This window comes from Nocardioides sp. LHD-245, from assembly GCF_030929495.1.
Lineage (GTDB): Bacteria > Actinomycetota > Actinomycetes > Propionibacteriales > Nocardioidaceae > Nocardioides.
Genome location: NZ_JAVFWN010000007.1, coordinates 229,207 through 285,642, shown reverse-complemented (window position 1 = coordinate 285,642; position 56,436 = coordinate 229,207). Strand labels below are relative to the sequence as shown.

General features: G+C 73.1%; 48 protein-coding genes (2 of these 48 cut by a window edge). 20 read left to right on the top strand and 28 right to left on the bottom strand.

What is annotated here, in order from left to right; all coding sequences use genetic code 11:
• On the bottom strand, positions 1-448 hold the 5' portion of the coding sequence (locus RB608_RS13480) for a DUF2231 domain-containing protein (protein ID WP_308088472.1). 2 nt of this gene lie to the left of the window's left edge; the window shows 448 of its 450 coding nt (coding positions 1-448); its start codon is at positions 446-448; its stop codon straddles the left edge of the window (only 1 of its three bases is visible, at position 1).
• Positions 449-527: 79 nt separating this feature from the next.
• On the opposite strand from RB608_RS13480, the gene RB608_RS13475 reads away from it, so the two are divergent.
• Both RB608_RS13475 and RB608_RS13470 read left to right on the top strand, forming a co-directional pair.
• Positions 528-1,418, top strand: coding sequence for an inositol monophosphatase family protein (locus RB608_RS13475; RefSeq protein ID WP_308088471.1), 891 nt, complete (start codon positions 528-530; stop codon positions 1,416-1,418).
• Between the two features lie 77 nt (positions 1,419-1,495).
• Positions 1,496-1,927, top strand: coding sequence for a CBS domain-containing protein (locus tag RB608_RS13470; RefSeq protein WP_308088470.1), 432 nt, complete (start codon positions 1,496-1,498; stop codon positions 1,925-1,927).
• A gap of 105 nt (positions 1,928-2,032) precedes the next feature.
• On the opposite strand, the gene RB608_RS13465 is transcribed toward RB608_RS13470, so the two are convergent.
• The 7 genes from RB608_RS13465 to RB608_RS13435 all read right to left on the bottom strand — a co-directional run bounded on the left by RB608_RS13465 (position 2,033) and on the right by RB608_RS13435 (position 16,479).
• Entirely contained in the window at positions 2,033-4,486 is a 2,454-nt protein-coding gene (locus RB608_RS13465) for a transglutaminase-like domain-containing protein (RefSeq protein WP_308088469.1), read from the bottom strand.
• Positions 4,487-4,556: 70 nt separating this feature from the next.
• Complete coding sequence (locus tag RB608_RS13460) at positions 4,557-5,843, bottom strand: DUF58 domain-containing protein (RefSeq protein ID WP_308088467.1); 1,287 nt, start codon at positions 5,841-5,843, stop codon at positions 4,557-4,559.
• A gap of 4 nt (positions 5,844-5,847) precedes the next feature.
• On the bottom strand, positions 5,848-6,819 hold the full coding sequence (locus RB608_RS13455; RefSeq protein ID WP_308088466.1) for a MoxR family ATPase: 972 nt from the start codon (positions 6,817-6,819) through the stop codon (positions 5,848-5,850).
• A gap of 55 nt (positions 6,820-6,874) precedes the next feature.
• A complete protein-coding gene (locus RB608_RS13450) occupies positions 6,875-13,015 on the bottom strand; it encodes an Ig-like domain-containing protein (RefSeq protein WP_308088465.1) in 6,141 nt (2,046 codons plus the stop codon).
• Positions 13,012-14,532: a serine/threonine-protein kinase gene (locus RB608_RS13445; protein ID WP_308088464.1), complete on the bottom strand. Its 1,521-nt coding sequence runs from the start codon at positions 14,530-14,532 to the stop codon at positions 13,012-13,014. The genes RB608_RS13450 and RB608_RS13445 overlap by 4 nt, the downstream gene beginning before the upstream one ends.
• A gap of 1 nt (position 14,533) precedes the next feature.
• Complete coding sequence (locus tag RB608_RS13440) at positions 14,534-15,661, bottom strand: FHA domain-containing protein (RefSeq protein WP_308088463.1); 1,128 nt, start codon at positions 15,659-15,661, stop codon at positions 14,534-14,536.
• The gene (locus RB608_RS13435) at positions 15,658-16,479 is read right to left on the bottom strand and encodes a protein phosphatase 2C domain-containing protein (protein WP_308088462.1); all 822 of its coding nucleotides are present in this window, start codon (positions 16,477-16,479) and stop codon (positions 15,658-15,660) included. The genes RB608_RS13440 and RB608_RS13435 overlap by 4 nt, the downstream gene beginning before the upstream one ends.
• A gap of 143 nt (positions 16,480-16,622) precedes the next feature.
• Between RB608_RS13435 and RB608_RS13430 the strand changes: the two genes are divergently transcribed.
• Positions 16,623-16,994, top strand: a complete 372-nt coding sequence (locus RB608_RS13430; RefSeq protein WP_308088461.1) for an FKBP-type peptidyl-prolyl cis-trans isomerase — start codon at positions 16,623-16,625, stop codon at positions 16,992-16,994.
• A gap of 256 nt (positions 16,995-17,250) precedes the next feature.
• Here RB608_RS13430 and RB608_RS13425 read toward each other — a convergent pair whose 3' ends face one another.
• From RB608_RS13425 to RB608_RS13415, 3 genes are all read right to left on the bottom strand, one after another.
• Positions 17,251-17,484, bottom strand: a complete 234-nt coding sequence (locus RB608_RS13425; RefSeq protein WP_282404673.1) for an RNA-binding S4 domain-containing protein — start codon at positions 17,482-17,484, stop codon at positions 17,251-17,253.
• 87 nt (positions 17,485-17,571) lie between these two features.
• The gene (locus tag RB608_RS13420) at positions 17,572-18,831 is read right to left on the bottom strand and encodes a DUF445 domain-containing protein (protein WP_308088460.1); all 1,260 of its coding nucleotides are present in this window, start codon (positions 18,829-18,831) and stop codon (positions 17,572-17,574) included.
• Between the two features lie 269 nt (positions 18,832-19,100).
• Positions 19,101-20,546 carry an MFS transporter gene (locus RB608_RS13415; protein WP_308088459.1) on the bottom strand — a complete coding sequence of 482 codons (1,446 nt, stop codon included), beginning with the start codon at positions 20,544-20,546 and terminating at the stop codon, positions 19,101-19,103.
• 77 nt (positions 20,547-20,623) lie between these two features.
• Between RB608_RS13415 and RB608_RS13410 the strand changes: the two genes are divergently transcribed.
• Entirely contained in the window at positions 20,624-21,217 is a 594-nt protein-coding gene (locus RB608_RS13410; RefSeq protein ID WP_308088458.1) for a TetR family transcriptional regulator, read from the top strand.
• The gene (locus RB608_RS13405) at positions 21,217-21,894 is read left to right on the top strand and encodes a Pr6Pr family membrane protein (protein ID WP_308088457.1); all 678 of its coding nucleotides are present in this window, start codon (positions 21,217-21,219) and stop codon (positions 21,892-21,894) included. The genes RB608_RS13410 and RB608_RS13405 overlap by 1 nt, the downstream gene beginning before the upstream one ends.
• A 99-nt stretch (positions 21,895-21,993) precedes the next feature.
• Here the strand turns inward: RB608_RS13405 and sigJ are convergent, their stop codons facing one another.
• From sigJ to RB608_RS13385, 4 genes are all read right to left on the bottom strand, one after another.
• On the bottom strand, positions 21,994-22,893 hold the full coding sequence (sigJ, locus tag RB608_RS13400) for an RNA polymerase sigma factor SigJ (RefSeq protein WP_308088456.1): 900 nt from the start codon (positions 22,891-22,893) through the stop codon (positions 21,994-21,996).
• On the bottom strand, positions 22,886-23,626 hold the full coding sequence (locus RB608_RS13395) for an NAD(P)H-binding protein (RefSeq protein WP_308088455.1): 741 nt from the start codon (positions 23,624-23,626) through the stop codon (positions 22,886-22,888). The genes sigJ and RB608_RS13395 overlap by 8 nt, the downstream gene beginning before the upstream one ends.
• Positions 23,627-23,661: 35 nt before the next feature.
• Positions 23,662-25,812: a DEAD/DEAH box helicase gene (locus tag RB608_RS13390; protein WP_308088454.1), complete on the bottom strand. Its 2,151-nt coding sequence runs from the start codon at positions 25,810-25,812 to the stop codon at positions 23,662-23,664.
• A gap of 219 nt (positions 25,813-26,031) precedes the next feature.
• Entirely contained in the window at positions 26,032-27,189 is a 1,158-nt protein-coding gene (locus RB608_RS13385; protein WP_308088453.1) for an acyl-CoA dehydrogenase family protein, read from the bottom strand.
• Positions 27,190-27,296: 107 nt separating this feature from the next.
• Between RB608_RS13385 and RB608_RS13380 the strand changes: the two genes are divergently transcribed.
• From RB608_RS13380 to RB608_RS13360, 5 genes are all read left to right on the top strand, one after another.
• Positions 27,297-27,995, top strand: a complete 699-nt coding sequence (locus RB608_RS13380) for a helix-turn-helix domain-containing protein (protein WP_308088452.1) — start codon at positions 27,297-27,299, stop codon at positions 27,993-27,995.
• Between the two features lie 22 nt (positions 27,996-28,017).
• Positions 28,018-28,872 (top strand): SDR family oxidoreductase, encoded by an 855-nt coding sequence (locus tag RB608_RS13375; RefSeq protein ID WP_308088451.1) that lies wholly within the window; start codon positions 28,018-28,020, stop codon positions 28,870-28,872.
• Between the two features lie 138 nt (positions 28,873-29,010).
• Positions 29,011-29,556 (top strand): PadR family transcriptional regulator, encoded by a 546-nt coding sequence (locus tag RB608_RS13370; RefSeq protein ID WP_308088450.1) that lies wholly within the window; start codon positions 29,011-29,013, stop codon positions 29,554-29,556.
• On the top strand, positions 29,553-31,556 hold the full coding sequence (locus RB608_RS13365; RefSeq protein ID WP_308088449.1) for an NADPH-dependent 2,4-dienoyl-CoA reductase: 2,004 nt from the start codon (positions 29,553-29,555) through the stop codon (positions 31,554-31,556). The genes RB608_RS13370 and RB608_RS13365 overlap by 4 nt, the downstream gene beginning before the upstream one ends.
• Positions 31,553-31,990, top strand: coding sequence for a nuclear transport factor 2 family protein (locus RB608_RS13360; protein ID WP_308088448.1), 438 nt, complete (start codon positions 31,553-31,555; stop codon positions 31,988-31,990). The genes RB608_RS13365 and RB608_RS13360 overlap by 4 nt, the downstream gene beginning before the upstream one ends.
• 20 nt (positions 31,991-32,010) lie before the next feature.
• On the opposite strand, the gene RB608_RS13355 is transcribed toward RB608_RS13360, so the two are convergent.
• Complete coding sequence (locus RB608_RS13355) at positions 32,011-32,490, bottom strand: SRPBCC family protein (RefSeq protein WP_308088447.1); 480 nt, start codon at positions 32,488-32,490, stop codon at positions 32,011-32,013.
• Between the two features lie 143 nt (positions 32,491-32,633).
• Here RB608_RS13355 and RB608_RS13350 point away from each other — a divergent pair, with 143 nt between their 5' ends.
• From RB608_RS13350 to RB608_RS13325, 6 genes are read left to right on the top strand one after another with little or no spacing between them, the layout of a single operon-like run.
• Positions 32,634-33,446 (top strand): ATP-binding cassette domain-containing protein, encoded by an 813-nt coding sequence (locus RB608_RS13350; RefSeq protein WP_308088446.1) that lies wholly within the window; start codon positions 32,634-32,636, stop codon positions 33,444-33,446.
• Positions 33,447-33,456: 10 nt separating this feature from the next.
• Positions 33,457-34,110, top strand: a complete 654-nt coding sequence (locus RB608_RS13345) for an ABC transporter permease subunit (RefSeq protein ID WP_308088444.1) — start codon at positions 33,457-33,459, stop codon at positions 34,108-34,110.
• Positions 34,107-34,775 (top strand): ABC transporter permease subunit, encoded by a 669-nt coding sequence (locus tag RB608_RS13340; RefSeq protein ID WP_308088443.1) that lies wholly within the window; start codon positions 34,107-34,109, stop codon positions 34,773-34,775. The genes RB608_RS13345 and RB608_RS13340 overlap by 4 nt, the downstream gene beginning before the upstream one ends.
• Positions 34,772-35,713 (top strand): ABC transporter substrate-binding protein, encoded by a 942-nt coding sequence (locus RB608_RS13335; RefSeq protein WP_308088442.1) that lies wholly within the window; start codon positions 34,772-34,774, stop codon positions 35,711-35,713. Before RB608_RS13340 ends, RB608_RS13335 begins: the two co-directional genes overlap by 4 nt.
• A gap of 54 nt (positions 35,714-35,767) precedes the next feature.
• Positions 35,768-36,148 carry a DUF1304 domain-containing protein gene (locus RB608_RS13330; RefSeq protein WP_308088441.1) on the top strand — a complete coding sequence of 127 codons (381 nt, stop codon included), beginning with the start codon at positions 35,768-35,770 and terminating at the stop codon, positions 36,146-36,148.
• A gap of 39 nt (positions 36,149-36,187) precedes the next feature.
• Positions 36,188-36,811 carry an NAD(P)H-dependent oxidoreductase gene (locus tag RB608_RS13325; protein ID WP_308088440.1) on the top strand — a complete coding sequence of 208 codons (624 nt, stop codon included), beginning with the start codon at positions 36,188-36,190 and terminating at the stop codon, positions 36,809-36,811.
• Positions 36,812-36,832: 21 nt separating this feature from the next.
• Here RB608_RS13325 and RB608_RS13320 read toward each other — a convergent pair whose 3' ends face one another.
• Both RB608_RS13320 and RB608_RS13315 read right to left on the bottom strand, forming a co-directional pair.
• Complete coding sequence (locus tag RB608_RS13320; protein WP_308088439.1) at positions 36,833-37,978, bottom strand: hypothetical protein; 1,146 nt, start codon at positions 37,976-37,978, stop codon at positions 36,833-36,835.
• Positions 37,975-38,373 carry a homing endonuclease associated repeat-containing protein gene (locus RB608_RS13315; RefSeq protein ID WP_308088437.1) on the bottom strand — a complete coding sequence of 133 codons (399 nt, stop codon included), beginning with the start codon at positions 38,371-38,373 and terminating at the stop codon, positions 37,975-37,977. Before RB608_RS13315 ends, RB608_RS13320 begins: the two co-directional genes overlap by 4 nt.
• A 227-nt stretch (positions 38,374-38,600) precedes the next feature.
• Here RB608_RS13315 and RB608_RS13310 point away from each other — a divergent pair, with 227 nt between their 5' ends.
• The 4 genes from RB608_RS13310 (at position 38,601) to RB608_RS13295 (ending at position 44,809) form a co-directional block, all read left to right on the top strand.
• Positions 38,601-40,424: a DUF3556 domain-containing protein gene (locus RB608_RS13310; protein WP_308088435.1), complete on the top strand. Its 1,824-nt coding sequence runs from the start codon at positions 38,601-38,603 to the stop codon at positions 40,422-40,424.
• On the top strand, positions 40,421-41,908 hold the full coding sequence (locus tag RB608_RS13305) for an AMP-binding protein (protein ID WP_308088434.1): 1,488 nt from the start codon (positions 40,421-40,423) through the stop codon (positions 41,906-41,908). The genes RB608_RS13310 and RB608_RS13305 overlap by 4 nt, the downstream gene beginning before the upstream one ends.
• Before the next feature lie 99 nt (positions 41,909-42,007).
• Complete coding sequence (locus RB608_RS13300) at positions 42,008-43,288, top strand: helix-turn-helix domain-containing protein (RefSeq protein WP_308088433.1); 1,281 nt, start codon at positions 42,008-42,010, stop codon at positions 43,286-43,288.
• A gap of 102 nt (positions 43,289-43,390) precedes the next feature.
• The gene (locus RB608_RS13295; protein ID WP_308088432.1) at positions 43,391-44,809 is read left to right on the top strand and encodes an NAD(P)/FAD-dependent oxidoreductase; all 1,419 of its coding nucleotides are present in this window, start codon (positions 43,391-43,393) and stop codon (positions 44,807-44,809) included.
• Positions 44,810-44,816: 7 nt separating this feature from the next.
• Here RB608_RS13295 and RB608_RS13290 read toward each other — a convergent pair whose 3' ends face one another.
• The 10 genes in view from RB608_RS13290 to RB608_RS13245 are tightly spaced (at most 22 nt apart) and all read right to left on the bottom strand, a layout consistent with a single transcriptional unit that may run on beyond the window.
• Positions 44,817-45,038 (bottom strand): hypothetical protein, encoded by a 222-nt coding sequence (locus RB608_RS13290; protein ID WP_308088431.1) that lies wholly within the window; start codon positions 45,036-45,038, stop codon positions 44,817-44,819.
• Positions 45,035-46,078 (bottom strand): peptidyl-prolyl cis-trans isomerase, encoded by a 1,044-nt coding sequence (locus tag RB608_RS13285; protein ID WP_308088430.1) that lies wholly within the window; start codon positions 46,076-46,078, stop codon positions 45,035-45,037. Before RB608_RS13285 ends, RB608_RS13290 begins: the two co-directional genes overlap by 4 nt.
• Positions 46,079-46,100: 22 nt before the next feature.
• Positions 46,101-48,413, bottom strand: a complete 2,313-nt coding sequence (locus RB608_RS13280) for an RND transporter (protein WP_308088429.1) — start codon at positions 48,411-48,413, stop codon at positions 46,101-46,103.
• Entirely contained in the window at positions 48,410-49,699 is a 1,290-nt protein-coding gene (locus RB608_RS13275; protein WP_308088428.1) for an MlaD family protein, read from the bottom strand. Before RB608_RS13275 ends, RB608_RS13280 begins: the two co-directional genes overlap by 4 nt.
• Positions 49,696-50,916, bottom strand: coding sequence for an MlaD family protein (locus tag RB608_RS13270; protein WP_308088427.1), 1,221 nt, complete (start codon positions 50,914-50,916; stop codon positions 49,696-49,698). The genes RB608_RS13275 and RB608_RS13270 overlap by 4 nt, the downstream gene beginning before the upstream one ends.
• Positions 50,913-52,220, bottom strand: a complete 1,308-nt coding sequence (locus RB608_RS13265; protein ID WP_308088426.1) for an MlaD family protein — start codon at positions 52,218-52,220, stop codon at positions 50,913-50,915. The genes RB608_RS13270 and RB608_RS13265 overlap by 4 nt, the downstream gene beginning before the upstream one ends.
• Positions 52,221-52,225: 5 nt before the next feature.
• The gene (locus RB608_RS13260) at positions 52,226-53,461 is read right to left on the bottom strand and encodes an MlaD family protein (RefSeq protein ID WP_308088425.1); all 1,236 of its coding nucleotides are present in this window, start codon (positions 53,459-53,461) and stop codon (positions 52,226-52,228) included.
• On the bottom strand, positions 53,458-54,894 hold the full coding sequence (locus RB608_RS13255; protein WP_308088424.1) for an MlaD family protein: 1,437 nt from the start codon (positions 54,892-54,894) through the stop codon (positions 53,458-53,460). Before RB608_RS13255 ends, RB608_RS13260 begins: the two co-directional genes overlap by 4 nt.
• Entirely contained in the window at positions 54,891-56,120 is a 1,230-nt protein-coding gene (locus RB608_RS13250; RefSeq protein WP_308088423.1) for an MlaD family protein, read from the bottom strand. The genes RB608_RS13255 and RB608_RS13250 overlap by 4 nt, the downstream gene beginning before the upstream one ends.
• Positions 56,120-56,436, bottom strand: partial view of an ABC transporter ATP-binding protein gene (locus tag RB608_RS13245; protein ID WP_308088422.1) — the 3' portion only. Its footprint extends 493 nt past the window's final position; 317 of the gene's 810 nt are visible here — the last part of the coding sequence; its start codon lies beyond the right edge, outside the window — the gene reads right to left on this strand; the stop codon is at positions 56,120-56,122. The genes RB608_RS13250 and RB608_RS13245 overlap by 1 nt, the downstream gene beginning before the upstream one ends.

Genomic DNA, 56,436 nt, shown 5'->3' with positions numbered 1-56,436 from the left:
AGCCGTCGACGCGCCAGGTCGCCTGCGCGCCGGCGTCGCCGGTGAGGAAGGCCAGGACGAGCGTGGCTACGCCACCGACGACCGTGAGCCCGGTGAGCCCGGCCCGGACCGCCCCGGAGCGGGTGTGGAACCACGCCGCGGCGAACGCGAGGACGGCGAACACGCTGGCACCGATCCGGAGCCGCTCGGCCCAGGTCTCGTGGTCCTCGAGTCGCTCCGCGAAGGTCCCCGTGGCCGTGGCGAACCGCTCCTCCCGCAGGTCCTCCCCGGACAGGAAGGCCACCCAGACAGCGACGACCGACACCGCGGCCAGCGCCACGAGCGGCCAGCGCAGCCGGTCACGCCACGCGGGCACGCCGTAGGCCACGGCGACCAGGCCGGCCAACGGGGTGAAGACCACAGCCGCGTGGACGACGAGCGGGTGCAGCGGGACGCCGTTGATCTCCATGGTTGAATCCTGCACGACCACGGGTGATCCGAGCCAGACCCACGCCGGTGGCCCGGCCCGAGACGGCTAGGGTGCCCCTGTGGCTGCCCCCGACTACACCGACGACCTGCGTCTGGCGCACCTGCTCGCCGACGACGCGGACTCGCTCACCCAGGCCCGCTTCCGCGCGCTCGACCTGCACGTCATGAGCAAGCCGGACCTGACCCCGGTGACCGACGCCGACCAGGCGGTCGAGGAGTCGATCCGCCGTACCCTCTCCAAGGCACGCAGCCGCGACGCCGTCACCGGCGAGGAGCAGGGCACCTCCGGGCACTCCCAGCGCCGCTGGATCATCGACCCGATCGACGGCACCAAGAACTATGTGCGCGGCGTGCCCGTGTGGGCCACCCTCATCTCCCTCGCCGTCGACGACGAGGTGGTGCTCGGCGTCGTGTCAGCCCCGGCGCTGCAGCGTCGCTGGTGGGCGTCGGCGGGCCAGGGCGCCTGGACCGGCAAGTCGCTGATGAAGGCGACCGAGTGTCGTGTGTCCGACGTACGCCGGCTGGAGGACGCCTCCTTCTCGTACTCCTCGATCAGCGGCTGGGAGGACCGCGGCCTCGGTGAGGACCTGCTCGCGCTGATGCGCCGCGTGTGGCGGACCCGTGCGTACGGCGACTTCTGGTCCTACATGCTCCTCGCCGAGGGTGCCGTCGACCTGGCCGCCGAGCCCGACCTCGAGGTCTACGACATGGCCGCCCTCGACATCATCGTGCGCGAGGCGGGCGGCCGGTTCACCTCGCTGGAGGGCCGCGAGGGACCCTGGGGCGGCAACGCCGTCGCCAGCAACGGCCACCTCCACGAGGCCGCGCTGTCCTACCTCGGCAGCGTCGCGGACAGCGGCGACGACCCCGACTGGCCGCGGACCGGGCCCGGCAGCGTGTCCGACCTGCGCTCGCACCGTCACCGGCCGGCCGACGAGAGCGACAGCTAGGTCGCGGCTCGGTCCGCGGGTCCGATCCGTGGCCAAGGGCCCTGACACCGGCGGCGCAGTTGAGTAGCCTGCGTCACATGCGCATCGCTGACGTGCTCGGTTCGAAGTCGCTCCACGACGTGATCACCATCGCCCCCGAGGCGGGAGTGCGCGAGTTGCTCGCCACCCTCTCGGAGCACAACATCGGTGCCGTGGTGGTGACCACGGACGGCACCTCGTTGAGCGGCATCGTGTCGGAGCGCGACGTCGTCCGGCATCTCCACAGCGACGGCACCGTGATCAACAATGTCGTCTCGGCGATCATGACCACCGAGGTGAGCACCTGCTCCCCCGACGACGACCTCGACGACGTCCTCCAGGTGATGACCGAGCGCCGGTTCCGGCACATCCCCGCCGTCGAGGACGACCGTGTGGTCGGGATCGTCAGTATCGGTGACCTGGTCAAGCACAAGATCGACCAGCTGCAGTTCGAGCGCGACCAGCTCGACAACTACGTGCATCAGTCCTGATCCCGCGACCCGGCGCAGACTGAACCTGGTAACGCACCGACCCGTCGCAGATTGAAGTTCAATCTGCGACGGGTCAGCGTGATCTGACGTTCAATCTGCGACGGGTCAGCGCCGCCGGAAGACCAGGACGCGGCGCAGGAGTCCGCGGGCCCCCACCACGGGTCGCAGGCCGAGCAGCCACCGGCCCGCGGCGCGGGCCCGCCGCCCGACGCCCGAGCGGACCCGGCCCAGGCCGGCCCGCCAGGGCACCGAGGCCAACGAGAAGCGCGCCAGCAGCCGGCGCCACCAGGGGGTCGCCTTGCGCATCCGGCGCAAGGCGGTGTCGACGTCCGCCCAGTAGGCGCGGGCCTCCTCGGCGCTGGGCTCCCCCTCACCGTAGACGTGGCGGTCGGCGGTGTGCGCCAGGGTGACGACGCCGACGGCGTCGTACCGCTCGGTGGCGGCGTAGGCGCTCTCCCGGCGGGTGGCGCCGGGCGTGGGGCGGACACCGAGGTCCCGCATCCGGTCGGCGAGCTCGCGCCAGGCCCCGGTCAGGCGCGTGGCGGGGTCACCGGCCTTGCGGCGGCGGCGCCGGCGCAGGAACTTGTAGAGGAGCACGCCCCACAGCGGCGAGAGGAGCAGCGCGACCTTCGCCACGTCGAGGACGATGCCGAGGATGGTGCCCAGGACGGCGAGGACGTCGAGCTCCTTGCGATGACCGTCGCCCTGCTGGAGGTTGTCGCTCGCCTCCTTGGGCTCACCCGGCACCCGCGGCGGCTGCAGCACCTGGGGCTGCGGATCCTCGTTCGGGTCGTCGTTGGGACGACGGAGCTTCTTGTCCTCCGGCGGGGTCGGGTCGAGCGGGACCCAGCCGGCGCCCTCGAGCTTCACCTCGGTCCAGGCGGTGATGTTCTCGCCCCGGACCTCCCCTCCCCCGGGCGGCACCTTGAAGCCCATCACCACCCGGATCGGGAGGCCCATCCGCTGACCGATCAGCGCCATCGCGGCGGCGTACTGCTCGGCGTTGCCGACGGGCGTGGCCGTCTTGGCGAGCACGGCCAGCCGGCTCGCGCCGTGACCCGCGGGTACGTCGTCGTCGATGCCGTCGGAGTAGAAGCCGTGCTCGCGGAAGGAGTCGCGCAGGAACTGGGCCAGCTCCCCGCCCGTCCCGCCGCTGAAGCCGTCCTCCGTCTGCCACCGCTGGACCCGGTCGACCAGCTCCTCGGGCACGATCGCGGGCGAGGGCAGCGAGACCGACCCGTCGGCGTCGAGGACGGAGGTCTCCTCGTCGGCGGGGCTCGGCGGCGCGGTCGCCTCGACCTCGAAGGTGGTGCCCCGCTCGACACCGCCGATCTGCGCGACGGTGCCGGTCTGGCGGTTGATGACGAGCTCCCCCGCGGCGTCCCCGTCGGGGCGGCCGTCCCGGATCGGCGTCAGCGACAGCGTCTCGCCGACGCTGGGGACCCAGACTCCGGTGTAGTCGTTGATGGTGATCCGGCCGTGGGCCGTCGCCTTGGCGTTCGCGTCCGGGTCGTTGCGCAACCGCCGGAAGGTGCCCGAGTCATGCGCCGAGCCCGGGCCGCCGGAGACGTTCCACACGATGCCGTCGTAGGTGTCCATGACCGCCAGCCGGACCAGCGATCCGCTCTCGAGCCCGTCGACCGTGAACAGGGAGGTGGCGGTCCGCAGCGGCTCCTTCTTGTACGCGCGGAACTTCGCCAAGGGGCTCGGGTAGTCGTGGGGGTCGAACGGCGGGTCCACGTGGTCGCGCAGCACCACGCGGGTCGCGTCGGGGTCGGCGGTCGCACCCAGGCCGGCCGCCGCGCCGCCGGCGACCCCGACCACGACCAGCGTCGCGAGCACTCGGCGCCCCCAGCGCTGCCGCACGTGACGCAGCGAGCGCCAGCGCAGCCAGACGACACCGACGACCGCGACGACCAGGCCGCGGGTCAGCGCGGCCGGCGCGCTGATGTCACCGAAGGCGGACGCCAGGACGAGCGTCAGCCCGAGGACCAGTCCGGCCAGGCCGGGCCACCGCGAGCGCCAGAGGAGAACGGCCGCGACCAGCCCGCCGACCAGGCCGGTCGCGAACGGGACGATCAGCACGATGCCGTTCTCGCCGAGCGGCACCGGCAGGGTCAGCGCCTCCCGCCACGTGTGCACCAGACCGGCCACGAGGTCGCGCAGGGAGTCGGCGGTGGGCAGCAGGCCGCCCCGGGCCCGGTCGGGGACGACGACCGCCGATCCCGCCCCGAGGTACGCCGCCGCCGCGACCAGGACCGTCAGCCACGGTCCCCAACGCCACCGGGCACCGAGGAAGGCCACCGTCACGCCGAGGGCCAGTCCGACCGCGACGGCGAGCAGCCAGCGGCCCCCCGTGTAGGCCGCGCCGAGCGGCCAGGCACAGAGGATCCCGAGGCCCACCACGAGCACCGCGTCGACGACGACCAGCCACCACGGGGGCAGCGCGCCGCGACCGCGGCGCCGGTCGGGGACGATGAGCACCGGCCCGCTCCGGCTGGCGGACCGGACCGGGGGCGCGACCGGGCCGGTCCCGGGCGGCGGCGCGGGGCGGCTCATGTCGGGGCCCCCGCGCAGTTGTCGGCCGGAGGAGCGAGGCGGGGGAAGCGAAGAACTCCGTGGGGTGACCTCATGCGGACACCCGTCGTACGGCGACGCCGAGCTCCTCGAGCCGCCCGACCGTCGCGACGCCGAGGTCGCCGAGCCAGCGCACCGACGGCTCGTGGCCGACCAGGCAGCGCACCGCGATCACCCGGGTGTCGACGGGCAGGTACTGCCGGGCGCGCCGCAGGTCGGTGATCGTCACGCCGGAGCCGATGCACAGCACCATGACACTCGCGGCGAGCTCGTCGGCTCTGAAGTGGCGGGTGACGTCGACCAGCCGGCGGGCCTTCCAGTCGTAGGTGAGGCCGGAGAGGCCGTCGAGGAACCGCTGCGCGCTGGCCGCGGGGAGCGACGCGTGCGACGCCACCGCGCTGAGCTGCTGGCCGTCCGCGAGCGCCTGGGTGCCGAGCGAGCCGGCGACCGAGATGGCCAGCTCGAACTCGTCGTCGCTGGAGTAGTCCTCCAGCCGGGAGCTCACCATCGTGAGCAGGTGGGAGCGCCGGGTCTCCTCGAACTGGCGGACCATGAGGGTGCCGGTCTTGGCGCTCGACTTCCAGTGGATGTGGCGCCGGTCGTCGCCGGCGACGTACCCGCGCAGCGCATGGAAGGAGACGTCGTTGTCGGAGACCTTCGGCACGGTGCGGCCCTCGAGGTCGCGGATCAGGCCGGCGGCCGAGCCATCGACGCGCAGCGTCTTGGGATGCACGTACAGCGTGTCCATCTCGCTGAGGTGACGCTCGCGGCGCAGCAGGCCCAGCGGATCGGCCCGCACCGCCGTGACCGGCCCGACGTCGAGGACCGCTCGGTGCGCGGTGGGTACGGCGAACAGCTCCTCGTGCTCGGCACCCGGCGCGAGACCGGGGAGCTCGAAAGCGGCGCGCCCCGCGCCGACCGGGAACTCGACGACCAGCGACCGCGAGCGCCGGGCGCTCGGGTTGGCGACGGTGAGATAGCCGTTGGCCCGCTCGCCCACGATCACCCGATCCCGGGCGAGGTCCAGACGCGCCAGCAGCGGGAGCCGGCCGACCACGAAGACGATCGCGATGAGCAGCACCAGGGCCAGGAAGATCCCGCCGACGAGCAGTTCGCGCCAGCGCAGCAGGGGACCCGCCACCAGCAGCGCCAGCGCCATCACCGCCACCACCCAGCCGGCCGGGGTGACCGTCCCCGTGACCGGTCCCACCGCGTGCCGGAACCGCCGGGTCCGGTCGGCGATGTCGTCGCGCAGCCGACCGCCCAGCGCCTGCCGGCGGCGGGAGAGGTCGGTGAGCGTGCGGCGCGCGCCGGACGCCCAGGAGCGGGGGCCCTTCATCGGTTCATCGGCCGGCGGGCTCCAGGGGGACCGAGACACGCTCGAGGACCCGGCGGACGACCTCCTCGGTGGTCGTCCCACGGAAGTCCTCCTCGGGGTCGAGGACCATCCGGTGCGCGAGGACGGAGACCGCCAGCGTCTTGACGTCGTCGGGGACGACATAGCTGCGGCCGTAGGACAGAGCCCAGGCCCGGGCGGCGCGGACCAGCGCGAGGCCGGCGCGAACGCTGGTGCCGAGGACGACCTCGGACGCCTCACGGGTGCCCTCGGTGATGCTCGAGACGTACTCGTAGATGCCTGCCTCGACATGGACCTGCTGGGCCAGCCGGATCAGGTGGAGCACGTTCTCGCCGCTGATGATCGGGCGCAGCACGGTGGCGGCCTTGCCCTTGGGTGCGTTGGCGAGGATCTGGACGGTGTTCTCGTGGTCGGGATAGCCGAGCGAGGTCTTCACCAGGAACCGGTCCAGCTGGGCCTCGGGCAGCCGGTACGTCCCGGCCTGCTCGATCGGGTTCTGGGTCGCGATCACCATGAACGGCTGGTCGACCTGGTGGGTCACGCCGTCGACGGTGACCTGGCTCTCCTCCATCACCTCGAGCAGCGCGGACTGCGTCTTCGGCGAGGCCCGGTTGATCTCGTCGGCGAGGACGACGTTGGAGAAGATCGGCCCCTGGTGGAACTCGAACTGCTGACTGCGCTGGTCGAAGATGGTCACGCCCGTCACATCGCTCGGAAGCAGGTCCGGGGTGAACTGGATCCGGTGGTGATCGCCCTGGATGGTCTGGGCGATGGCCCGGGCCAGCGAGGTCTTGCCCGTGCCGGGGTAGTCCTCGAGGAGCAGGTGGCCCTCGGCCAGCAGCGTGACGAACGCGAGCCGGACGACCTCGGTCTTGCCGACGATGGCCTGCTCGACGTTGGCGACCAGCTGGGCGAAGGTCTGCGAGAACCACTCGGTCTCTTCGGTGGTGAGCGACATGGTGTCCTTTGCGGTTCGTGGTGGTACGTGTCGTTCGGGTGCTGCTGGGTGTGGGTCAGCGCGCGGGTGTGTTGCGACTGATGCCGCCCGCGGTCACGGTCGCGTAGCCGCGGCCGGTGACCCGGCAGTTGGTCTTGCCGCCGGCGATGTAGTTGAACGACCCCGGCTGGGTGGTGACGAAGGTCGGGCAGTTGTCGGCGTTGACGACGCTCAGCCCGTTGAGGTCGACCCGGACCGGATGACCGCTGTCCACGAACCCGGCTCCGGTCACCCGCACCACGCACGACGCGTCGGCCTCGTCGCTCGAGCAGTTCAGGGTGATGCCCAGCTCGCGCTCCCTGGAGATCCCCGTGAAGGTCTTGACGTCGCTGTAGCGGCGCCCGTCGTCGGGGGCGTCGGAGACGGTCCGGGCCTTGATGGTGAGCGAGGTGTCTCCCTGCTCGACCCGCTGCTGGAACCGGGACCTGTCCTCCCAGTTCGTCCCGTCGACGCTGTACTGCACGCCGGTGACGTTCCTGCCGTTGGCCGTGCCCTGCTCGATGTCCAAGATGACGTAGTAGTACTCGCTGCTGCGCAGCGTGTCGACCTCGGGGATGCCCGGCTTGCCCCAGGTGTCGACGCCGGAGACCGAGCTGGACTGGCCGGGGACCGCGTCGTTGCCGTTGTACGTGACCGCCCAGACCTTGACCTCGTGGCTGCCGTTGGTGGGGAAGACGAAGTTCGCGCCACCGCCGGGGGCCGCGTTCACCGTGGTGGACAGCCCGTCGTTGGACTGGACGACGTAGTGTCGGATGCCGAGTCCGCCGTCGTCGGCCGGCGGCTCCCAGGCGATGCTGGCCGTCTTGTCGGCCGTCGAGTCGCCGACCTCGCGCAGGTTGCGCACCGGGCCGGCCTTGGTCCACGGCCGGCCCGAGACGCTCGGGCTGCGGTCGCTCGTGCCGGCGTCGTTGGTGGCCGCCACCGTGAAGGTGAACGTCTCCCCCTTCCGGATGCCGTCGGCGGGGTCGAACGTCTTGGACGACGTCGAGGCGTCCACGACGTACTGCGGCCGAGCACAGCCGTTGCACGTGATCGTGTAGCTGCTGACGGCATTGCCGTTGCTCTGCGAATCCGACCACTTCGACCAGTCGATCCGCACCCACGGCTGCTGGTTGTAGGGGCTGTCCTCGCTCGCGGTCAGCTGGGGCGCGACGCCCGAGCGCATCGGGATGCCGAACGGGGCGACCGCCTTGGAGGCGCCGGAGTACTGCCGGCGCGGCTCGACGTCGTTGACCGCGCGGATCTCGAAGGCGTACGGCGTGCCGTTGGTCAGGCCGGGGATGACCATCGAGGTCGCATTGCCCGGTGCCTGCAGGGTCCGGCTGCTGCCGGCCTCCTTGATCTCGTAGGCCGTGATCGCCGAGCCCTCGTTGGCCGGTGGCGTCCACCGCAGGGTGAGCTGGCGGTCCATCCGGTTGCCGGTCGGCTTGGACTCGTTGACGATGACGGGCGGCGTCATCAGGTCGGGCGCCTTGTTGGGGACGATCTCCTCCGACGGCGGACTCTCCTCGCCCCAGCCCTCGCTGTTGTGGGCCACCACGGTGAAGGTGTACGACTCCCCCGGAGTGAGGTTGACGAGGCGGCACGTGGTCGGGATGCAGGTCTGCCGGAAGCCCTGGGAGCCACGCACCTCGTACTCGTCGATGGCGGCGCCGTTGGCCTCGGGCTCACGCCAGGTGAGCACCGCGGAGGACGCCTCGACCGAGGAGAGGGTCGGCCGCTGCGGCGTACCGGGCACGTCGAGCACCTCGACGGTGATCCGGGCGGTGATCTCGCGGGCCCGGTCGCCGGAGGCGTCGGCGACGGTCACCTTGATCGTGGACGTCCCGGTGGCGGTCGGAGTGAACGTGACGACGGAGCCGTCGGTCTCGAGGCCGGACAGCCCGTTGCCCTCGAGGCGAGCGTTGCTGGCCTTGATCGGCTCGCCGGGATAGGGGTTGACGGCGTAGTCGGACAGGTCGACGGCCATCGACTTGCCCTTCGTCGCGGGGACGGTGATGGGCGGCACCTGCAGCAGCGGGCGGTCGCTGTCGACGACGTGGACGGCGACCGTCGCCTCGTCCTGCCCGCCGTGGCCGTCGTCGGCGACGACCTGCACCTGCAGCGCGTCGCCGTCCTTGGGGCCGCCCCCGGCCTCGATCGACAGGATGCTGCTCTCGGAGCCGATCTGCGCGTCGAGGCCCGGACCGGCGGACTTCACGGTCCATCGCATGGTGGCCAGGTCGTCGGGATTGGCGTCGCGGGTGAGGCCCGCGAGATCGACCTCCGCGGGGTCGCCGTCGACCGTGACGTCGACCGCGGCGTCGCGCATCACCGGGGCCACGTTGCCCGAGGGCTTCACGTCGATCGGGATCGTCAGCAGGGACGTCAGCGCGGCGTCCTCGGCGGCTGTCCGGCCGTCGCTGACCTTGACGGTCACCGAAGCCGGGCCGACGTGGTCGCGGGCCGGCAGGAACTCCAGCGAGGTGGGCTCGCCCTCGACGGGCTCCACGCCGCCGTTGACGGCGCTGGCCAGGGAGTCGGGGGCGATCTGCGGCTCCCGACCGGCGCGGGTGACGACGAGGTCCTTGAGGTCGAAGACCACGGGCTCCCCCGCGACCGCCCGCACGGGGATCCGGTCCTTGTCGGTCGTCAGCTGGGGCGGCACGTTGTCGGTGCCGGTGACGTAGATGACGCCGAAGGTGCCCGTGGACTCGTCGTCGGCGTCGTCGAGGCTGTAGAGCACGACCTGGTCCTCGGCCTTGAGCCGGACCCGGACGGCGGCCTCGCCGACGACCTCGCACTTGCCCCGGCTGCCGGCGTCACAGGCGGTGACGCGCAGGTCGGCCTTCGCACCGTCGAAGTCGAGGTCGTTGTCGAGCACCGGGATCTCGACCTGGGCGCCGGGCTCCTTGCCGATGATGTCGCCCAGGTCGGCCACGTCGTCGCGGGCGATGGGCGCGTAGAAGGGCGCGTCCTTGCTCGCCAGCACCTTGAGCACCGCGTTGTCCCGGGCCCCGGCGGCGTCCTCGATCGTGTAGCCGATGTTGGTCGCCTGGGAACCGGTGTCCGGGGCGCTGCCGACGTCGAGCTCGATGAAGCCGTTCTCGTGCTCGGCGGCCGTGGTGCTGTTGAGCTCGGCGATGCGCAGCGGGTCGTCGTCGGGATCGACGTCGTTGGTGAGGACGTTGTAGGAGATCGTGCGGTCGGGCTGGACGAGGACGCTGTCGTCGAGCGCGACCGGAGGCTGGTTCTCCGTCTCCTCCGGTACGACGCCGACGCGCACCTCGGCCACGCCCGTGGCGCCGTACTTGTCCTGCACCAGGATCTGGAAGAAGTCGGTGCCGGTCTTGCCCTCGAACGCCTCGTAGCGGATCCAGTCGACTCCGGTGTCGAGGACCCGGCCCAGCGACGGTGCGGTGAGGATGCTGCGGAAGGTCACCGAGTCGCCGTCGGCGTCGGCACCGACGAGGTCGACGGAGATCACCTTGGGGCGCCCGGCGATCACGCGGTCGATGATCGGCTGCGGCAGCGGCGGGTGGTTGTTCTTCGCCGAGTCGGCCACGACGTAGACGCTGACCTCCGCGGTGGCCTTGAGCCCGTCGGCGTCGCGCACGCCGTAGAAGGCCGAGTAGGTGCCCGGCTCGTCGGGCGCCCGCAGCCGCAGGGTGTCGCCGGCCACCCAGATGTCGAGGTTCTGCGGGTCCAGGTCGGACTGGAACAGCCGCGGCTTGCCGCCGTCGGGATCGGAGTCGTTGTCCAGCACGGGGATCGTGGTGACCGAGCCCGCCCGGACGGTGACCTGGTCCTTGTTGGCGACCGGGTGGCGGTTCTCCTGGGTGGAGCGACGCTGCGAGACGACGAGCTGGCCGATGGCCGAGCTGCGGCCGTCGGACACGACATAGTCGACCGTCGCCTGCTGGCCCACGATGTCGGTCGCGGAGCTGATGACGGCGAGCCGCTTGTCGACCACCGACACCTTGACTCCGGGGATCGAGGGGCGCCCGATCCGCTTGACGACCAGGACGTCGCCGTCGGGGTCGAGGTCGTTGAGCAGCAGGTCGACCTGGGCCGTGCCGCCGGGGGTGATCACGGCCTTGTCGCGCACCGCGACGGGGGGCCGGTTGTCCTTGGGGGGCGACTCGATGTCGAGCCGGATGAAGGACGACTCGGTGGCGGAGGAGTTGTAGGCGGTGTACTCCAGGTAGTAGCTCTTCGCCCTCGACGAGAAGAACGTGAAGGTGCCGGACTCCAGGTCCTTGGAGACCTTCGTGCCCTCGTCGTCGCCGACGACCCTCACGCCCTTGAGCGTGAGGTCGGTGCCCTCCGGGTTGCGGTCGTTGGTCAGGGGCTGGACCACGACCTGGGTCCCCGCGACGCCCGAGGCCAGGTCCGGCACCAGCTCGGGCGGCGCGGCGTCGTCCAGGATGTCGACCGACAGCTTGCCGACGAAGCTGTCGACGCCGTCGTCGATGGTGTACTCGATCTCGCTCACCGGTGACCCGGTGCCGTCGTCGGTGAAGGTGATCGTGCCGTCCGGCCGGTACTCGACCTCGCCTCCGGGTGCGGTCGCCTCGGTCAGGGTGAGGTCGTCGCCGTCCATGTCGTAGAAGTCGGCGAGCAGGTAGTAGCTGGACGAGGCGCCCTTCGCGACCCGCAACCGGGGATCGCGGTCGTCCATCCGTCGGGGTCGCTCGTTGGTGCCGTCGGTGCGGATCTGCAGCCGCACCTCGGCCCGGACCTCCTCGTTCACGCGGCCGTCGGTGACGTAGTAGTAGAACGTCGACAGGCCGGTGGCGTCGGCGGGGACCGCGACCTGGAGCTGGGTGCCGCCGCCGACGATCCGGACCTCGAGCTCCGGCCCGCTGACGTGCTGGGTCTTCGAGATGCTGATGATGTCGCCGTCGGGGTCGTGGTCGTTGAGAGCGACGACGGGCAGCACGGTCGAGCGGCCGGGGCGGGCCCCGAGGTCGTCGTCCTGTGGCTCGGGAGCGCGGTTCTCCTGGTCGGGGACCTCTTCGGTCGTCTCCTTGAGCTTCGACTTGTTCTGGTTCTGCGGGTCGACCGCGGGCCAGTTGTCGATCTTCGCCTTGCCGGGGTCCTGGACCAGCCAGCTGTCGCCGGTGCGGGTGTCGTTGAGGACCACGACGTCGCGGTTGACCCGGAACCGCAGGTCGGCCCCCTCCTCCATGCCCGGGATCGGGGAGGCGTCGTCGTCGGCGGTGCCCGGGCAGTCGCGGAGGTAGTTGTGGGGCGAGGTGGCATCGGACCAGGCGGCGTACACGCAGCCGGTGCCGGACATCTGCACGGGCGCGGCCGGCGTGCCGGAGACCTCACCACGGCCGGCATCCTTCAGTCCGCCGCCGTCGACCGGGGTCACCTGCAGGCCCTCGACGGTCGCGACGTAGACATCCTCGCTCTCGCCGGACGGCTGCTGGAGCTCGACCCGGGAGGGGTCCGCGGTCTCGACGACCACCGGGTCCGCGCCGGGACGGCTCAGCTCGAGGCTGTTGCGGTTGTAGAGCACCGGGGTGTCACCGACGACGGTCATCGCCACCATCGCGGGGTCGGTGCCGACCTTCTCGCCGAGCTGGATCTCGTCACCGGCCACGGCGTCGCCGGCCTCGTCGAGGGTGTACGGCGTGACCTTGCCGTCGCGCCCCAGCACGTAGGCCCGGCCGTCGGCCCCGACCGCCGGGCGCAGGGCGCCCTTCAGGTCCGGCGGCGTGGTCTTCGCCGAGAATCCGCGGAAGCGCTCGGCCGAGCGGACCCAGGCCTTGCCGGTGACGGGGTCGACGACGGCGAAGGTGGAGCCCCCGTTCGCGACCACGGCACCGGTCGGCAGGCCGGTCGGCTCGAGCGCGGCGGCACGGGGGATGTCGACCTGCTTGACGGCGCGGTCCGAGGAGGCGTCGTCGACGTACAGGCTCGTCGCCCGCTGGAAGATGTCGAACTCGACGCTCCCGGACTCGACGCCGAGGTCGAGCTCCTTGATCTGCGGGTTGAGCCGGGCGACCAGGCCGAGGTCGCGGTTGGTGACCCACACCCCGCCGTCGTTGAGCTCGACCTCGGTGAACGGCTTGCCGTCGTGCTGGTAGGCCAGCACGACGAGGGTGCCGAGCCCCAGGGCCAGTGCCGTCGCTGACGCCGTCTTGCGCCACCTGCGCAACGCGCTCATTGCCCCACCGCGCAGACCTGGTCGGAGGGCGCCGACGGTGGGCTCCCCTCCCGGGACAGGACCAGCTGGATGCACGCCGTCGCGCCCTGCTTGACCTTCAGGGTCGTGCTGGTGGCCTCGGTGTACTCGGGCTCGATCTGCTCGACCCCGTCGCCGGTCAGCAGGACCTTGAACTCGTCGCCGTCGCGCGGGTCCTGCTGGGTCCAGGTGAAGGTCACCCGGGTGCCCTTGACGGACTTCGTGACCACCGGCGCCGGCGGTACGTCGATCAGCTCGACCGGGTCCGGGGGTCCCTCGCCGCGCAGCGGGCCGTCGCTCGGGTCGTCGTCGCCGGCGGCGCCGGCCATCAGCGCGTAGCCCACCGCCCCCACCAGGGCGGCGACGACCACGCCGACACCGATCCGGGCGGGCAGACCGAGTCGGCGCTCGTCGGAGCGCTGCGGGGCGGGACGTCGTGGTCCGTGGCGGCGCGACGAGCTGCCACCGGTCGTGCCGCGACCACCGGTGCTCGCCGGTGCGCCGGGACCGTGGCCGGACGGGTGCTCGCCCTGGTCCGGCCGGATCTGACCGGGCCGCTCCTGGACCGCCGCCGGGATGATGACCGAGACCGGGCGGACCAGGGTGCGCGCGTCGTTGGGGTGCTCGTCGCCCAGGGCCGACGGCGAGGCGTCCATGACCTCGAGCCGGGTCGGGGACTGGCGTAGCTCGATCTGGACGTCCTGGAGCTGGCGGCCGAGAACCATCGCGGACACCGGACGCTTCTCGATCTCGACCGACATCGAGCGGCGCAGCACGTCGATCAGCGAGGCCGGGACGTCCGGGCGGCGCAGCGGGGTCAGCTGGCCGCGCTCGATCCGGGTCATCAGGCTCGCGTTGTCGTTGGCCGCGTCGCGCCGCTCGAAGGGCGGGTGGCCGATCAGCAACGAGTAGAGGGTCGCCGCGAGCGAGTAGACGTCGCTGCGTACGTCGTGGCTGTCGGCGCTCAGCGACTCCGGCGGTGACCACGGGATCGACAGGCCCTGCGCACCCGCGCCGGTCTGACCCACGACCGAGGCGATGCCGAAGTCGGTGAGGAGCGGGACCCCGAAGGTGCTGGTGAGGATGTTGTGCGGCTTGATGTCGCGGTGCAGGATCCCGGCGCGGTGGGCGGTCTCGACGGCACTGGCGATCTTGACGCCGATGTCGAGGACCTCGCCGACCGACAGCGGCTGGGAGCGGTAGCGCTGGGCGACGTGCGGCGGCGGGCAGTACTCCATGACCAGGAAGGCCCGGCCGTCGGAGCTCACGCCCGCCTGGTAGATCGGCACGATCGAGGGATGGCTGGACAGCTGTGCCATCACGTTGGCCTCGGCGCGGAACAGCTCGATCGAGGCCGCGTCGCTGCCGCTGCGCAGCACCTTGATCGCGACCTGCCGGGTCGGCAGCTCCTGCTGGTAGCGGAAGACGTCGGCGAAGCCGCCCTCGCCGACGAGGTCGACGAAGGCGAAGCCCGGGATCTGCGGGGCGTGCAGAGTCATCTCAGGAGTCCTCCGGCGCGGGGACGACGGTGGCCGTCAGGCCCTTGGAGAGCGTGAGGACGTCACCGACGGCGACCTCGGTGGCCACCCCACGGTCCAGCGGCACGGGCACCCGGCCCTGGCGGGCCAGCAGCGTGCCGTTGGTGGACCGGTCGGTGACGATGATCCGGGTGCCCTCGGCGGCGACCTCGAGATGGGTGCTGGAGACATAGGGGTCGTCGAGGGTGACCAGCGCCGGGAGGTTCTGGCTGCCGCCGACCTGCTGGATGCGCGGGCTGCGGCCGATGAGCACCCGGCGTCGTACGGGAACGGTGCGGCCGGTCGAGAGCGCCAGCGCGATCACCGGTCGATCGGGCAGGGCGGGCGGCGGGACGGCCGGCGGGACGGCCGAGGCCGCGCGCAGCGCCTGCAGCTGCGCGGGTGTGATCGTGCGGCCGTCGTGCTCGGCGGACTCGGCGGCCGGAGCGGCGGGCGCGGGCCAGTCCGGCGGCGGCAGGGAGGGCGGGGGCACGGTCGGTGGGGGCGACGACGGCAGCGGCGCGGCCGGCGGGGTGGCCCGGCTGCCGCGGACCACGGTGTACTCGGGCGCGGGAGGCGCGGCCGGCGGCATCTGGGACGGCATCTGGGACGGGGGCGGCGGTGCCGGGGGCGGTGCCTGGGGCGGTGCCTGCGGCTGCGGAGCCGGGGTGCTGGTCGGCCGCACCACCGGACGCCAGGTGACCCCGGCGCTGCGGACCACGCCGCCGGTGAGCGGCAGGCTCGGCCCGGTGGCCGGTGGGCCGAGGGGGACGACGTCCACCACCGCGCCGAGGGTCAGGGTCGCGGAGGCCTCGGTCCACATCGTGGCGTCGCGGCCGTCGACCGAGAACCCGTCGACCCGGACGGCGAGCCCGCCTCGGATGAGGATCCGGGCATCGGCACCGTCGATCCGGACGGCGGCGAACTCCGGCAGCGCCCGCAGGTCACCGCGGGAGAGCACCTCGACGATCGTCGGGGCCTCGAGGTCGCGGTCGAGCAGCTGGGTGACCTCGGCGAGCCGATCGGCCGTGGTGACGACCACGCCCTCCTCGGTGACGAGGGTCGCGAGGTCGCCCGGACGATAGGTCGAGACCGGCGCGGCGGGGATCATCCGACGCCTCGCGGGCAGGGCTCGGTGTCCTCCGACGCGGGCGCGACGGCGCCCTCGGCCACGACGTCGACCAGCACCACCGTCACGTTGTCGTGGCCACCCGCGGACACGGCCGCGTCGACGAGGGTGTGGACGGTCAGATCGGGCGACATGCCCTCGGACAGGATGTGCAGGATCGCGGTGTCGGAGAGCTCCGAGGTGAGGCCGTCGGAGCACAGCAGCAGCCGTGATCCCGGCTCGGCGGGGACCAGCGCGAAGTCGGCCTCCGACCGGGTGAGCGCACCGATCGCACGGGTCACGACGTGACGCTCGGGGTGGCCGAGCGCCTCGTCGCGCGTCAGGCGGCCGGCGTCGATCAGCTCCTGCACCACCGAGTGGTCGGTGGAGATCTGCTCGAGGACGCCGTCGGCGTGCGTGTAGGCCCGCGAGTCGCCGATATTGGCGAGCAGCCAGTAGCCCCGGCCGTCCTCGAGGACGTAGGCCGCCGTCACCAGCGTCGAGCCGGGCGCGGAGCTGAACTCGGCGGCCAGGGAGGCGACCCGGTGCTGCGCCGTCTCGATCGCGGCCTCGACGTCGGCGGGCTGGACCTCGTGGAGCGAGGCCAGAGACTCGAAGGACTCGACGACCAGCCGGCTCGCGACATCGCCGCGGGCGTACCCGCCCATGCCGTCGGCGACGAGGAAGACCGGGGGCGCCACGAGCGAGGAGTCCTCGTTGACGCTGCGCACCCGCCCCGGATGGGTGCCCGCGGCGTGGACCAGGCGTGTCGCTCGACCCGGCGACGGCCAGGACTCGGCACCCGTCACGCTGACTCGCACCGCCCGACCCCCGAGACCGTCCCATGCCCCAACCACCCACCGGCTGGGACGCTGGAGGGCAGCCTAACCCGCGCCCGGGTGTCATAACCCTATCGAGGGGACACTCGGAACGGGCCCCGAACGCCTCCCATTAGGCTGGCGCGATGAGCGAGAAGCCCGAGATCGACTTCGTCGACCCCACCCCGCCCACCGACCTCGTCATCACCGACCTCACGGTCGGGGACGGCGCCGAGGCCACCTCCGGCAGCACGGTCTCGGTCCACTACGTCGGCGTGGCACTGTCCACCGGCGAGGAGTTCGACGCGTCCTACAACCGTGGCACGCCGCTGCAGTTCCGCCTCGGCGTCGGCCAGGTCATCCAGGGCTGGGACACCGGCGTGCAGGGCATGAAGGTCGGCGGCCGCCGTCAGCTCGTCATCCCGCCGCACCTCGGGTACGGCGACCGCGGCGCCGGCGGCGTCATCAAGCCGGGTGAGTCCCTGATCTTCGTGGTCGACCTGCTCGAGGTCCGCTGAGCCCCTCCGGCCAGCCCCGGCCCCAGCCCCGGCCACAGCGGTCTTGCCGCCAGGCGAACTGAGATCCTGCCGGCCCCGGCCACCGCAGAGCAGTGTCGGCCCGGAGCCGAAGGGAGCGAGGAACGAGCGACCGGAGGCGGAGGGAGACGCTGCTCTGCGTGCCGGCGGCTTGCCGCCACGCGAAGGCAGGGCCCACGACGCTCGACCGCGCGTGCGGCAGCGCGGCGCGACGAAGGAGCGACACGCTCGCACCAGTTCACCAGGGCAGGTTGTCCGGGACGTCCTCGTCGGACACCCGGGCGGCCTGCCCCTGCAGCTCCACGACGTCGCCGAGGACGAGTTGGCGGCCACGGCGGGTCTCCACCTCACCGTTGACCCGGACCAGGCCGTCGGCGATCACCGGCTTCGCCTCGGCCCCGGACTCCACCAGGTTGGCGAGCTTGAGGAACTGGCCGAGCCGGATCGACTCGTCACGGATCGGGACGTCCATCGGCTCGGGCACGGGGCCAGCCTAGGATCGACCCGTCGCGTTTGAACGCGCCGGGTCGGCATTCCCACGACGTTCGGACGCGCCGGGTCAGTGGAGGGCGACCGACACCGTGTGGATCAGGACGCCGACCAGGCCGCCGACGATGGTGCCGTTGATCCGGATGAACTGCAGGTCCCGACCGACGTGGAGCTCGATGCGGCGGGCGGCCTCCTTGCCGTCCCACCGCTCGATGGTGTGGGTGATCACGGCGGTCAGCTCGGCGCCGTAGCGGTCGACGGCGAACACCGCCGCGTCGGCGGCGAGCCCGTCGAGGCGGGCGCGGAGGGCGGCGTCGGAGCGGAGCCGGGCGGAGGCGCCCTCGATCTCGACCAGCAGCCGGCGGCGTACGGCGCCCTGCGGGTCGCCGAGCGAGGACAGCAGTGCCTTGCGCAGCGCCTGCCACAGGGAGATCGCGCTGGCGATCACCGCGGGATGGTCGAGCACGCGGTCCTTGAGGCGCTCGGCGCGCTCCTGGGTGGCCGGGTTGGCCAGCAGGTCGTCGGCTAGCTGGCCGAGCATCGAGTCGACCGCACGGCGGGCCCGGTGCTCGGGGTTGTCGCGGATCTCGGCCATCCAGCGGACCATCTCGAGGTGCAGCCGGTTGATCACGTAGGTGTTGACCGAGTCCGGCGCCCACCAGGGCGCCCGCTCCCCCAGCACGTCGTGGACGGTGTCGGGGTTGGCCAGGAGCCAGCCGTGCAGCTCCTCGAGCATGAGGTCGACCAGCCCGTGGTGGAGGTCGTCGCGGATCGCCTCGGCGAGCAGCCCGCCCAGCAGGGGCGCGATCGGCTCCTCCCGGAAGCGGGGCACCAGCGCCTCGGTCACCAGTGCCTCGATGTGGTCGTCGCGGACCTTGCCCAGCGCGAGCGCGGCGATCTCGGAGCCCTCGGTGACCACCCGCTCGGCGTTCGCGGGAACGGCGAGCCAGTCCGCCACCCGCTGGGAGATCTGCACGCCCAGCACCCGCTCGCGGATGATGTCCTCCTGGAGGAAGTTCTCCCCCACGAACTCCTCGAGCCCCTTGCCGAGATCGTCCTTGCGCTTCGGGATCAGGGCGGTGTGCGGGATGGGCAGCCCGAGGGGGTGCTTGAACAGCGCGGTCACCGCGAACCAGTCCGCGATCGCGCCGACCATCGAGGCCTCCGCGCCGGCGTTGACGAACCCCCAGGCACCGTCCCTGCCGAGCGTGGCCACGTAGACGGCGGCGGCGAGCAGGAGCAGGGACACCGCGACGGTGCGCATGCGCCGCAGCGCGCCGCGGCGGGCGGCGTCGGCCGACGGGTCGGAGGGGATCAGCGGGCCGGACACGCGCCCATCCTCGCCTACCACCCGGTCTCCCTCCCCGGACGCCGCGCCCGCACGCGCCGTCGACCACCCGGCAACACCCTCCCGGCCACCCGGCGGCGGCACGCACGCGGCCCCGGAGCGAGGCTCCGGGGCCGCCACGAGGCTGGGCGGAACCCCCCAGTCACCGCAGTGCCTCGTTCGCCCCCATCAACGACCGGGCCCGGGAGAGGTTCCGGATGTACCCGTGATGTGTTGTCGCGGCTACCCGGTCCCGGTGGGAGAGGCGACGGTCAGCGGACCGCGGCGTCCCCCGAGCGCGGCACCAGCGCGGCGAGCAGCACGCCCAGGAAGGCGGCTGCCGCACCCACGCCGAAGCACACCGCGAAGGCGTTCTCGGTCGGCAGGGCGTAGCCGCCGACGTCCACGGTCGAGGCGGTCAGGATGGCCGCCATCACCGCGGCGGAGGCACTGGTCCCGACCGAGCGCATCAGCCCGTTGACGCCGACGGCCGAGCCGGCCTCGGCGAGCGGCACCGACTGCAGGATCAGGGTCGGCATGGCGGCGTACCCGATGCCGACGCCGGCGGAGGTGATGCAGCTGGCGACCATCAGCTGCCAGGGCGCGTCGGTGAGGAAGAGTGCGAAGAGGTAGCCGAGACCGAGCACGGTGCCGCCGACCATCAGCGTCACCCGCGCGCCGACCACCCGGATCAGCCGCCCCGAGACCGGCGAGAACACCATCATCACCAGGCCGCCGGGGGCCATCCACAGTCCGGTCTCGAGCAGGGTCTGCCCGAGGCCGTAGCCGCTCGCCGCGGGCGACTGCAGCAGCCGGGGTACGACGATCGCCTGGGCCATCATGCCGAAGCCGATCGCGATGGCCGCGACGTTCGTGAGCAGCACCGGGCGGCGGGCCGAGACGCGCAGGTCGCACAGCGGGTCGGTGACGCGCAGCTCGTAGCTGCCCCAGGCGAGCAGGACCAGCAGGCCGGCGACGAGCAGCCCGAGCGTGCGGCCGTGACCCCATCCCCAGTCGTTGCCCTTGGAGACCGCGACCAGGACGGCCACCAGCCCGAGGGCCAGGCCCGCGGCCCCGACGGCGTCGAAGCGTCCGGGCGTGGCGTCCCGCACGTGCGGCACCAGCGCGACGACCGCCAGGGCGACGACGGCGGCGAGGCCGGTGGACACCCAGAACAGTGCGTGCCAACTGAAGTCCTCGACGATCCAGGCCGACAACGGCAGGCCGATCGCGCCGCCGACACCGAGGGTCGCGCTCATGGCTGCCATGGCGGTCGGCGTCACCCGGGGCGGGGTGACCTCGCGCAGCAGGGCGATGCCGACCGGGATGAAGCCCATCGCGAAGCCCTGGAGCAGCCGCCCGGCCAGCATCGGCACGAGCGTGCTGCTGAGCGCGCAGACGAGCGAGCCGAGCACGAGCAGCAGTGCGCTGAGCACGAGGATCCGCTGCTTGCCGTAGAGGTCGCCGAGCCGCCCGGAGATCGGCATCGCGACTGCGCCGGCGACCAGGGTCGCGGTCACCACCCAGGACGCGTTGGCCTCGGAGGTGTCGAGCAGCCGGCCGAGCTCGCCCTGGATCGGGATGACCATGGTCTGGGTGAGGGAGGCGACGAGACCGCCGAGGCACAGCACCGCCACGGTGAGGAGGGGTGAGCCCGGCGTACCCGTGCCCGGCGTTGCGGGGGCGCCGGTCGCCGGCGCGGAGGAGGACGCAGTCACGAGCGCTGAGTCAACGGCGTTGACCGTACTTGTGTCAACACCGTTGACGGATCTCGGCGATGCCCTACGGTTGCCGTGTGACGCACCCCTCCCCCGACCCGAGCCGGCTGCGGCCGGCGGGCCTGGCCACCCGGACCGCGATCGAGGACGCCGCGCGCACCCTCTTCGCCGAGCGGGGCTTCGACGGCGCGTCGGTGCGCGGGATCGCCGGGGAGGCAGGGGTGGACCCGGCGCTGGTGATCCGCCACTTCGGGTCCAAGGAGGCCCTCTTCCTGCGCACCGTCGACACCTCGCTGGGCATCGGCTCGGTCCTCGACGGACCGCTCGAGGACGTCGGGCGCCGCCTGGTGGCCTACTTCCTCGACCCCGCCCGCCCGGTGATCCGCCAGCGGTACGTCGCACTGGCTCAGGCCGCGCACCACGACCAGGTCCGCGAGGAGATGAACCGGCACACCGCCGAGACCTACGTCGCCCCGCTGGCCCCGCGCCTGGCCGGCGCGGACGCCGAGCTGCGCGTGGCGCTCGCGGTCGCCCAGCTCGCCGGCCTGCTCGACCTGCTCTTCCTGCAGCGCGACCCCATCCTCACCGCGGCCGACCCCGCGGCCGTCATCGCCACCTACGGCGACGCGATCCAACGCCTGCTCACCCCACCCGGCCCCGAGGACGCCTGATGCGCGGCGCCCGCGGCTGGCACATCCTGACCGCGGCGATCACCGTCGCCGCCCTCCTCCTCCAGCTCGTCCTGGTGCTCCAGGGCGGCCGGGTCCTCGACGAGGCCGAGCCGCCCGGCCTGGGCCTGCGGCTGGCCCGGTTCGTCGCCTACTTCACGATCCAGAGCAACCTCCTGGTCGCCGTCGCGACCACGATGCTGGCCCGCGACCCGTTCCGGGACGGCCCGGCGTTCCGGGCCCTGCGCCTGGCCGCGACGGTCGGCATCACCGTGACCGGGCTGGTCCACTTCTTCCTGCTCCGCCCGCTGCTCGACCTGCACGGCGCCGACTGGCTCGCCGACAAGATGCTCCACATGGTGGTGCCGCTGGTCGCCGTCGTCGGCTGGTTCGCTCTCGGCCCCCGCCCGCGAATCGACGGCCGCGCGATCGCCGTCGCCCTCGGCTGGCCGATCGCCTGGCTCGCCGCGACCCTCGGCGTGGCCACGGCGACGCGATGGGTGCCCTACCCGTTCCTCGACTTCCGCGAGGAGGGCTGGGGCTCGGTGGTCGTGGTGTGCGTCGGCATCACCGCGCTGTTCGCCGCGCTCATCGCCGGCTTCCGGTACGCCGACCGCCGCCTCGCGCCCTCCGGCGCTGGGGCGGCCGCGGGTCGGCTCCGGGGCCGGGCGGAGCAGTAACACGCCGTCCACCGCGCTACCCGCCACTTCTCCGCAGCACCGCCCCGCTGAGGGCCGTTCTCGCGCTGACAACCGCCGACCAGTCGGGTGGACAGCGTGTTACTGCCCAGCGGTGCGCACGGCCGCCGCCAGCTTCGCCGGCGCCCGCAGGATGTCGACGCGGGTGGCCCGGTCGCCGGCGACGGTCAGCACGATCAGCGAGGTCAGCACGCCGTCCTCGCGCAGCCCGATCGCGGGCGCCCCGTTGACGCCGAGCAACTCGATCTCGACGTCGCCGACGTACTTGGCGACGAGCCCGGCGAGGAAACGCGCCGACCGCTCGGCGCCGTGCACCGGACGGCGGGCGGCGCTGACGGCGCCGCCGCCGTCGCTGGTGACGACGACGTCGGGGTCGAGGGTCGCGACGAGGGCGTCGAGGTCGCCGCCGGCCGCGGCGGCGAGGAAGCGCCCCAGGACGGCCTCGTGCTCGCTCCGGTCGACCTCGAAGCGGGTCGGCTGGGCGGCGAGATGGGCCCGGGCGCGCGAGGCGAGCCGACGGACGGCGACCGGGGTGCGGCCTACGACGGCGGCCACCTCCGGGAAGCCCATGCCGAAGACGTCGTGCAGCACCCAGGCGGTCCGCTCCGCCGGGGACAGCGACTCGAGAACGACGGCCAGCGCGTAGCTGACGGTCTCGTCGAGGGTGACCCGGTCAGCCGGATCGGGGGCCGGGTCGACGGGGTCGACGTAGGGCTCCGGCAGCCACGGACCGACGTACTCCTCGCGGCGCACCCGCGCCGAGCGCAGCACGTCGGTAGCCGCGCGGGCGACCGCGACGGTCAGCCAGCCGGTGAGGTCGCGGACCGGTTCGCGGGCGTCGGCCGCGACGAGCCGCGACCAGCAGTCGGCGACGACGTCCTCGGCATCGGCGCGGCTGCCGAGGATGGCGTAGGCGACCCGCACCATCCGGGGCCGGAGCGCGTCGTACTCCTCGGCGAGGCCCTCACGCACGTCAGGCACGGGCGAGCCACGCGTCGAAGGTCTCCCGGCCGAGCGTGGCGCCGGCGCCCGGCAGCAGACCGCCGGCCTTCGTCTGGCGCCCGGCACGTCCCACCATCGGCACGGGTACGACGAGCCGACGCGACCCGCGCGCCCTGAGCACCCGGCGCACCATCGCGTCCATCGCCTCGGGCCGCGGTCCGGCGAGGTCGGGCAGCAGACCGGCGGGCCGGTCGACCGCGGCGGCGACCAGCTCGACGGCGACCTCACGGGCGGCGATCGGCTGGGTGCGCATCCGCAGTCCCAGCGCGAGGGGGCGCGGGCTGCGGTCGATGACCTGCCCGGCGAACTCGTGGAACTGGGTCGCGCGCAGCACGGTCCAGGGCAGCGGTCCGGCCGCGACCAGCTCCTCCTGACGGCGCTTGCCGAGGTAGTAGGGCAGGTCGACGCGGTCGCAGCCGACGATCGAGAGCGCGACGTGGTGGCGCACCCCGGCGGCCGCGCCGGCGGTCAGCAGGTGCCCGGTCGCCGCCTCGAAGAAGGCGATCGACCGCTTCGCGCCCATCGTCTCGACGTTGCTCACGTCGATCACGGCGTCGACACCGTCGAGCGCGGCGGCCAGCCCGTCGCCCGTCACCAGGTCGACCCCGACCGAGCGGGCGATGACCACCGGCGTCCCGCCCGCTCGGCGTACCTCGTCGACGACCATCCGGCCGACCAGTCCCGTGCCGCCTGCCACTGCGATCTTGTTCATGACAGGAGGACGAGACAGGTCGCCGGAGTGTGACATCAGTCCCCGCGGGCCTCCAGCGCGGCGGTGAGCAGTGCGACCAGGGCCTCGGTCTGCAGGTCGACGGCACCGCCCTCGACCTCCTCGCCGGCGCCGTCGAGGGCGCGGGCGGCGAGCCCGGCCTTCTTGTCGATCAGCTCGGCGATCCGGGTGTCGAGGGTCTGCGTGGCGATGACCCGCCAGGCGGTGACCGGCTCGGCCTGGCCGATCCGGTGCACCCGGTCGATGGCCTGGGTCTGCTCGGCGTCGGTCCAGGAGAGCTCGGCCAGCACCAGGTTGGACGCGACCTGCAGGTTGAGGCCGACGCCGGCCGCGGTGAGCGAGCAGACCGCGACCTGGACGTCCGGGTCGTTGACGAAGGCGTCGATCTCCTTCTGCCGGGTCGTCGAGCTCTGGTCGCCGCGGACCGAGCTGTAGCGGATGCCACGCTCGGCGAAGGTCCGCTCGGCGGTGTCCATGACGTCGATGTGCTTGGCGAAGAACACGACCTTGCCGACGTTGCGGGCCAGCTGCGCGGTGTAGTCGGCCGCGAGACCGGCCTTGGCCTGCCCGATCCGGCGCATCATCGTGAAGACGTTCTCGCCGGTCTTGGTCGAGTTGTCCTCGCGCTCCCAGCCGGCGACCTGGCGGACCAGGCGGTGGTCGATGCCCTCGACCTCGGCGCCGGTACGGCGGGTCGCGATCGCGGCGTCGTAGCGCTCCACCATCCGGCGGGCCAGCTCCTGCTCGGCCTTGCGGATGGAGCGGCCGGCCTCGCCCTCGAGCTCGACCGGGATGTCGGCGACGCGGCGGGCCGGGATGTCGGCGGCGACGTCGATCTTGCGGCGACGCGCGATGCCCTGCTCGATGACGGCGCGTCGGGCGGCCGGGTAGAAGGCGGGGTCGGCCGGCGTCAGCCCGGTCTCCTCCAGCGCCTCCATCAACGCGCCGCGCGGCACCACCTCGTCGATCCAGCCGAGGAACTGCCAGATGGCCCGGAAGTCCTCGATGTCGTTGATGAGCGGGGTACCGGTCAGCGCCATCATCAGCGGCCGGGCGATCCGGGACCGGATCCGCCCGGCGATCTCCAGAACGTTCTGCGAGCGCTGCGAGGTCTTGTTCTTGATGTAGTGCGCCTCATCGACGATCATCCCGCGGAATCCGTGGGTGCCGAGCCAGCCGACATGGCGGTCGAGGATCTCGTAGTTGACGACGAACACGTCGGCGTACCCGTCGGCGTCGTCGCCGTCGCCGTGCAGCACGGTGGCCCGGCGGTGGGGGGTCCAGAGGTCGACCTCGCGGGCCCAGTTCGTCTTGACGACATTGGGGACCACGGCGAGCAGCGGGAAGGCCCCGGCAGCCTCGGCGGCGAGCAGCGCCTGCGCGGTCTTGCCGAGGCCGGGCTCGTCGGCCAGCAGGTAGGTCCGGTGGCCCTCGGCGGCCGAGGCGACGAGCTGCGCCTGGTGCGCCATCAGCTCGCGGCCGACCGGGGCGTGCCGGCCGGTGAGCGCGGTCAGCTGGTCGGCGTCCGGCAGGGGCATGCAGGCGGGCGCGTCGGGCGCGGCCCGCTCGAAGGAGCGGAACAGCGGCTCGAGCAGCTCCCAGCCGGCCAGTCGCCGCGGCGGCACCACGACCTGGGCGTGGGTGAAGTCGGGGGTCAGGAAGGGGTGCGAGAGCTGGTAGGACTGCACCGACATCGGCACCACGCGCTTCTCGGCGAGGGCCGCGAGCTCCGGGTCGACGACGACCGGCGCGGGCTCGGGCTCCGGCTCGTCGACGCCGGCCTTGCGCAGCAGCTCGCGCCGCATCGCCTTGGCCGACTCCGAGACCTCCGCGTTCTCGTCGAGCAGCGTGAACAGGGTGCTGTCGCGCGCCGCGGTCTGGGCGAGGATCGTCGCGATCCCGTCGAGTCGCTTGAGCTCCTCGCCGCGCCGACCGTCGGAGAGGCCGGGATCGGACTTGACCCGGGCCCGCTCCTCGCGCGCCAGCAGCGCGACGACCTGGAACTTCGCGCGCACCTCCGGCATCGCCGAGCGACGGGCGACCGCCGCCTCGACCTCGCGCACGGCGCGCGCGAGCTGCGGGATGATGCCCTCCTCGTTGCGACGCGTCCGCGCCGACTGCGTGTTGCGGCGCTGCTGCGTCGCTCCCCGCTGGCCTCCTCGAGCCACAAGCGTCCTTCCCAGCGTCCACCGACGGGCGGTGGCGCAGGTCTCCTCGGCTGGTTCCGCCGACGGCTCGCGCTGCTGCGGGAGGGCGCCGATCGGGCGTACGTCACCGGTTCCCGTCGGGAGGACGGCATCCGGTGGTGCTTCCAGCGTAGCGCACCCCCCACCCCGCCCGTGGGCGGCCGCCGTCCGGCGTGGGACGCCGGTCGCCGGCCGGGCGCCTCACTCGGCGATGGGCACCGGCTCGCCGAGGGCGTCGGCACCGAGGAGCACCAACGTCTGCTCCGGCGTGAACGGGTGGAACTTCACGGCCCGGATGTCGCGGTAGCACCGCTCGATCACCGACCCCCGGAAGAACGCCGGCCCACCGGCGACCTCCATGGCGAGGTCGCACACCTCGACGCCGGCCCGCGCGACCTCCGCCTTGGCGCCCATCACCGCGAGCACGGTCCCCCGGGACGGCGTGGGATCGTCCCCGACCCGGCCGAGGGCGCCGTCGAGCGCCCATTCCGCCACCTGGAGCCGCGCGCGCATGACGCCGATCTGCCGCTGGACGGCCACGTCGTCGGCCCGCCGAACGGCGGCGGCCACCGCGGCGTCGTACGCCGCCTCCGCGATCCCGAGGTAGGCGCCGCAGATGATCGGGAACGCGATACTCGAGATCACCTGGAGCGGCGGGTCGACCACTCCCCAGGGCCGGTCGGCCAGCACCTTGTCGTCGGGCACGAAGACGTCGACGAGGTCGATGTCGTTGCTGGCGGTGCCCCGCATGCCCAGGGTGTCCCAGTTGTCGGCGACGGCGACACCCTCGCTGGCGACCGGGACGGCGAGGTTGAGGACGCGGCGGCCCTGCTCGGGGTCGTCGAAGCAGGCCATGGTCGAGATGACCGCGCCGTGCCGCGACTGGCTGGCGAACCGCTTGCGGCCGGTGACCCGGTAGCCGCCGTCGACCCGCACCGCCTCACCCTGCGGGTGCGTGTAGTCGCCACCGCCGGTCGAGACGAGGAGGATCTGCTCCTCGGCCACCCGGCGCAGCGTGGCCTCGGCGCCGGGCAGGCCGCGGCGGTACCGCCAGGCAGTGAACGCGACGACGTGCTGGTGCATGGCGCTGGCGAGCGCCGTCGAGCCGCAATGGCGGCCGAGCTCGCGTTGCAGCGAGACCAGGTCACGGACGGTAGCGCCGTCGCCACCGAGGTCGACCGGGACGGCGGCGCGGAGCAGGCCGGCGGCGCGCAGCTCGTCGTACGCCTCGGACACGAAGCTGCCCTCGGCGTCGTGGCGCGCGGCGTGGGCGGCGATGCGAGGGCCGATCGCGGCGGCCCGGGCGGCAGGGGTGAGAGGGGTGGTCGGCGCGGTGGCCGCCTGGAGTGTGCTCGTCATGAGACCAATGTCCGCCGGGTCGCGAGCGCCCTCCAGTCCAGAAAGATGACCTCGCCGGTCCAGGTTCGGGACTACCCCGTCCGGCAGCACAGGAGCACCATGGGCAGATGCCCGACTACGGCAACTACTGCCCCGTATCGATGGCGTCCGAGGTGGTCGCCGACCGCTGGACGCCGCTGATCATCCGGGAACTCGTGCTCGGGAACACCCGCTTCAACGACATCGCCCGGGCGATGCCCGGCATCTCGCGCTCGCTGCTCGTGCAGCGCCTGCGCCATCTCGAGCACCGCGGCGTCCTCGAGACCTGGCCGGCGCCGACCGGACGCGGCAGCGAGTACCACCTGACCCCGGCCGGCCGGGACCTCGAACGGGTCATCGACAGCCTGGGCCGATGGGCGATCGAGTGGCTCTTCGAGGAGCTCCGGCCCCACGACGTCGCCCCGACGACGCTGATGTGGTGGATGCACCGTCGCGTGGACCGCGAGCGGCTCCCGCCTGGGCGCACGGTCGTCGAGTTCCGCCACACGGCGCCCGAGGCGACGACGATCTGGCTGGTGATGGACCGGGCCGAGGTCTCGGTCTGCCTGCAGCACCCCGGCTTCGAGGTCGACGTGACCGTCACCGCGACGACGCCGGCCCTCGCCGACGTGTTCCAGGGCTACTGCTCGTGGCCCGAGGCGGTCGACGCCGGCCGGATCCAGGTCGCCGGGCTGCCCCGGCTGCTCGCCGCCCTGCCCCGCTGGTTCCTGTGGAGCCCGTGGGCGGCGGTCACCCGGGAACGGGCGGATCGCACGGCCGTCGAATAGAACCTGTTCTAGAGTCGGCCGGGTGGGTACCTACGCAGTCACCGGCTCCGCCTCCGGCATGGGCGCCGCCGTCGTCGCCCGCCTGGTCGGCGAGGGGCACACCGTCTTCGGCGTCGACATCCAGGAGGCCGACGTCGTCGCCGACCTCGCGACCGCCGAGGGACGGCGGACCGCGGCGGCCGCGGTCCTCGACCGGGCCGGCGGCGTGCTCGACGGGGCGGTCCTGGCGGCCGGCCTGGGCCCGGCGCCCGGCCGGGAGCGCTCCCGGCTGATCGCCGAGGTCAACTACCGGGGCGTGGTCGAGCTGCTCGAGGCCTGGCAGCCCGCGCTGGCCGCCGCCGAGCGGGCCAAGGTGGTCGTGTTCGCGAGCAACTCGACGACGACGGTGCCGCTGGTGCCGCGGCGGGTCGTCCACGCCCTCCTGGACGGCGACGTGGACAAGGCGGTCGGCACCCTGCGCCTGCTCGGCAAGGCCGCCCCCACCTTCGCGTACGCGGCCAGCAAGATCGCCGTCAGCCACTGGGTACGACGCCACGCCGTCGCACCCGCCTGGGCCGGTGCGGGCATCCGGCTCAACGCCCTCGCTCCCGGCGCGATCCTGACTCCCCTGCTGGAGCAGCAGCTCGCCACCCCCGCCGAGGCCCGCCGGATCAAGGCCTTCCCCGTGCCCATCGGCGGCTTCGGCGACCCGGGCCAGCTCGCCGCCTGGGTGGTCTTCATGCTCTCCGACGCCGCGGACTTCCTGTGCGGCAGCGTCGTCTTCGTGGACGGCGGCTCGGATGCGTGGTTCCGCGCCACCGACTGGCCGCGGCCGGTCCCCGCCCGGCAGCTGCGCTCGTACCTCGCTCGGATGCGGGAGTTCCGGCGGACTTCTTGACGGGTTGCTGCGCTTCCCGCCCGTTGCAGCGGCCAGGAAGCGCGGGAATCACCGCTGAAAGGTGATTCCGCAGCTCCAGTCCGAAACGAGTTGCGCAACTAGTTGCATAGCCCAGGCGGCTGGGGCATGCTGAGGGGCATGGCCCTCGAGCACGCGATCCTCGTGTCGTTGAGCGAGCGCGCCGCGTCGGGCTCCGACCTGGTGCGGCGCTTCGACGCGTCCATCGGCTTCTTCTGGTCCGCCACCCACCAGCAGATCTACCGGGTGCTGGGCCGGATGGAGGGCGACGGCTGGATCTCGTCCGCGACGGTCGCGCAGACCGACCGGCCCGCCAAGAAGGTCTACGACGTGACCGACGCCGGCCGCGCCGAGCTGGCCCGCTGGATCGGCGAGCCGACCACACCCGACGCGATGCGCAGCAGCGTCAGCGTCAAGATGCGCGGGGCGTCGTACGGCGACCGGGCGGCGCTGCTCGACGACCTGCGCCGCCAGCTCGACGAGCACACCAAGCGGCTCTCGCTCTACGAGTTCCTCGCCACGCGCGACTTCCCCGACCCCGGCGCGCTGAGCGGCGCCGACCTCGACATCTACCTCGTGCTGCGCGGCGGACTCCTCATGGAGGAGTTCTGGATCCGCTGGCTCACCGAGTACCTCGACGCCCACACCCGCAAGGAGTCCCGATGACCGCCTACCCGCTCCTCACGACCCCGGCCACCGTCGGCGGCCTCGAGCTCCAGTCCCGCGCGGTGATGGGCTCCATGCACACCGGCCTCGAGGACCGGCCCTGGCACATCGACGAGCTGGCGGCGTACTTCGCCGAGCGCGCCCGCGGCGGCGTGGGGCTCATCGTGACCGGCGGCTACTCCCCCAACATCCGCGGCTGGCTGCTGCCCTTCGGCTCGCAGATGACCACCCGCCTCAACGCGCACCGCCACCGGCGGGTCACCGACGCGGTCCACGAGAACGGCGGCCGGATCGCGCTCCAGATCCTGCACGCCGGCCGCTACGGCTACACGCCGTTCAGCGTGTCCGCGAGCGCCACCAAGTCGCCGATCACCCCGTTCAAGGCGTCCGCGCTTTCCGCGCGCGCGGTCGAGCGGACCATCGACGACTTCGTCGCGAGCGCCCGGCTCGCCCGGAAGGCCGGGTACGACGGCGTCGAGATCATGGGCTCCGAGGGCTACCTGATCAACCAGTTCCTCACGGCGCGCACCAACCGTCGTACCGACGAGTGGGGCGGATCCGCCGAGGCCCGGATGCGCTTCCCCGTCGAGATCGTGCGCCGGATCCGGCAGGAGCTGCCGGACTTCTTCGTCATGTACCGGATGTCGCTGCTCGACCTGGTCCCCGACGGTCAGACCTGGGACGAGACCGTCGAGCTGGCGCACCGGATCGAGGCGGCCGGCGCCAGCGTCATCAACACCGGCATCGGCTGGCACGAGGCGCGGGTCCCCACGATCGTCACCAGCGTGCCGCGCGGCGCCTGGGTCGACAGCACGCTGCGCCTCAAGGAGGTCGTGGCGATCCCGGTGTGCGCGAGCAACCGGATCAACACCCCCGACGTCGCGGAGTCCGTCCTCGAGCAGGGTGTCGACCTGGTGTCGATGGCCCGGCCGTTCCTCGCCGACGCCGACCTGGTCGCCAAGGCCCGCGACGGCCGCGCCGACGAGATCAACACCTGCATCGGCTGCAACCAGGCCTGTCTCGACCACACGTTCCAGGCCAAGCGGGCCTCCTGCCTGGTCAACCCGCGCGCCTGCCACGAGACCACGCTGGTGCTGAGCCCGACCCGCTCCGCGCGCCGGGTCGCGGTCGTCGGCGGCGGACCGGCCGGACTCGCCACCGCGGTCAGCGCCGCCGAGCGCGGTCACGACGTGACCCTGTTCGAGGGCTCCGACGAGCTGGGCGGCCAGTTCCGGTTGGCGATGCAGATCCCGGGCAAGGAGGAGTTCGCCGAGACGCTGCGCTACTACCGGCGCCGGATGGAGGTGCTCGGCGTCAACGTGAAGCTCGGGACCCGCGCCACCGCCGACCTGCTCGCCGGGTACGACGACGTCGTGGTCGCCACCGGCGTCGAGCCGCGCACCCCCGCGATCCCCGGGATCGAGCACCCCAAGGTCGTCTCCTACCCCGATGCGATCACCCGCCGGGTCCCGGTCGGCACGAAGGTCGCGGTGCTCGGCGCGGGCGGCATCGGCTTCGACGTCACCGAGCTGCTGGCCCACACCCCCGAGACGCTCGACGAGTGGAAGGCGCACTGGGGCGTGGCCGACCCGGCCGTCGTCCGCGGGGGCGTGACGGACAAGACGCCGCGCACGCCCGCCCGCGAGGTCTGGCTGCTGCAGCGCAAGGAGACCACGCAGGGCAGGGGCCTCGGCAAGACGTCCGGCTGGGTCCACCGCGCGGCGGTCAAGGACCTCGGCGTCCACCAGCTCAGCGGCGTCTCCTATGACCGGATCGACGACGCCGGCCTGCACATCACCGTCGACGGATCCTCTCAGGTGCTCGACGTGGACCACGTCGTCGTGTGCGCCGGCCAGGAGTCCGTCCGCGGCCTGTACGACGACCTGCTCGCCTCGTCCTTCCCCGGTCGGGTCCACCTGATCGGCGGCGCGGACGTCGCGGCCGAGCTGGACGCCAAGCGGGCGATCAAGCAGGGCACCGAGCTGGCGGCGGCGCTATGAGCACCCCACGGCGTTCTTCTCCTCCGCCGAGCGCCCCGGGCGCGGGCTCCGCCTTCCGCGCTGCCGTCGAGGCCCGCGACCTGGCGGCGATGCGGGCCTGCCTGGCCGACGACGTCGTGTTCCGCAGCCCGGTCGCCCACCGGCCCTATGCGGGCAAGGCGATCACGGGCGCCATCCTCGCCAACGTCCTCGAGGTCTTCGAGGACTTCCGCTACCTGCGCGAGCTGCAGGACGCCGACGGTCATGCCCTGGTCTTCGAGGCGACCGTCGACGGCCTGCAGCTCTCGGGCTGCGACTTCCTCGTGCTCGACGCCGACGGGCTGATCACCGACTTCACGGTGATGGTCCGCCCGCTCCGGGCGGCGCAGGCGCTCGCCGAGCAGATGGGGGCCCGGTTCGACCGGATCGTCGCGATGGCCGGCGACGAGGCCTGAGGCCCGCCGCCCGCCTCGGCTCAGAGCGCCGGGTTGTCGGCGTCGCCGGGCCGCACCTCGCCGCGCCAGCCGCCGGTCTCGACGCCCCGCGTCTCGATGAACGACTTGAACCGCGCGAGGTCGCCCTCGGTGCGCCGGTCCACGATGTTGAGGGCGTCGCCCGCCTTCTCGACGATCCCCTCGGGCTCGAACTCCATCCGCAGGGTCACCCGGGTCGACTGTCCGAGCTCGTCCGGGGCGAACGAGACGGTACCGTCGTTCCGGGCACCGTCGAGCGCGCGCCAGGTGATCCTCTCGTCGGGTGTCTGGTCGACGATCTCGGCGTCCCACTCGCGCCGCACCCCAGCGATCTCGGCACGCCAGTGCAGGTGCGTGGAGTCGAGCTGGCGTACCTCCTCGACGCCCTCCATGAAGGACGGGAAGGTCTCGAACTGGGTCCACTGGTCGTAGGCCGTGCGGACCGGGACGTCGACGGTCACGGACTTCTCGATCGTGCTCATGGTTCGTGCTCCTCTCGTCGGTTCACCCCGCGGTACCCCACCCCCGCGAGGGGAACCGGGCGCCTCCTCCCTCGCACCGTGCCCGGCCCCCGCTGGCACGCGGTTCCACCCCGATGTCCGTGCGGCCCCGTAGGGTGCCACGCATGGGGATCGAGTTCCGCGATGTCGGCAAGACCTACCCCGACGGCACCGTCGCCGTGACGGGCTTCTCGTGCACCGTCCCCTCCCACCGCACCCTCGCGCTGGTCGGGACGTCCGGTTCGGGCAAGACCACGCTGATGCGGATGGTCAACCGGATGGTCGAGCCGACCACCGGCTCGGTCCTCATCGACGAGCGTGACGTCCGCGACCTCGAGAAGGTCGAGCTGCGCCGCTCGATCGGCTACGTCCCGCAGGCCGGCGGCCTGCTCCCCCACCGTCGGGTCGTCGACAACGTCGCGACCGTCCCGGTCCTCACCGGCACGCCGAAGCGCGCCGCGCGCGACGCGGCCCACGCGCTGCTGGAGCGGGTCGGGCTCGACCCCGCGCTCGGCCGGCGCTATCCCGCCCAGCTCTCCGGCGGCCAGCAGCAGCGCGTCGCCGTGGCCCGGGCGCTCGCCGCCGAGCCCAACATCCTGCTCATGGACGAGCCGTTCGGGGCGGTCGATCCGATCGTGCGCCGCGGCCTCCAGGACCAGCTGCTGCAGCTGCAGGCCGAGCTCGGCAAGACCATCGTGCTGGTCACCCACGACATCGACGAGGCGTTCCGGCTCGGCGACGAGGTCGTGATCCTGCGCACCGGCGGCATCGTCGCGCAGACGGGCACGCCCAAGGAGATCGTGGCCGCGCCCGCCGACGGGTTCGTGCGCGACTTCATCGGATCCGACCGCGCGGAGCGGTCCCTGCGCACCGTCGAGCTCGACGGGCGCAGCGTCGTGATCGACGGCGACGGCCGACCGGTCGGGGTTCTCGAGTGAGGGCCCCCGCATGACCTGGCTGAACGCCAACCGCGACTACGTCCTCGACATGCTGGTGCAGCACGTCCGGCTGGCCGTGCCGGCCATCGTGGTCAGCGTGCTCGTCGCGATCGTCCTCGGCCGGATCGCCTGGCGCTGGCCGCGCGCCGGCACCGTCGTCCTCGGTACGGCGAGCCTGCTCTACTCCGTGCCGGCACTGCCCCTGCTCATCGTGATCCCGGTCCTGCTCGGCATCTCGCTGCGCTCCGGCCTGACCCTGATCGTCGCGCTCGCCGTCTACGGCACCGCGCTGCTCGCGGGCACGGCCGCCGACGCCTTCCGAGCCGTGGACGCGCGGGTGCGGGAGGCGGCCGAGGCGATGGGCTACTCGCGTGCCGGGCTGTTCTGGAAGGTCGACCTGCCGCTCGCCGTCCCCGTGCTCCTGTCCGGCATCCGGGTGATCACCGTCAGCACGGTCAGCCTGGTCACGATCGGAGCCCTGGTAGGCATCCCGAGCCTCGGCAATCTGCTGACCGACGGCTTCCAGCGCGACATCCGCGCCGAGATCGTCACCGGCGTCGTCGGCACCATGCTGCTGGCGATCGCGCTCGACGCCCTGCTCGTCGGTCTGGGTCGCCTCGCCACGCCCTGGCGCGCGGCGCTGCCGAAGGCGGCCGCGTCATGAGCCTCTTCGGGGACGCCCTGTCCTGGATCACCGACGGCGCCCACTGGGGTGGGGCGACCGGGATCGACCACCGCATCCTCCAGCACCTGCTGGTCACCTTCGCCGCGGTCGCCCTCGCGGCCGTGGTCGCGCTGCCGCTCGGCGTGCTCATCGGCCACACCGGTCGCGGTCGCCTGGTCGTCGTCGCCCTCGCCGGTGCGGTGCGGGCGGTCCCCACCCTCGGCCTGCTCACGCTCCTCGGCCTGGCCCTCGGCATCGGCATCGAGGCACCGCTGCTCGCCCTCGTCGCGCTGGCCTTCCCCTCCCTGCTGGCCGGCGCCTATGCCGGCGTCGAGGCCGCCGACCGCGGGGCCGTCGACGCGGCGCGCGCCGTCGGGATGAGCGAGTGGCAGATCGTCACCCGGGTCGAGATCCCGCTCGGCGCCGACGTCATCCTCGGTGGCATCCGCGCCGCGACCCTGCAGGTCGTCGCCACCGCCACCCTGGCGGCGTACATCTCCGACACCGGGCTCGGCCGCTACCTCTTCTCGGGCCTCAAGTCCCGCCACTACGACGAGATGCTCGCCGGCGCGCTGCTCGTCGCCGCGCTGGCCCTCCTGCTCGACCTCACCCTGGCTGCCCTCCAACGGGCCAGCCGACCCACCCTAGGAAAGGTTCCGTCATGACCCGTCTCACCCGACTCGGGCAGCTCCGATCCACGCAGATCGGCCTCGCGCTGGTCACCGTCGCATCGCTCGCCCTGACCGCCTGCGGCGGCGACTCCGACCCGCTCAGCTCCGGCGACGGCGACAACGGCGGGGGCGGCACCATCGTGATCGGCTCCCAGGACTACTACTCCAACGAGATCATCGCCGAGACCTACGCCCAGGCGCTCGAGGCCGCCGACATCGAGGTGCAGCGCGACTTCAAGATCGGCCAGCGTGAGGCCTACCTCCCCGAGATCGAGAGCGGCTCGATCGACCTGTTCCCGGAGTACACCGGCCCGCTGCTCCAGGTCTGGCAGCCCGACACCACCGCCCGCCTGGCCGACGACGTCTACACCGACCTCGTCACGGCCGCCGAGGACAAGGGTCTGCAGGTGCTCGACCAGTCGCCCGCGACCGACCAGGACTCCTACGTCGTGACCCGCGCGTTCGCCGAGAAGTGGGGCCTGGAGACCATCGACGACCTCACCAAGGTCACTGACCCGATGGTCTTCGGCGCCAACTCCGAGGCGGAGAGCCGGCCCAACGGCCCGAAGGGCCTCAAGGACACCTACGGCGTCGACGTGTCCTTCACCCCGATCGAGGACGGCGGCGGGCCGCTCACCGTCAAGGCCCTCAAGGACGGCGACATCCAGCTGGCGATCATCTACACCGGCGACCCGTCGATCAAGAAGAACGACCTGGTCGCCCTCCAGGACACCAAGGGCCTGTTCCTCGCCTCCCACGTCGTCCCCGTCGCCAGCGAGGACCTCAGCGACGAGGCGGCCGGGATCATCAACAAGGTCAGCGCCGCGATGTCGCCCGAGGACCTGGTCGACCTCAACACCCGCAGCGTCGACGAGCAGCTGCCCGCCGCGACGATCGCCAAGGACTGGCTCGACAAGGAGGGCCTGCTCTGACCCGGGCCTGAGCGAGGCTGGCGGGCGCGCGCCGGGGCACGGGAGAATCACCGGATGACCACCGTCGCGCTGGCGTTCGCCGGCCTCGCCGCCCTGCTCCACGGATACATCTGGGTCATGGAGTCGCTGACCTGGACCAGCGCCCGCACCCGGGCCACCTTCGGCACCAGCCCGGCCGAGGCGGAGGCCACGAAGGAGCTGGCCTTCAACCAGGGCTTCTACAACCTCTTCCTGGCCGTCATCACGGCCGGCGGGATCGCGGCGTTCGGTGCCGAGGACGACCGGGTCGGCGCCACCCTCGTGTTCTGCGGCACCGGGTCCATGGTCGCCGCCGGCCTGGTCCTGCTGCTCTCCTCGCCCGACAAGGCCCGCGCCGCGCTCACCCAGCTCGCGTTCCCGGCCGTCGCCGTCGTCCTGCTCGCGATCGCGCGCTGACCCGGGTGCCTCCCGGCCCGACCGGGTACCGCACGGCGCATGGACGAGACACCGACCGACCAGCTCCGCGCGCTCGTGCTCTGCTGCACCCTGAAGCCCTCGCCGTCCCGATCCAGCTCCGAGCTGCTCGGCATGCGCGTCCTGGAGGCGCTGCGCCGCCACGACGTCGCGGGCGACGTGGTGCGCATCGCCGACCAGCACGTCGCCTTCGGGGTGAGCACCGACGAGGGTGACGATGACGCGTGGCCGGGCATCCGGCGCCAGATGCTGGACGCCGACATCCTGGTGCTCGCCACGCCGATCTGGATGGGTCAGCCGTCGTCGGTCTGCAAGCTGGTGCTCGAACGGCTCGACGCCGAGCTCGGCGAGACCGACGACGAGGGCCGGATCCTCACGTCGGGCAAGGTCGCGGGCGTGGCCGTGGTCGGCAACGAGGACGGCGCCCACCACGTCTCCGCGGAGGTCTACCAGGCGCTCAGCGACGTGGGCTTCACGATCCCCGCGAACGGCGTGACCTACTGGGTCGGCGAGGCGATGCAGTCGACCGACTACCAGGATCTCGACCCGGAGCCGGAGAAGACCGCGACCACGACGGCGACCCTGGCCGCCAACGCCGCCCACCTCGCGGCGCTGCTGAAGGCGGCGCCGTACCCGCCGTCGTGACGCGCGCTCACTCGGGAGGGCTCAGCGCCCGGGCGTGACCCAGGCATGGAACAGGGGGACGCCCTCCCAGGCGTCGCCGCGGGCCACCGCGACGACCGCGTGCGGGCGGTCGAAGGTGAGCACGACCCGCCGGACCCGGCGCTCGACGTACGCCGGCATGCCGGCCGCGCGCACCTCGAGCGCGGTGACGGCGGCGGCCCGGAAGCCCTCGGCGTCGTAGGTCGCGGTGGCGGCCTGCACGCAACGCAGGTCGAGCCCGTCGACCAGCGCGTCGGACGGGAGCAGCCGGCCCAGGCCGCGCCCCACCTCCAGGACACCCGGAGCGCCGGTGAGCTCGTGGCGCGCGTCGGCGTGCCAGGCCGGCAGCCGGCTGGTCCACAGCTCGGCCCCGTCCGCGGGCGCCTGCCGGGCGGCGAACGACTCGACGCCCTCACTCACCCGCCACGCGTGCCCGTCCGCCCACGGCACGGACGGACGAGAGCCGTGGGCGAGTGTCCCACCCAGGCGGCGGGCGACGACCTCGTCGACGGCACGCCACACGTCGGCCACGGCGACCCCGGGAGCGGCGACGAGGCTGACGACGTCGATGCCGTCGTCACTGGGCGGGCAGGCGACGCCGACCGGGCCGGCGGCCTCGGTCGCCACGATCGCCTGCAGCTCGTGGTCGAGCACCAGCAGCCCGTCGCGGCCGGTCGCCAGCCGCTGCCGCCACCGCGGCGCGGTCACCAGGGCCGACGCGAGGAGGACCAGGGTGCGGTCGTCGACCCGGACCGGGAACGAGCGGACCAGGTCGCGGGTGTGCTCGCGGGCCCAGGCGTCGAGCGCCGCCTGGCCGGGCAGCGGTCCGACCGGAACCGGCCCCGGCACCGGCGCGCGGAGCGTGAGGTCGGGCCGCACCCAGCCGCCGAGCGCGGCACCCACCGCGGGGTGCGGGTCGGCGAGCAGCGCGGTCACGGCCGCCGACGCCTGCGCGGCCGGTACGCCGAGCACCGCCTCCAGCGCGGCCCGCTCCTCCGGGCCGTCGGCCGTCTCCGCCACCGCGGCCAGCAGCAGCCACAGGCCGGTGGCGGACAGGATCGGCGCCTCGGCGAGGTCCAGACGCTCCCGGAGCCGGGCGGCGTGGTCGCGCAGCGCCGCCGCCGTCCGCGGGTCGAGCGCCGGGCTCACCTCAGCTCCAGCGCCCGGCGCTTGACCTCGGCCCACGGGAACCGCTGGCGCAGGGTCGCGCCGCTGGGCACGCCGTCCTGCTCCTTGGCCCAGGCCGCGTAGTCGGCGAAGGCACCGGTGCTGCCCGACGCCGCCAGATAGCGCGCCACGATCGCGACGACGTCGTCGTCGCTCCACCGACGACTCGTCGAGCGGGTCTTGTTGGTGGCGACACCGGCGTGCGCGCAGGCGGCGTTCCAGGACCCGAACCGGCGGATCAACAGCGCCGGGGACGCGGCAGCGCGGGTGCGCTGCCAGCCGTCGTACGCCGAGGCCGTCAGTGGCTCGCCGAGCTCGACGGCCGCGGCGGCGAGATCGGCGGCGATCTGCTCGTCGGAGAACTCGGGGACCCGCATGGACCCACCGTAGCCACTGCGCCACCCTCGGCACGTCGGCCCCGACGTCGGCCCACGTAGACCTGGCGTGGGCCGGCGTGGGCCGGCGTGGGCCCCGGCGTGGGCCGTTGTTGGCGACGGACGAAGCCGAGCCGGAACTTCGGTCGTCGCGGCCGTGACCGGGAGCACACCCGCGAACCTACGGTCGGTGGACCGCTGCGGCGGTCCGTCCCGAAGGAGCCAGCCCGATGCCTTTCCTCACCCCCGACGCCCCGCCGGTCGACCCGGCGGAGTTCCTCACCCGTCCGCGGCAGGAGCGGATCCGCCTGCTCGCCACCTTCTGGGCCGAGTACGGCTTCGGCACGCCGAAGATGGTGCACACCATCTACATCCTGAAGCTGCTGGTGCTCTACGTCGGCGGCGGCGTCGTCCTCGCGACCCTCACCTCCGATGTCGGCGGACCGTTCGAGATCGGGCAGTGGTGGGACCAGCCGATCATCTACCAGAAGCTCGTGCTGTGGACCCTGTTCCTCGAGCTGTTCGGCATCGGCGGCACCTGGGGACCGCTCGCGGCGCACTTCAAGCCGATGACCGGGGGCATCAGCTACTGGGCGCGCCCCCGCACCATCCGGCTGCCCCCGTGGCCGGGCAAGGTGCCGTTCACGGCGGGCGACAACCGCTCCCCCGTCGACGTGCTGCTCTACCTCGCCGCCCTCGCCAGCTTCCTCTACGCCGCGGCGGCGGGCGGGACCCGGCCCGAGGGCTTCGGCGTGACCATGGTCGAGCCGGGGCTGATGGCCCTCTGCGCGGCGCTCCTCGTGCTGTGCGGCCTGCGCGACAAGGTGCTCTTCCTGGCCGCACGCGGCGAGCAGTACCTGCCGATCCTGGTGATCTCCGCGCTCGCCGGCGCGACGCTGACGTACACCGACTTCATCGTCGCGGCCAAGGTGATCATCGTGATCGTCTGGGTGGGCGCGTCGATCTCCAAGGTGAACCACCACTTCCTCAACGTCATCCCGCCGATGGTCTCCAACGCTCCGTTCGTGCCGAGGTTCCTCAAGCGGGCGCACTACCGCGCGCTGCCGGACGACCTGCTCCCGTCGCGACTGGCCTGGTTCATGGCCCACGTGCTCGGCACGACCGCCGAGCTCGTCGTGCCGCTCGTCCTGCTATTCAGCACGAACTGGACGATCACCCTGCTCGCCGTGGGCTCGATGGTGCTCTTCCACCTGTTCATCACGCAGACCTTCCCGTTGGCGGTGCCGCTGGAGTGGAACATCCTGTTCTCCTACGTCGCCGTCTTCCTCTTCGCCGGCCACTTCGCCGGGGACGGCTACGGCATCGGCGACTTCAGCGAGGCCTGGATGCTGCCGGTCCTCGTCGCCGCTCTCGTGTTCTTCCCGGTGCTCGGCAACCTGCGGCCCGACCTGGTGTCCTTCCTGCCGTCGATGCGGCAGTACGCCGGCAACTGGGCCTCCGCCACGTGGGCGTTCGCGCCCGGCGCCGAGGCGAAGCTCAACCAGCTCGAGCGCCCCGCGAAGAACCAGATCGACCAGCTGATCGAGGGCATGGGCTACGACCCCGACGTCGCCGAGATGACCATGCAGATGACGCTCAGCTGGCGCTCCATGCACAGTCAGGGCCGTGGCCTGTTCTCGGTGCTGCAGAACTACCTGGGCGACGAGTACGAGACCTACTCGCTGCGCGAGGCGGAGTTCTGCTGCAACTCGATCATCGGCTGGAACTTCGGCGACGGGCATCTGCACGACGACCAGCTGATCGAGGCCCTGCAGAGGCGACTCGCGTTCGCGCCCGGTGAGCTCGTGGTCGTCTGGGTGGAGTCGCAGCCGATCCACAAGCCCACCCAGGAGTACTTCGTGATGGACGCGGCGCTCGGCATCGTCGAGCGCGGCACCTGGCTGGTCTCCGACTGCGTCAGGGAGCAGCCGTGGCTCCCCAACGGCCCCGTTCCGACCGAGGTCACCTGGCGGCACCCGGAGTACCACCCGGACTCCGCACCGGCCGTCCCGCCGACGCCGCTGCCGGCGCCCGCCCCGACGGCGAACGCATGAGCCCCGTCAGCGAGCTGGCCCGGATCCCGTTCCTGCGTGCGGAGCGGGATCCGGGCGGCCGGTGCCTGCGAGACGGCGGGCGCAGCCTCGACAACGCGACCTTCGCCGCCGACGTACGACGCCTCGCGGATCGCTTCGGTGCGCTCGGCGTCGCGCCCGGGGACACAGTCGCGGTGCTGCTGCCCAACAGCGCGGAGATCGTCACCACGATGTTCGCCGCCTGGTACAGCGGGTCCGCGCTGACGCCGGTGAACGCCGTCCTCACCGACGACGAGGTGCGCTACCAGCTGGAGGACTCGGCGGCCGCGGTGCTCGTGGGCGACGAACGGGCCCGCGACCTGGCGACGTCGGTCGGCATCGCCTGGCTCGACGCGGCCTCGATCCACGGGAGTGCCGCTCCCGACCCGGTGCCGGCATCCGGCGCCGGCCCGGTCGCGACGTCCGCCGACTTCGCGCTGATCATCTACACCAGCGGCACGACCGGACGCCCCAAGGGCGTGCTGCTCGACCACGCCAACCTGGCGGCGATGAGCGCCTCCCTGGTCGAGCACTTCACGATGACGGCGGCCGACACCAGCCTGCTGGTCCTGCCGCTGTTCCACGCGAACGGGCTGATCGCCGGGACCCTGTCGCCGCTGCGCGCCGGCGGCGACGTGGTCGTCGCGCCCCGGTTCTCACCGGACACCTTCTGGGACCTGGTCGAGACCCACCGGCCGACGTACTTCTCGGCCGTGCCGACGATCTACGCGGTCCTCGAGGCTCGGACCACCCGGCCGGTCGACACCTCCTCGCTGCGCTTCGTCGTCTGCGGGGCGGCGCCGATGCCGGCCGAGCTGATCGTGCGCTTCGAGGAGCGCTTCGGCGTCCCCCTCGTGGAGGGCTACGGCCTCTCCGAGGGCAGCGTCGCCTCGACGATCAACCCCGTCGCCGGCCCGCGCAAGCCCGGCACGGTCGGCATCGCGCTGCCCGGACAGGACGTCGCCGTGGTCAGCCCGTCGGGCGACCCGCTGCCGCCGGGGACGCGCGGCGAGGTCGTGATCCGGGGAGCGAACGTGATGCGCGGCTACCTGGGCCGGCCCGAGGAGACCCGGCACACGGTGCGCGACGGCTGGCTGCACACCGGGGACGTCGGGATCATCGACGAGGACGGCTACCTGCGCATCGTCGACCGGATCAAGGACATGATCATCCGCGGGGGCGAGAACATCTATCCGAAGGAGATCGAGGAGTGCCTCTACGGGCACCCCGCGGTCCTGGAGGCCGCGGTCGTGGGCAGGCCCGACCCGATCCTCGGCGAGGTCCCTGTCGCGTACGTCGCCACCCGGCCCGGGCTGGTCGTGACGGAGACGGAGCTGCGCGCCCACTGCGCCGGCTCGCTCGCCCGCTTCAAGGTCCCCGAGGAGGTCCACGTGCGCGCCGAACTGCCCAAGAACTCGGTCGGCAAGCTGGTCAAGGGTCTGCTCCGCGAGCAGGCGGCGGTCTGACGGGGTGGCGATCTTTGGTTCCCGCGACCAAGTCCTCCGGCATCGCTCGTGACGGCGGCACAGTGACGTCGGTCACATCGCGTCTGGGACACTCGCCCCATGGCTGATGCTCCCACGGAAGGCCAGGCGGCCGATCTGGTCCAGACCGTCGCCACCACCCTGCACGCCCGGATCACGGACCTCGCGAGCAGCATGCGCGACCGGCTGTCGTCGCGGATCGAGGAGCTCGAGGGCGAGGCGGCGATCTTCGACCTGCTCTACGCGAGCATCGAGGGCAACATCGAGAACATCCTGTACGCGCTGCGCCACGACATCCCCGTCGCCAACATCGAGCCGCCCTCGGCGGCCTACGAGTACGCCCGGCGGCTGGCCCAGCGGGGCGTCTCGGTGAGCGCGCTGGTGCGCGCCTACCGGCTCGGCCAGCAGCACCTGCTGGAGATGACCTTCGCCGAGTGCGACCGGCTCGACGCCCCGCTGGACGCGCGGGCCGCTGCGTACGAGCGCATCGTGGCCGTCACCTTCGACTACATCGACTGGATCTCCCAGGGCGTCGTCACGGTCTACGAGACCGAGCGGGAGCGGTGGCTGGCCGAGCGCAGCAGCGCGCGGGTGAGCCAGATCGAGGAGCTGATCGCCGGCACGCCGGTCGACATCGACGCCGCGGAGAGGGTGCTCGGCTACCGGCTGCGCGTGCCGCACCTGGGAGCGGTCATGTGGGTCGACGAGACCGGCGCCCAGGAGGACCAGCTCTCGCGGTTCAACCGCGCGGCCACGGGGATCGCCGACCTGCTCGGCTCCACCCGCGCGCCGTTGGTGATCCCCCGCGACCGGGCCACGGCCTGGACCTGGTTCTCGGTGGCCGAGGACGTCGAGATCGACCTCGGCGGCATCCGCGCGCTGCTCACCAAGGCGGGTGGGCCACCGGTCCCCAATCTCGCCCTCGGCCTGGCGGCGTCCGGCGTCGGCGGCTTCCGCCGCACCCACCGCGAGGCGCTGCACGCCCAGCAGGTCGCCATGGTCGGCGACGACCCGCACCGCGGGGTGACCAGCTTCGACGAGCCCGGCCTCAAGGTCGCCGCGCTCCTCGCCCACGACCTCGACACGGCCCGGACCTGGGTGCAGGAGACGCTCGGCGACCTGGCCCTCGACGACGAGCAGCACGAGCGGCTGCGGCACACCCTGCTGCTGTTCTTCCAGAACGACAGCAGCTACACGGCGACCGCGGAAGCGATGCTCATGCACAAGAACTCCGTGAAGTACCGCATCGCGTCGGCCGAGAAGTCGCTGGGCAGCTCGATCAGCTCGGACCGGCAGGCCATCGAGCTCGCCCTCACCGCCTGTCACTGGCTGGGCCGCGCGGTGCTGGTCGGCGCCGCCTGACCGTCCGCTCCCGGCTCGTTGTGCACCGGGACCAAAGGGCCCGGGCAAGTCCATCCCCCCGGGCCATGGGGATCCGGCCCGCGGACGCCGTACCGTCGAACCATGACGGACGTCCTCGTGGTCGGCAGCGGGCCCAACGGCCTGGCCGCCGCGCTGACCCTCGCCCGCGCCGGCGCCCAGGTGACCGTGCTCGAGGCACAGGACGAGATCGGCGGCGGGACCCGTACCGTCCAGCCGTTCGGCGAGGGGATCCTGGTCGACCACTGCGCGGCGTTCCACCCGATGGCGCTCCGGTCCCCCGCGCTCGACGGACTCGACCGCTACGGCCTGCGGTGGGCCTGGCCCCAGATCGACGCCGCCCATCCCCTCGACGACGCGGCCCCCGCGCTGCTGCACCGCTCGGTCGAGGCGACCGCGGCCGGTCTGGGGGCCGACGCCCGGCGCTGGCGGATGCTCTTCGGCGGACCCTCCCGGACCTACGACCGGCTCGCCGCCGACATCCTCGGACCCGTCGTCCACCTGCCCCGGCACCCGTTCCTGATGGGCCGGTTCGGCGCGCCGACCGTGCTGCCGGCCGCACTGCTGGCCCGCGTCTTCCGCACCGAGCGGGCCCGCGCGCTCTTCCTCGGCACCACCGCCCACGCCATGCGTCCGCTCACCGAGGTCGTCTCCTCCGCCATCGGCATGGGCATCCTCACCGCGGGCCACCACGACGGCTGGCCGGTGGTCGTCGGCGGCACCCAGGCCCTGACCGATGCCATGGCCAAGGCCCTGGCCGATCTCGGCGGCAAGATCGAGACCGGCGTGGAGGTCACGGCGATCGACCAGCTGCCGCCCGCCGACGCCGTCCTACTCAACCTCGGGCCGGCAGCGGTCCTGCGCCTGTGCGGCGACCGCCTGCCCGCCGGCACGCGCCGCGCCTACCGCCGACACCGTCCCGGTCCGGGCGCCTACAAGGTCGACCTCGCCGTCGAGCGGGGCGTGCCCTGGCGCGATGCCGAGCTCGGCCGCGCCGGCACCCTGCACCTCGGCGGCGGCCCGGCCGAGATCATCGCCAACGAGCGCGCCGTCGCGTCCGGCCGGATGCCGGAGCGCCCGTTCGTGCTGCTCGGCCAGCAGTACGTCGCCGACCCGTCCCGCTCCCGCGGCGACGTCCACCCCGTCTACAGCTATGCCCATGTCCCCGCCGGCTACGACGGCGACGCCACCGATGCGGTCATCGCACAGATCGAGCGCTTCGCCCCCGGTCTCCGGGAGCGGATCGTCGGCGTCCACGTCACCCGCCCCGGACAGTTCGCCGCCGGCAACGCCAACTATGTCGGCGGTGACATCCTCACCGGTGCCAAGTCCCCCGCCGTCCTCCTGCTCGGGCCGCGCCCGGGCCGGAACCCCTACCGGACCGGCGCCCGTGGCGTCTACCTCTGCTCGGCCGCCGCCCCTCCGGGGCCCGGCGCCCACGGCATGGCCGGCTACCAGGCGGCCCGGCTCGCCATCCGGGACCTGCGCCTGGGCGGATCCTGATCGCCCGTCAGCGGGTCGCGATCAGGAAGAACGCGGCCAGGCCGAGCACCGCGGCGACGACGTAGCAGGTGACCGCGCCGCGCCGCAGCACGGCGATCCGCTGCTCGCGCTCCTCGCCCTGGATCGTGTCCACCACGAGGGTGTCCGCGTGGGAGCGGCCCCAGGTGCCGAGGACGACGAGCCCGCAGGCGATCGCCAGGCAGGTCAGGGCGTCGAGCATCGAGGTCACGGCCGGGGCTCCGTCCCGGCGACGGCGGACTGATCCCAGGCGGTCACGTCGTAGGGGTCCTTCGGCCGGTACGCCGCCCGGTAGCGGATGTCGGCGGCCTTGATCCGCTCGGCCAGCCAGGCGCTCCAGGTCGCCTCCGTCCGCTCCCCCGTCACCTGCCGGCGCAGGTCCGCGCGGACGGCGGCGAAGGTGGCGGGCACCGCGGGCAGGACCTCGACGACGACACCGACGTTCCAGCCCTGACTGCCCTGGACCGGCCCGTACGCCGACCCGGCCGGGGTGGCGAAGACCGCCTCGCCGACCTCGGGCAGGAGGTCGGCCCGGGCGACCGCCCCGAGGTCGCCGCCGGCGTCGCGGGTGGCGCCGTCGATGCTCGCGCGGCGGGCGATCCGCCCCGGGTCCGCGCCGGCGTCGAGCCGATCGCGGATCTCGCGCGCCGCCTGCTCGTCGGCCACGACCACGTTGCGCACGCGACGGCGATCCGGAGTGCCGAGCCGGTCCCGGCGCTGCTCGAACTCGGTCCGCAGCTCCGCCCGTGACACCGTGACGTCACCGGCGATCGCGGCCAGCAGCTCGCGCAACGCGATCTGTCGCCGCACCTCCGCGCGCACCACCTTCTCCGAGGTGCTGACATTGCCGAGCGAGGCGACGAAGGCGGCCCGGTCGCCCTGGAACCGCTGGTCGATGAAGCCGCCGAGGGTCTGGTCGACGGTGGCGTCCGGCACCTCGATACCGGCCTCGGCCACCGCCCGGTCGAGCACGATCCCGATCGCCATCGACTTCGCCGCCTGGCGCCGGAAGGAGGCGCGCGCGTCACCGGCGCTGGGCTCCTCGACCCCGTACAGGGCCCGCAGGGAGTCGTTGCGCGCGTCGAGCTCGGCGACCGTCACGACTCGGTCGCCGATGACGAAGGCCGCGTCGTCGGGCAGGTCGTCGCTCCACGGTCGCCACACCGATGCCGCGGCGACCAGAGCGACCGCGAGCGCCACCCCGACCTGGACCCGGCGGTGGCCCAGCCACCTCGTCCCCGTCATGCCCATCGTGACCACCTCGTGTCCTCCCTCATCCGACGACCTCCAGAACGCGCGCCGGTCGCGGTGCCGCGGGGAGCGCCGTGGTCGCGGCGCGCCCGGCGGGCAGCAGGGCCGTCACGAGCAGGCGCGAGACAGCCAGCGAGGCGCCGACGGTCAGGGACAGCAACAGCCCGAAGTCCCGGATCACGCCGAGCTGCGAGAGCGCGAGCACGACGTACCCGGTGCCCGACGCGGCCGCGGCGAGGTCGACGGCACGGGTCATCCGTCGATCGCCGGTCCGCCGGGCGTGGGCCAGCAGCACCGTGAACTCGCAGGCGACGGCCGCGGTCAGCGACCCGAGGCCGGCCGTCATCGGGCTCAGGGTGGCGCCGGCGACCACGAGCCCGAGCGCCACCAGGCCGGACGCCGTCGCCGCCGAGAGCACCGCGACCAGGGCGACCCGGCGCTCCCGCAGCACCAGCAGCAGCACCAGGCCGGCGGCGACCACACCGAGCGCGGACGCCAACACCCGGTCCTGGCGCAGGGCGTCGTGCGCCGACACCGCGACCATCGGCAACCCGGCGACCTCGACGTCGACGCCCGGCGGCGCGGTCGCGGCGAGCTCGGCCAGGTAGCTCCGCAGGGTCGAGAGCCGACCGACGTCGTCGAGGTCGACGCCGTAGCTCATGATCGCCAGGTCCCGCTCCGGCGTGACGACGCTGGAGGCGAGATACGGCGGCAGCAGGCGGACCGCGGCGTCGACCTGGGTGTCTCCGGGCGTGGCGCCGAGGAAGGCCAGCAGGTCCGGTGGCGAGAGGATCGGGCTGAGCGCGTCCCCGTGGTCGGCGACCAGCCGCTGCCGGGCGCCGTCCATCCACGCGAGGGAATCGGCGTCGAGGACGTCGGTGCCGCGGACCAGGAGGACGACCTCGCCCGAGGTGCCCACGACGCGCTGCACGTGCTGCGCGTCGTCGTAGCGCTGCAACCCGTCGGCGAGCGAGTTGAGGTCCGCGCGCAGGTCGAGAGTGGGGAACAGCACCCAGCCGGAAGTCGCGGCGGCCACGAGCGCCAGCACCGCCGCGCCTCGGGCCCGACGGCCCGCGCCCGGGACGCCCGGGTCAGCCGGCTCGCCCGGGCGGGCCGGGGCGGTCGGCGGGCTGTCGTCGCGCAGCCGTGGCAGGAGCCGCTGCAGGCCGAGCGAGACGAGCACGGTGACCACCAGCCCGACGGCCAGGCTGACGCCCAACTCGGCGACGGCGGGCACCGGGGCGACGAGCAGCGCGGCGAAGCCGGCCGCGGAGGCGAGGGCCGCCGCCACGACGGTCCGGGTGCCGGCGCCGCGGTGGAGATAGGTCATGAAGTCCGAGCCGATGCCCAGCAGCACCGGCAGGAAGGCGACCGCGGTCAGCGGCAACGGACGTCCGGTCCAGCCGGCGAGGGAGAGCACGGCGGTGGTGCCGAGCAGGGTCGCGCCGAGGGGCAGCAGCCGGAGCCGGCGCCGGGTCCAGCCGGTCAGCAGGAACCACGCACCGACGGCGAGCACCGCGACGCCACCGAGCAGCGGGATCTCGTGCCGGATCTGCTCCCCGAGGGACGCCACGACCGCCGGCACACCGGAGACCGTGACCCTCCGCGTGGTGTCGGCGCGGCCGACGCCGCTCGCCTCGACCGTCGCCTGGACGGCGCCGACCAGCCGCTCGGTCGCGCTCTGGCTGAGCGAGGCCCGCGGGCGGACCAGCACGACGACGGCGTCGGGACGGGGTACCAGGAAGTCCCACTGGGGTCGGGGGTCGCCCTCGGCGTTGAACACCACCCGGTCGATGAAGGCCTGGTTGTGCAGGGTCGGCAGGCCGCCGGGCATCCCCTGCGCGAGCAGGGCGGTGTAGCGCTCGTCGAAGTCCCGGGTCGCGGCGCGTCCGGCCGTCTCGACCGCCGCCGCGCCCGCGCCCCGCTGCGTCGCCTCGCGCTCGGCGCGCGAGCGCAGGGCGTCGCGGTAGCCGCTGAGCTCGGCGAGCAGGTCCTGGGCCTGGCCGGCGATCTGGTTGAGCACGGTGCCGGGGCCGTAGACCTTCGCGACGTCCGGGAGCCGTGCGAGCTCGCCCTCCAGCCGGAGCAGGTCGGGCATCCGCTCCTTGGCGAGGAGACCGCCCGGAGCCGTCGACTCGAGCAGTACCACGACCGGGTCTCCGCCGAACTCCTCGGCCGCGGCGGCCGTCGCCGCGAGCGTGCGGTCGCCGCGGGGCACGAAGTCGTCGACCCCCGTCTCCACCCGCACCCGGCCGACGCCGACGAGGAGCAGGGCGAGCACGCCCAGCGCCGCCGCCGCGGCGGCCAGGGTCCGCAGGCTCGGTGCGCCGGTCAAGGAATCGGGTCTTCCTCGATCTCGGGGTACTTCCCGGTGAACTCGGCAGGGTTGTCGTGCTGGCCCGGGTCCGGGTACGGGTTGTACATCGTCGTGGGGCTCAACGGCACCGCCAGGTTCGCGGAGTTGGGGGTGAGCACCGGCATCACCCGGGCGATCGGCCCGTTGCGGTCGCCGCTCTTGACGAAGCCGATGAAGTTCGACCAGTACGACACGATGTCGCGGCCGTAGGGCGACATGTAGGCGAGCATCGGGTTGAGGTCGGCGAGGTTCACCTGGAGGGTCCCCAGCAGCGGCGCGGCGGCCTCCCGCAGGGGCGAGAGCCGGGTGAGCGAGGCGGGCGCCCGGTCCAGTGTCGTATCGAGGGCCGGCAGCAGGCCGCGCAGGTCGCGGGTGGTCGCGGGCAGCTCGACGAGGGCGGCGCTGAGGTCGGGCGCGGCACCACGCAGGTGGTGCGCGACGGTCGCGAGGGGCGCGGAGAGGTCCTCCAGGCTCCCGCCGGCCCGCTCGGTCGACACGAGCAGCGGTGGGAGGGCGCGCATCAGCGCCTCGACGTCCTCCTCGTGTCCGGCCGTGACGGCGGTGAGGGTCTGTGCGTCGCGGGTGAGGTCGGCGATCCGGCCCTGCTGGACGTCGAGCGCGTCGAGCACCCGGGTCGAGGTGGCCAGCAGCGACGTCAGGTCCTCCGACTGGGCGGCCAGCGCGTCGAGGGCGCCGGCGTGGTCGCCGAGGTCGCCGAGCCCGGTCAGCAGGGCGTCCACCTGCCCCTGGGTGTCGGCCGTGGCGGCGCCACCGGACCGGATCAGCCGCGAGAGGTCCTGGCGGGTGGGCTCGTCGAGGCTGGACAGCACGTCGTTGAGCTGGACGCTCCCCCGGCCGGCGGCCTCGGGCAGCGTCGCGCCGTCGTCGTACGCCGCTCCGGTGCCGTCGATGATCTCGAGATAGGTCTCCTCGATCATCGTCTTGTTGCGGACGGTGATCGTGGCGCCCTCGTGCAGCGGGACGGCGGCGTCGTCGAGCTCGAGAGTGACCATCGCCCGGGGGCCTTGGACGTCGATCCCCTCGATCTGCCCCACCTCGACGCCGGCGATCCGCACGTCGGACTGGAAGACCAGGTTGTCGACGTCGGCGAACGGGATCGTGACCTGGTAGCCGGCCCGCGAGAGCAGGGGCAGCCTGCCGCCCGCCTGCAGCCACAGGAAGCTGAAGATCGTGGTGCACAGCGCGAGGAACGCGAGCACCGTCGCGCCCCGCAGCCTCGGGACGACCGCGTGCGGGATTCTCATGGCAGGAGACCTCCCAGGGTCTCGGGCGACACCGTGAACAGGCCGCGCAGGATGCCGCGGTTGGCGTCGCGGAGGCTGGCGACGGAGTTGGTGTTGTAGACGAACGCGGCGACGTCGTCGAGGTGGGTGACCAGGTCGGCGGTGAGCGGCTGCGCATCGGCGCTGAGCGGTCGCAGATCACCGGCGACGCGGCGTACGTCGGGCGCCGCGGCGCGCAGGTCGCCGACCACGGGCCGGGCGTGCTCGAGGACCGGGCCGGCCTTCTTCACGAACGCGTCGAGCTCGTCGATGCTGCTGTCGAAGCTCTTCAGCGCCCCGGGCAGCTCGTCGCTGGCGGCCCGGACGTCGGCCAGGGTCGGGTCGAGCTGGTCGGCGAGGGCGCTGACGCTGCGGGTGGTGGCGCGCAGGTCCGCGGACAGCTCGGGGAGCTGGGCGAGGGTGCCGTCGAGGCCCTCCCGGCCCCCGGCCAGCGTGCTCAGCGTCTCGCCGAGCGAGGTCGCCATCCGCTGCAGCCGCGCGTCGTTCTGGCCGGCGGCCGCGGAGACCCGGGCGAGTGCGTGGACCAGCCGGGCCAGGTTCTCGCGCCGGGTCTCCAGGCGACGGATGACGGGCTGCAGGTCCTGGAGCAGCAGGTCCGCCTGCTCCAGCCCGGCCGGGAGCGTGGCGGGAGCGTTCACGAGCGCCACGTCGGACTCCGCGAACAGGCTGCTCAGCGCGTCCTGCGTGTGGCTGTCGAGGTTCGCCAGCACGTCGTCGACCTGCACCGGCGACACCGTCTGCCCCAGCGGGATCGTGTCGCCGTCGCCCAGCACCGGCGCGTCCGCGGTGCCGGGGCTGATCTCGACGTACATGTCGTTGAGCGGGCTCTTCGGCCGCAGCAGGAGCCGGGCGTCCTCGTGCACCTCCTGGCCGGAGTCGATCCGCAGCTCCAGACGCGCCTGTCCGTCCGGCCCGACCTCCGCGGAGCGGATGTCGCCGACCTGGACGCCCGCGATGCGCACCTCCTGGCCGTTGCCGGGGCTCACGCCCGCGGCCTCGTCGACGACGGCGTAGACGGTGTACCTGTCCTCCCACGGCGGATTGAACCGCTGGTGCGCCAGGAAGTAGCCGGCGACGGCGGTGCCGAGCGCGACGAGCACGCCGACGGCGATCAGGTTCTTGCCGAGGCCCGGCTCGCTGCGGGCCCGCTCCCAGAAGCGGCGTAGGCGGCGGCTCATCGGTCCGCCCCCGACATGCCGCCCGACGTGCCACCGGTGAGCAGCTGCTCCAGGCTGATCGGCAGTCCCGCCAGCGAGGCAGGTCCGACGCCGGGGAGGAAGGAGATCATCGAGCCGTTGGCGTCCATCATGTTGGCCTGGGCGAGGTTGGAGAACATGTAGGCGGTCTCCTTGTAGAGCGGGCGATCGGCGCCGCCCTTGGCGTAGGGCCCGGTCCCGTGCCAGGGCGTCATCAGCTGCCCGAGGATCGGCCCGTTGACCCGGTCGAGCACCGCGCCGTTGACGTTGCGCACCGTCGTGTCGAGGTCGCGGCTGATCGGCAGCAGGTCGCCGACGAGGGGCCGGGCGTCCTGCAGCACCTCTCGCAGGTCGGCCACGACCGGCCGGGCCCGGGCCAGGACCGGGTCGGCGTCGTCGAGCAGGGTGGCCAGTTCGCGCACGGCCGGGCGGACCGGGTCCGCGGTGGCCTCAAGCGAGTCGAGGACGCCGTCGAGCCGGTCGAGCAGGACGGTGGTGTCGTCGAGGGTGCCCGGCATGGTGCGGGACACGTCGGCCAGGTCCTGGCGGCGCTCGGCCAGCACCGACGACGTCGTCGCCAGGTCGTCGACGAGGCGGGCCAGCCGGACGTTCTCGGAGGAGAGCACGGTGGAGACGTTCTCGCCGCCCGCGACCAGCGCGGCCAGGTCCTCCTCCGGCGCGGTGCCGCGCAGGCCGCGCAGCACCGCCTCGGTCGAGACCAGCGTCCGCGGGCTCGACCTCAGCAGGCGGCGCAGCGCCGTACGGCCGCGCTGGTCGAGCGACTCGTCGAGGGCCGCGGTGCCGGTGCGCACGCCCTGGCGAGCGTCGGCCGGGAAGGCCCGGGCGACGCCGTCGAGCTCGACCGGCAGCTGCGTGCGGTCGACCGGGATCACCCCGGCGAAGGCGCCCTTGCGGCCGCCGGGCAGCAGCTCGAGGTAGTAGTTGCCGCCGAGCAGGGTGGCCGGCCGGATCCGGGCGGAGGGTGCGCTGCCCAGCGCGTCGACGACGTCGTCGTCGACCTTGACCTCGACGGTGGTCACGTCCCCGTCCCGCTCGACGGAGCGGACCACGCCGACGTCGACGCCGGACAGCTTGACGTCCGAGATCGCCGTGCGCAGGCGGTGCGCCTCGCGGAACTGGATCTCGACGGTCTCGCCGGGGCGCAGCGCCGCGGCCAGCTGTGCCTTCTGGAACAGCAGCGCGGCCGCGACCAGCGCCAGGGCGACGAAGATCTTGCCCAGCTGCAGGGTGGTCAGGCCGCGACGGGCCCGGGTCGTCGTACGCATGCCGGTCACCAGGTCTCTCCGGGCTCGGGATAGGGATCACGGTCGACCAAGAGCGGCAGGCCCGCGTTCTCGGGCGCGGGGAGCAGCAGGATCCGCAGCCAGTGGCCGGCCCGGTCGCCGTGCGACAGCGACGCCGAGGCGCCCGTGTAGTACTGCGAGATGTCGCCGGCGTAATCGCCCAGGACGCTCGCCAGGGGGGCCGCCGTCGAGCCCGTCCTGACCAGCTGCGCGGCCAGCGGCCGGGCGTCGGCGACGAGACCGTCGAGCGCCCGGACACCCGGAACCGCGGCGTCGTTCACCCCCGGCACCTTCGCCACGGGGGTGACGCCCTCCCGCAGGAAGGCCCGTAGGTCGGGCGTCGCCCGGCCCAGGGCGACGGCACCCGGGCGGACCTCGCGCATCGCGACGGCCAGGTCGGCGAGCGGCGCGTCGAGGGCGCGGAGCGCGGAGTCGGCGGTGTCGAGGGTCTGCGGCGCCTGGTCGAGGGAGGCCCGCACGGGGGTGGCACCGTCCACCGCGAACGCGTCGACGGTCACCGCCATCTGGTCCATGAGCGCGGCCAGCTCGTCGTCCCGGGCGGCCAGCCGCCCGGTGAGCCGGTCGGCCGAGACGAGCATCCGCTCCAGCGGCGTGCCGTCGCCGGCCGCCAGGGCTCCCGAGACGGCGCCGGTGTCCTCGAGGATGCCCGGGGCGTGGCGGAGGAAGCCGTGCAGGTCCTCGCCGTGGGCGGCCAGGCCACCGCCGAGGTTCTTCAGCGTCGCCGACGCGCTCGCCCGGGTCTGCTCGTCGAAGACGTCGAGCAGCTCGTTGACGTCCTCGGCCCGGACCGTCTGGTCGGCGGGGATCACGGCGCCGTCGCGCAGCGGGCCGGTCGACGGGTCGCCCGGGTCGAGGGTGACGAACTTCTGGCCCAGGCCGGAGCGGTCCGAGATCCGGGCGGCCCGGGCGTCGTCGTACAGCGGGGTGTCGGGGTCGTCGAGCTGGACGACCGCGATCGCCTGACCGTCGTCGAGCTCGAGGGCGTCGACATAGCCCAACCGGCTGCCGGCGATCCGGACGTCGTCGCCGGTGTTGAGACCGCTCAGGTCGTCGAAGGCGATCCGGACCTCCTTGCGCTCGGCGAGAGGCATGCCGTGGGTGGCGTTGAGACCGAAGACCACGGCGGTCGCGAAGAGCGCGACCACGATCGTGCCGATGCCCAGCGGGCTCCGCAGCCAGCCGACGAGTGGGTTCCGTGTCATGAGAGACCTCCGAGAAGCATGCCGAGCAGACCCTTCTCCTGGTCCGCGGTCAGGCCGGTGGCGCTGCCGTCGCTGCCCGGCTGGAGCAGGCCGGTCAGCAGGCCGGTGAGTCCCTCGAGGACGCCGTCGACGCCACCGGCCACGCCGTTCGGCACGCCGGCCGGTCCGGAGCCGCCCTGCGGACCGCTCCCCGGCTTGCCGCCGGCCTGCTTGCTGCCGGCCGCCGGGTCGCCCGCGGGGCCGGACGGGGCCTTCGGCAGCAGCCCGGTCAGCATGTCCGGGTCGACGACCGCACCCACCCGGAAGTAGTGCGAGAGGCCGTCGCGGCCATTGGTCGTCAACGCCCAGAACCGGATCCAGTCGAACAGCTTGTCCCGGTTGCCCGTCAGCCGGTCGGCCACCTTCTCGACGCCGGAGGTCGACCTGGCCAGGCCCGGTGCCGCGGCCTCCAGGTCGGCGGCGACGGGCGCGGCGGCGCGGAGCAGCGCGTCCGCCTCGTCGAGGACGGGCTGCGAGGTCGCGAGCGCGGGGTCCAGGACGTCGGAGAACGCACGCAGCTCCTGCGACAGCTGCGGCAGCTTGTCGGTGAGCGGACGCAGCTCGGCCAGCGTGGGTGCGGTGTCGTCGGCGGCGCTGCGCACGTTCCCGAGCGTCGAGCGCAGCACGGCCAGGGTGCCCGGCAGGCGGTCGAGTGTCCGCTCGAGCTTCGCCTGCCGTTCCCGCACCGCGGCGAGGACCTGCTCGGAGGAAGCGACCAGCTGGTCCATCGCCTCGCCGTCCCGGGTCGCCAGCGCACCGGCCACCGGCTCGAACTGGTCGATCAGGCGCACGAGCAACTCGTTGTGCTGGTCCAGGACGGCGGCCAGGGCACGGGTGTCCTTCAGGCTCGGGGCGAGCGCCGCGAGCGTCCGGCCGACATTGCCGCCGTTGCCCTGGATCCCCTCGCCGAGGGTGGTCACCAGGGCCCGGAGCCCCGCGCCGGTCGGGTCGTCGACGGTGTTGAGCACCTCGTCGAGCCCGACGGAGGTCGCGGTCTGCTCGACCGGGATCACCGTGCCGTCGACCAGCGGCGGAGCGTCGGTGGTGCCGCGGTCGAGGTCGACGTACCGCTCGCCGAGGAGGCTCACCGGGCGGATCGTGAGCCGCGCGTCCTGGTGCAGCGGTCCGGCCTCGTCGTCGAGGTCGAGCGCGACCTCGGCCACGCCGTCCACCACCTCGAGGGACTCCACGGTGCCGACCACGACCCCGTCGACCTTGACCTCGTTGCCCTCCACGAGCGGGGCGGCCGAGACGAACCGGGCGCGGAGCAGGTCTGCGGGGTCGTCGTCGCCCACGATGCTCGACACCACCACGATGCCGCCCGCGATCAGGGCCGCCACCACGCCGGCACGGCCGACGTCCTTCAGCGCCCCACCGTTGCCGGGGTGACTCATCGCATCTCGCTTCCGTCGGCGTCGGTCCAGGGCTGGCCGACCGGCTCGCCGGGCTCGGGCGTGAGGTTCTGGGTGACCCCGGGACCGGGCCGGCTGCTGGGGATGACCGCCTCGGTGCCGGTCTGGATGTGGAACCGGACGTAGTGGCCGTTGCTGTCCTTGTTGCCGCCGGCCGATCCCCAGTTCGTGGCCCAGCCGACGATCTCGGGCGTGTAGGGCCGCAGGAAGTCGATCGCCGGCGTCAGGCCGATCAGCGCCGTGTCGGCGGACGGGAGAGTCGCCGTACTGACGTCCAGCAGGGCCGGAGTGATGCCGAGCAGCTCCGACAGCGCGACCAGGGTGGGCTGCAGGTCGGCGACGGTCGGGCGGAGGTCCTGCAGGAGCGGGCGCAGGTTCTTCGCGACCGGCTTCAGGCTCTTGGTCGCCGGTGCCAGGTCCGCCAGCAACGGCAGGGTCTCCTCGACCGTGCCCGGCACCCGGTCCAGGGTGCGGGTGGCGCTGCTCAGCACCGGTGGCAGCCTGTCGAGCGTCTCCCCCAGTCCGCGCTGCTGCTGGGCGACCGCGTTCGTCGCCGACGCCAGGGAGGTGACGACCCGCTCCAGGCTCTCGCCGCGTGAGCCGAGGATCCCCATCGTCTCGTCGAGCTGCTGCATGATCTGGCGGATCGCCTCACCGTCGGTGCCGACCCCGCGCAGCACGGCGCCGAGTTGCTCGACGGCCGGCCCGGCCGCGGTCAGGCTGTCCCGGGCGTCGCCCTCGCGACCGCGCAGCGTGCCCTCCAGCCGCGTGACCAGCGACGCCAGGTGGGTCCGGGTCGGCTCGTCGAGCGCGGAGAGCACCGCGTCCAGCTCCACCGGCTCCCGTTGGACACCGGCGAGCAGTGCGCCATCGGGCAGCTCGGCGTTCTTCTCGTCGCCGTCGACCACCCGGACCAGCCGTTCACCGAGCGCCGCCTTCCACACGACCTCGACGCTCGCTCCGTCGTGCAGCGGGCCGAACTCGTCGTCGAGCGAGAGGGAGACCAGGGCCCGGCCGTCCTGGACCTCGATGTCGGTGACGCTGCCGGCCTCGTAGCCGTCGTACATCACCGAGCTGCCGACGAACAGGTTCCCCGCGTTCGGCAGCACCGCGCGGACGGCGTACCCGTCGCCCTTCTCCAGCGCCACCGCGCCGCCTCCGACGAGGGCGGCGGCGAGCACGCCGGCGACGATCGCACTCCGCTCCATCAGTCCATCCCCAGCGGGCCGACGGAGTCGCCGGCCAGGAACTGCCGCACGAACGGGTTGTCGGAGTCGAAGGCGGCGTCGGCCTCGCTGTAGTGGATGCACTTGCCCTTCCAGACGACGCCGACGTAGTCGCTCACCTTGCGTGCGGTCGCCATGTCGTGGGTGACCACCATGTAGGTGCCCTTGTGCCGCTCGTGCATCTCGAGGATCACGTCGTTGAGGAGGCTGGTGCGGACCGGGTCGAGGCCCGAGTCCGGCTCGTCGAACATGACGATGTCGGGATCGAGGATCAGCGCCCGGGCGAAGCCGGCGCGCT

What these genes read in the sequence shown, in the direction of transcription:
- RB608_RS13465 (WP_308088469.1), bottom strand. Translation starts at nt 4,486, where the DNA reads ATGAGCCGCCCCGCGCCGCCGCCCGGGACCGGCCCGGTCGCGCCCCCG.
- RB608_RS13285 (WP_308088430.1), bottom strand. Translation starts at nt 46,078, where the DNA reads ATGGGCATGACGGGGACGAGGTGGCTGGGCCACCGCCGGGTCCAGGTC.
- RB608_RS13325 (WP_308088440.1), top strand. Translation starts at nt 36,188, where the DNA reads ATGGACGAGACACCGACCGACCAGCTCCGCGCGCTCGTGCTCTGCTGC.
- RB608_RS13270 (WP_308088427.1), bottom strand. Translation starts at nt 50,916, where the DNA reads ATGAGCCGCCGCCTACGCCGCTTCTGGGAGCGGGCCCGCAGCGAGCCG.
- RB608_RS13310 (WP_308088435.1), top strand. Translation starts at nt 38,601, where the DNA reads ATGCCTTTCCTCACCCCCGACGCCCCGCCGGTCGACCCGGCGGAGTTC.
- RB608_RS13445 (WP_308088464.1), bottom strand. Translation starts at nt 14,532, where the DNA reads ATGACTCTGCACGCCCCGCAGATCCCGGGCTTCGCCTTCGTCGACCTC.
- RB608_RS13350 (WP_308088446.1), top strand. Translation starts at nt 32,634, where the DNA reads ATGGGGATCGAGTTCCGCGATGTCGGCAAGACCTACCCCGACGGCACC.
- RB608_RS13300 (WP_308088433.1), top strand. Translation starts at nt 42,008, where the DNA reads ATGGCTGATGCTCCCACGGAAGGCCAGGCGGCCGATCTGGTCCAGACC.
- RB608_RS13260 (WP_308088425.1), bottom strand. Translation starts at nt 53,461, where the DNA reads ATGACACGGAACCCACTCGTCGGCTGGCTGCGGAGCCCGCTGGGCATC.
- RB608_RS13440 (WP_308088463.1), bottom strand. Translation starts at nt 15,661, where the DNA reads ATGATCCCCGCCGCGCCGGTCTCGACCTATCGTCCGGGCGACCTCGCG.
- RB608_RS13340 (WP_308088443.1), top strand. Translation starts at nt 34,107, where the DNA reads ATGAGCCTCTTCGGGGACGCCCTGTCCTGGATCACCGACGGCGCCCAC.
- RB608_RS13450 (WP_308088465.1), bottom strand. Translation starts at nt 13,015, where the DNA reads ATGAGCGCGTTGCGCAGGTGGCGCAAGACGGCGTCAGCGACGGCACTG.
- RB608_RS13380 (WP_308088452.1), top strand. Translation starts at nt 27,297, where the DNA reads ATGCCCGACTACGGCAACTACTGCCCCGTATCGATGGCGTCCGAGGTG.
- RB608_RS13405 (WP_308088457.1), top strand. Translation starts at nt 21,217, where the DNA reads ATGCGCGGCGCCCGCGGCTGGCACATCCTGACCGCGGCGATCACCGTC.
- RB608_RS13460 (WP_308088467.1), bottom strand. Translation starts at nt 5,843, where the DNA reads ATGAAGGGCCCCCGCTCCTGGGCGTCCGGCGCGCGCCGCACGCTCACC.
- RB608_RS13470 (WP_308088470.1), top strand. Translation starts at nt 1,496, where the DNA reads ATGCGCATCGCTGACGTGCTCGGTTCGAAGTCGCTCCACGACGTGATC.
- RB608_RS13335 (WP_308088442.1), top strand. Translation starts at nt 34,772, where the DNA reads ATGACCCGTCTCACCCGACTCGGGCAGCTCCGATCCACGCAGATCGGC.
- RB608_RS13395 (WP_308088455.1), bottom strand. Translation starts at nt 23,626, where the DNA reads ATGAACAAGATCGCAGTGGCAGGCGGCACGGGACTGGTCGGCCGGATG.
- RB608_RS13360 (WP_308088448.1), top strand. Translation starts at nt 31,553, where the DNA reads ATGAGCACCCCACGGCGTTCTTCTCCTCCGCCGAGCGCCCCGGGCGCG.
- RB608_RS13330 (WP_308088441.1), top strand. Translation starts at nt 35,768, where the DNA reads ATGACCACCGTCGCGCTGGCGTTCGCCGGCCTCGCCGCCCTGCTCCAC.
- RB608_RS13295 (WP_308088432.1), top strand. Translation starts at nt 43,391, where the DNA reads ATGACGGACGTCCTCGTGGTCGGCAGCGGGCCCAACGGCCTGGCCGCC.
- RB608_RS13365 (WP_308088449.1), top strand. Translation starts at nt 29,553, where the DNA reads ATGACCGCCTACCCGCTCCTCACGACCCCGGCCACCGTCGGCGGCCTC.
- RB608_RS13425 (WP_282404673.1), bottom strand. Translation starts at nt 17,484, where the DNA reads ATGGACGTCCCGATCCGTGACGAGTCGATCCGGCTCGGCCAGTTCCTC.
- RB608_RS13275 (WP_308088428.1), bottom strand. Translation starts at nt 49,699, where the DNA reads ATGAGAATCCCGCACGCGGTCGTCCCGAGGCTGCGGGGCGCGACGGTG.
- RB608_RS13315 (WP_308088437.1), bottom strand. Translation starts at nt 38,373, where the DNA reads ATGCGGGTCCCCGAGTTCTCCGACGAGCAGATCGCCGCCGATCTCGCC.
- RB608_RS13305 (WP_308088434.1), top strand. Translation starts at nt 40,421, where the DNA reads ATGAGCCCCGTCAGCGAGCTGGCCCGGATCCCGTTCCTGCGTGCGGAG.
- RB608_RS13455 (WP_308088466.1), bottom strand. Translation starts at nt 6,819, where the DNA reads ATGTCGCTCACCACCGAAGAGACCGAGTGGTTCTCGCAGACCTTCGCC.
- RB608_RS13430 (WP_308088461.1), top strand. Translation starts at nt 16,623, where the DNA reads ATGAGCGAGAAGCCCGAGATCGACTTCGTCGACCCCACCCCGCCCACC.
- RB608_RS13255 (WP_308088424.1), bottom strand. Translation starts at nt 54,894, where the DNA reads ATGAGTCACCCCGGCAACGGTGGGGCGCTGAAGGACGTCGGCCGTGCC.
- RB608_RS13355 (WP_308088447.1), bottom strand. Translation starts at nt 32,490, where the DNA reads ATGAGCACGATCGAGAAGTCCGTGACCGTCGACGTCCCGGTCCGCACG.
- RB608_RS13265 (WP_308088426.1), bottom strand. Translation starts at nt 52,220, where the DNA reads ATGCGTACGACGACCCGGGCCCGTCGCGGCCTGACCACCCTGCAGCTG.
- RB608_RS13370 (WP_308088450.1), top strand. Translation starts at nt 29,011, where the DNA reads ATGGCCCTCGAGCACGCGATCCTCGTGTCGTTGAGCGAGCGCGCCGCG.
- RB608_RS13250 (WP_308088423.1), bottom strand. Translation starts at nt 56,120, where the DNA reads ATGGAGCGGAGTGCGATCGTCGCCGGCGTGCTCGCCGCCGCCCTCGTC.
- RB608_RS13345 (WP_308088444.1), top strand. Translation starts at nt 33,457, where the DNA reads ATGACCTGGCTGAACGCCAACCGCGACTACGTCCTCGACATGCTGGTG.
- RB608_RS13385 (WP_308088453.1), bottom strand. Translation starts at nt 27,189, where the DNA reads ATGACGAGCACACTCCAGGCGGCCACCGCGCCGACCACCCCTCTCACC.